The organism is Pelorhabdus sp. sgz311002, assembly GCF_056134285.1.
In genome coordinates this window covers 1-56,589 of sequence record NZ_JBWBCL010000017.1, presented here as the reverse complement: position 1 = coordinate 56,589, position 56,589 = coordinate 1, and the positions used below count along the sequence as shown (strand labels likewise).

The following is a 56,589-nucleotide window of genomic DNA, read 5'->3' as shown; positions in this document are numbered from 1 at the left end:
ACCGTTTCGCCTTCGTTTTTAGAAGCGATGATTCTTTTCTGTTTTCGTGTCGCTCAGCGGCGACTTGTATATAATAGCACAGCAGATTCACTTATGTCAACACTTTTTCGCAAAGTATTTTTAAGTTTTTTACAAAATGAATAGCTTGGCCAAAATTAATAGAATAATACCTGGTATCCCTAAAAATCCAGCAATTAATGCCGTAATAGGATTCAATGCCAAGGTAAACCCAAAGTGAGCACCGACGAAGTTAATTACATAAAGCATAATGCCACCGATAATTGCATTGTAAATCAGTTTAAAAACCAATCGAAGCGGCATGAGGAAAATCTTGCCAATAAAAAAAATCAAAGCAATGCCAAATAAATAGGCTAAAGCAACATTGAAATCTAATCCGAGCGCAGCCATGAACTCACTTCCCTCGCTATTTTATCTGCTTGTTACTATTGTAGCGGAGAAAGTGTCTTCTGTCACCTTTCTCCTAATACTTCCATGGCGGAGAAATCTTTTCAGCGAAATCTCGCAGAACGGCCGTTTGACTAATCGGCAACACACACAACCCCTCCAGGCGGGCCTGCTTTAATAAGTAGCGGTATTTTATTTCAGCTGCTTTTATTGAAAAAATCGCATACTCAGTCAAATCCGGGTCATGAACAAATTCAAAATACCTTTTTGCTCGTAACCATTCCTCTTTAGCGCCTGCCAACAACCTGACCTCATCAAGCAAAGGATTCTTCCTCGGCTGCTTCAATTCCAAAAAAACAAGAATTCTTTCCCACCAAGCTTTCATGGCACCCCCTCCTGCTACACTATATGGTCAGCACGTCCTGATTATACATTCGGCACAAAAATAAACCTCAGGGCTTCCTTATAAATGGAATCCCTGAGGTTTTTACATTTCACGTCGATTTTCCAGCGCCTTTGATAAGGTCATTTCATCAGCATAATCAAGATCGCCGCCAACAGGCAGGCCGTGAGCAATACGAGTGACTTTAATCCCCAGCGGTTTTAGCAAACGCGATAGATAAAGTGCTGTCGCCTCGCCTTCCACATCAGGATTTGTCGCCACAATGACTTCTTGGAAAGATTCCAGCGAAAGCCTAGCTAACAGTTCTTTGACTTTGATTTGTTCGGGGCCAATCCCTTCTAAGGGGGACAAAGCACCGTGCAATACATGGTACTGACCATGATACTGCCGCGTCCGCTCCATAGCCCCCACATCACGCGGTTCTTCTACAACGCAAAGAATTTGTTTCTCTCTAGACTCATCCTGACATAACAGGCAAGGGTCCTGATCCGTCAAGTTATAGCAACGTGAGCAGTAGCGAATTCTCTCTTTTGCTTCCATAATCGCCTGTGCCAAAGCAAGAGCCTTTTCCTTATCGACAGCTAAAATATGATAAGCCAGACGGGTGGCAGTTTTCTGCCCGATGCCCGGCAATCGTCGAAACTGTTCCACAAGTTTGGCCAGAGGAGCCAGTTTTTGCATGTCTTACAGCATTCCCGGCGGTAAATTCAACCCGCCAGTCAATTTACCCATTTCCTGCGCCATCATATCATCGACCTTTTTCAAGGCTTCATTAACAGCAGCTGTAATAAGATCTTCCAGCATTTCAACATCTTCCGGGTCAACTGCCGAAGGATTGATTTTAATGGATTGAATTTGTTTTTCCCCTGTTACAACAACAGTAACTACCCCGCCGCCGGCAGAAGCCTCGAGCGTACGCTTTTTTAGTTCATTCTGCAGTTTGCCCATTTCAGCTTGCAATTTCTGCACCTTTTTCATCATGGCACCCATATTGCCCATGTTTCCAAACATCTAGTGATCCTCCTTAGGGTTTTCTTGTTTTATAACTTGACCGCCAAACATTTGCTTGGCCTTGATTAAAGCCGGATGATCCTCCTGCGGTCCAACATCCTCTTGCGGCTTATCAGCAGCAGGCGCCGACTTAACGGGTACAGCTGCCTCACTTTGCAAGACACAGCGAAGGACGATAGGTCGCCCAGCTCTTTGGCCTATGATGTTCTCGATAATCGAGCGATAATCCTCTTTTTGCGTCCGATCTTTCGGAAAAGCCGAGGCAAAAGCTATGATAGCGCCTTCTTGACTCACTTCAACTAGTTTCCCCTGAGCCACGCAGGCATGAACCGATCTTTTCCCCTGAGCGATTAGTTCTTTAAGCACACTATCCCACAAAGCGTCCAAATTATGCAGGTCAATAGGCTCCGCCACTGAAACCGTTTCTTTTGGCTGTGCTTTTGCCTTAGGCTCAATTATTGGGGCAACAGCAGGCAAATCAGCCGAATTAGAAACAAATTGCTTTTCTGCTACAGCCGCTCGCTCCGGCGTCTGACGACTAAGCCCAGCGTCGATCGTCTGCTTTTTGCTACGCGACGAAAAACCGGACTGACTCTGACGAACTGTTGGCGTACTTTCGCCACCGTGGTTATGCAAAGCTCTTTCTAATTCTTCAACCCGGGCCACAAGCCCAGCCAAAGTTTGCTCTTTCCGACGACACAGCGATAAAAAGGCCATCTCCGCATCAAGACGCGGCGTATTCGATCGTTTCGCCCGTTCCCAAGCCTCCTGACACTTTTCAATAACCTGTATGACTTCCTCTTGCGTAAAGAGTCGACCAAGTTCAACGAGATGGTCTCGATTCCCACCGAAGTGATCGTCAAGCATCTGCGGTGCTGCTTGATATAACAGCAAATTGCGGGAGTACACTGCTAGTTCGGCTAATAATTGACGTACATCCTTACCTGCCGTCAAAATTTGATCAAGCGTTAAAAAAGCAGCTTCCATCTGGCAGCTGGCAATCTCTCGTAGCAAAGAATATATCCAGTCATCACCGATTAGGCCTAATAAATTCCGCACATCCTCTGGTAGAATTTCTCCATCCACCATCACACTGCACTGATCGAGAACACTTAAAGCATCACGCAGTCCACCTTCAGCATGAACCGCAATCAGTTTGAGCGCCTCATCATTCACGGCAATAGCGCTTTCTTGCGCCACATAACGCAAGTGAGACATTAAATCAGTCACTTTAATTCGGTGAAAATCATAGCGTTGGCATCGCGAATGAATGGTAGCAGGAATCCGATGCGGCTCCGTTGTGGCTAGAATAAACACCACATGAGCCGGAGGTTCTTCCAGTGTTTTTAACAGCGCATTGAATGCTTCTTGAGTCAGCATATGTACTTCGTCAATAATATAGACTTTATAGCGGCCTTCCGCCGGTGCAAATTTAACGGTTTCACGCAAATCGCGAATCTCGTCAATTCCACGATTGGAAGCAGCATCAATTTCAAAGACATCCATTGAGCTATTCTGATTAATCTTTTCACAGTTGGAACATTCATTACAGGGATTCGCTGTCGGTCCATGCTCACAATTTAAAGCTTTGGCTAAAATCTTAGCAGTACTTGTCTTGCCTGTACCGCGAGGCCCGGTAAACAGATAGGCATGAGTGGTCTTCCCTGTCTCAATGGCATTTTTTAGAGTTTGGCTGATATGTGTCTGGCCCACTAATCCGTCAAAATTATAGGGCCGCCACTTGCGGTATAAAGCCACATAAGCCATAGGAACACCTCCTTCTTACTACTGAAACCGTTTTTTCTTTCTTCGCGTTTATTTCTCAGTTTTCCTCTCTAAACGGAAATTTACTCCGTCTAGCGAAGACAAGTTATTTTCATTGATAAAATAAAAAAACAGCCAACAAGGCTGTCTCTTTATTTTGCGACCGCTATTTTTAACGTCGGACTACGATCCCTACAGCAGGCACCCTTGCGGCACATAACAGGGATCACTTATCGCTGCTTCCTTCCGGACCTGACGAGGTTCATGAGCTGCCATTGCGCAAGACCCGCCATAAAAACCGTAGCCCGACCTTAAAAATAACAAGCCGTCTCTCATTAGGCTAAAAAAGCCTTTATAAATTATCAGCGATAACTTATCAAGGCTCACTTTGTAAATATGGCGGAGAGAGAGGGATTCGAACCCTCGGTAGAGTTTCCCCTACACACGCTTTCCAGGCGTGCTCCTTCAACCACTCGGACATCTCTCCGTTTGCTCTACAGACGCAAGTAATATTATATAGCACAAAAATCAAAAATGCAATAGGTTATTTAAAATTTTTACAGACAACTTGATTCCTACCTCGCTGCTTTGCCAAGTATAGTGCCTGGTCAGCCCGCACCAGTAAATTCTTTAATTCCAAACCATCGGCAGGCACCACCACCGTCAGTCCAATGCTAATCGTAAGCATTGGGGAAACTGGGGAAAAGGGGTTTCTAATCTCTTGCTGCACCACAGTTTTTCGTACTTTTTCTAAAATATCATACCCATCAGCCATAGAGACCTTTGGCAACATGGCTACAAATTCTTCACCGCCATAGCGAGCAAAAAACCCATCATAGGGCTTTAACACTTTGCGAACAGTTCGAGCAATGCGCTGCAGACAGCGATCCCCTTCGACATGTCCGTTCAAATCATTATAATACTTAAAATAGTCGATATCGATCATGGCTAATGCCAGCGGCTGGCGCTGCCGTTTTGCCTTACGCCAGGCATTTTTCAAATAATCATCAAAACTACGCCTATTAGGCAGACTTGTGAGACTATCGATCGAAGATAAACGCTTCAAACGCTCCATGACTGCTTTATGATACAAAGAAGAATAAATATAAGTCAGCTTGCTAATTGATTCTGCCGTAGCCGAGCGTGGCGGACTGACTAAAACAGTAACATTCGGCGGCAAATCCGCACCAAAGCGAGTATACAAAGCGCTGCCAGGACCAACATAGGCAATGCCGCCAATAATGCAAGTTGCACCTTGCAATAAAGCAACAGCCCTTTCATGATCGATCTCATCATAGGGGAGAATTTTATAGTGCAAATTATTCAGTTCATAGCGAGTAATCCGATCCACTAAAACGCGCGTTCCTGAAACACTATTATTAAAGATAAGAACCTTTTCCCCAGCGTCAATCCGACTCAATCGCAAAAAATATTCCGTAGGCGAAACTAGAGTTAACGCAGCTACTTTCTCCGGGCCAAAGGCCATTTCCATTTCTTCTTTACGATTAATTAAACAGACATATAAGTCAGCTGGCGGCGCCTGCCGATAGTTGGTCACATCAGCCGTCATAATACGAGCGCCGCCACCAATAGCTGATACGACGACCTGTTTAATTTCTGTTACATTTGCTGCGTTGGCCCCAATCACTAAAATTTTAATGGCTGCCACAATTATGCTCTCCTTAGTCCACGGCGATTTCACTTATTATTATTAATTTTCCCGCTTTTTTCGCAATTTCCTGCCCTTTGCTACTGAAAATCCCCCTAAAACTGGTTAACAGGATTTCATCGAAGCAGCACGAATTTATTATTGTGATTATGCCCATAGATCATAAGGAGGTTACTATGAAAGCCTGGTTTCTCGCAATTCGCCCTTGGACGCTAACGGCATCGCTCGTACCGATTTCTCTCGGCACGGCCCTCGCCTTTACAGAAACAAAACTGTTTCTTTGGACTCATTTTTTTGCTGCCCTTGGTGGCGGTATGTTACTGCAAATCGGCGCCAATCTTTTAAACACTTACAGTGATTATGTAAAAGGCGTCGACACCATCGCCTCCGCTCACAGCTGTCCGCAATTAGTTACCGGCACAATGACACCACAAGCCATGCAACAAGCTGCTCGTTTAGCAGTGGCCCTTGGTACGCTGTTCGGTCTTTGGCTAACCTATAAGTGTGGTTGGCCGATTGCGCTCTGCGGCTTGATTGGTATAATTGGCGCCTATACCTACACTGGCGGACCTCTCCCCTATAAATACCGCGGTCTTGGCTCCATTTTCGTATTTTTTCTGATGGGACCGCTCATGGTCTGGCCTGCCTATTATGTGCAAACAGAAGTGCTATCCTTCTGGCCAATCATCGCTTCGCTTCCCATATCCTTTCTCGTTGCCGCCATCTTGCACGCCAATGATCTGCGTGATTTAGAAGATGACAAAGATGCGGGCATTCAAACCTTGGCGCTCTTTCTTGGCTTAAATCGGGCCATGGCACTTTACTTCTTCCTATATTCCGCAGCATTCCTCTCACTTGCCGCACTCATTGCTGCTCAGTTGCTACCGTTAAGCGCCGCTTTTACATTTCTCTTGGCGCCACTGGCAATCAAAGAATTGCACAGCGCCCGACTCGCCTGGCTGGGTGATCGGACACGCATGATTTTTCTCGTGAAAAATACAGCTTCCTTCCACGGAAAACTGGGCCTCTTATTAGCCTTTTCAATTTTTCTTCACAACTTCAATTCCTTGTAAGCTGCTTATAAAAAGCAGCTTTCTTTTTTTGCCAAAAATGTGAAAATCAGCTTATAATAAAAGAAGTCTTAGTCTGCAAGGAGGATCTCCATGAGCTGTTATACCGTATCACCAGAGGTAGCTTCCGTATACACCAAGTTAAAGAATGATCCCAGTATCACCACAGGCATCGCTTTTTTAGAAAGCGACGCCACACAAACAGTCGCTAATCAAAAGACCTTAACGGAAATTGCGGCGCCCCCCTTCGCGGAATCAACTCGCGCCGCTTATTATTTAAGTCAATTGAAACAATTAGGACTAACAGACCTACAATCCGACTCCGAAGGAAGCGTCTTTGGCACCTATAAGGGCTCAGGTCAAGGACCAACCCTATTTGTCTCAGCCCACCTTGATACAGTTTTTCCCGCTGATACAGACGTAACGGTCAAAGAGATTGACGGTCGTCTGTATGCGCCAGGCATTGCCGATGATGCTCGCGGCCTTGCCGCCATTTTAACAGTCATCCGTGCGCTGCGCCAAAGCAACATCGCCACAGAGGGCGATATCATTTTTGGCGGAACAGTAGGTGAAGAAGGTCTCGGTAACTTACGCGGCGTAAAAAACTTCTTTGCACAACAAAAAAACATCGATGGGTTTATCACCATTGACGGAACAAGCCCGAATCACATCACTTACCTGGCTACAGGCAGCCGTCGCTATGAAATCATTTATCACGGCCCTGGCGGCCATAGTTTCAATCACTTTGGGCAACCCAGCGCCACCCATGCTCTGGGGCGAGCCATCTCTAAGATTGCCAATCTCGTACCGCCGACAACACCTAAAACAACTTTTACAATCGGCACAATCACTGGCGGTACCTCCATTAACTCCATTGCCGAAGAAGCCAGTATGACTGTCGACATCCGCTCTGACAGCGAAGCAGAATTGAAGAAACTAGAAGAGAATATTATTGCCTTTGCGGATAAAGCTGCCGTAGAGGAAAATCTCCGTTGGAACAGCCAAGACCTTACTGTCCAGCTTAAACTCATCGGCGACCGCCCTGCCGCCAGTCAACCAAAAGATTTGATGATTGTCCAAAGCGCGTGGGCTGCTGCCGACGCCTTGCAGTTAAATCCCGCTTTAAGTTCAGCTGGCAGCACCGATGCCAACTACCCAATGAGTTTGGGAATTCCTTCGCTGCGTCTGGGCGGTGGCGGCGAAAGCGGTCAAGGCCACTCGCTTGGCGAATGGTTCGACCCTACTAACGCCTTTTGGGGTCCTCAAACGATTTTTCTTACCGTACTTGGCCTCGTAGGTGTAAAAGATTTAACGGCCCCGCTGCTACCGCACCGTTAATAATCCAAACCTTACGTATACAAAGAAGCCGGACGACAGAATCTTTCTGTCGCCCGGCTTTTTCCATAGAATCCGCTCCAAGCAGTATCCTTAGATTTTATAAACCCCTCACATCAGCTACGCACAAGTTTTCTTTGCAGCAGCAAAAAAGTTCTATATTGAAATTTTAGTCTAAAAGATATTTACATTGATGGGTAGGTCTTTCGCATCGGCAAAGACTGTGCAGAATTCATCTACATAATGGGGATCAACAAGATATATCCCCTTCGCATCTTCGACCCACTTGGAACGTCCTTGCAAATCATGAATTGTATAGATTGTCATGTTCATCCCGCCTTTCAATTTATATTGATCTTCTTTCCTTACTTTTATAATAGACCAGTCGTCTATAAAAATCAAGACAAATTTTTATAAAAAAATAGACTGTCTCACTTAGCGAAAAAATCAGCATACATTGTGGTTTAATTTACGTACTCCTCACAACATATGGTAGAAACTTCTCGCACTGAAACAGCCCATTTCTCAAAACTTTATCAATACTTTTTCTTACGAGGCTCGGTCAATCACTTCTTGATATTTTCCCCGCACATCCTTTACTGTTTGAAAAAAGACCTCTAACGGCGTAAGCTTTTCCGTACTGGCGCTCAGCATGTCCTGACGCAATAGCTTTGCGTCAAAAACCCGATAAAAGCGTTTTTCAACAGTCATATCATACGTATCAGCATTATCTTTGGAACGTTTGGCAACAAGTTCTGTAACTAACACATAGTCACAACCAGCTTCACGGGCTGCTATAATTGCCGCCTGATCCGACGAAGCCGCCTCCCCAAGAAAATAGCTTGGTAAAAACCGACTTGCTTCTAATTGCAGCATTTCTACCATATAAGGCTGCTCGCTCTGTAATTTTTCCGGTAGCGCGGCGCGAAGTGACGCAACATACACAAGCGGACTGCCCGCCACAGTTCGCTGCTTAGGATAAAGCCTTCCCGCTGTAACAGCCGCTTGTGCTCTAGCATCAAAATAACGCTTCAACGCAAGATCCATATACAAAGTAATGTCATGAGGCGAATAAAAAAAATAATCGGGAACATCGAAATGCAACTCACGACCAAACTGAACATAGCCGCCAGGAATATCCCTAAGAACAGTTGGAACTGGATCACCTTGCATGGTCACGCGTAACAGCTTAAGTTTAGACCCTATTATCCGCTTGAAACCCTCATTGCCTACTGCTGGCGCACCAAAAGTAATCACGCGAATCTGGCTTGGCTGTATGCCATCAGCAATCATTTGCGCACCGCCTAGAGTAGCCACGGCGCCGCCTAAACTATGGCCGACAAGATAAAGCTTTTGATCAGGATGATCTTTTAGATCTTGCAAAATGTCATTAGCCGTTCCAAGGGTCTGACCAAAGCGAGCTTTTTCCGCCGTCTGCTCATATTGATAAAATCCCTCATGGACAAGGGGCTCATCATTTTCCCCCTTAGCCGCATTAGAGTTAAGGGTCTTATAAGTTTCTGGGGCAAAAGGGATCTTGCCCCAACGTAAGTCAACACTAATATCTGCACTATTTTCCGTCCCGGTAACAGCAATTAAGTAAAAGGGTCTAGTCTCGCCGGGAAACTGTTTTTTGGCAAGGAAGAACCGCGCATCAGCGTCTTTTCCTTTATGCTCATAGGGAATAATATCCCAGCCTTCTTCTTCTAGGGCTTTTATCGCCATAGACCCATAGCGGTCATGGTAAGCTGCCAAACAAGCGGCAGCGGCAATAAACGTTTCGTGAGCCTCAATATAGTTTTTTAAATCCTCTTTTTTTTCTACTTTCATGAGTTTTGCCGGATTTTCATCAAAGACAAGTTTCGCCCGCTCGGCGCTAGCAGCAGTCGGCAAAAGCAGTAAAACACAAAGGACTACAAAGATCTTTTGCCGCCAAAAACAGACCTTACCCATGGCACCACCTACTATCGCAAATTTATTTTGCCTATAGTATATCACACTATTGACTCGATAGTCAGACGATTTGTGTTAAATAAACCTCCCTAATACAAATCAGATTTCGACAGGTATAGAATGGGTCTCACGCGAATCACAAAGCGGCATGTCTGGCTTAACGGCCAGCCAAGCAACTACGCCAACTAAGGCAAGCGCCGCTGTATTTAAAATAGCCGCCTGCCAACCGTAATTGGTAGCAATCCAGGCCGTCAATAAAGGCGCCGCCGCTCCACCTAAATTCCCCCACAAATTCATCCAGCCAGAAACGGATCCAGAATACTCACCGCCAATATCAATACAGGCAGCCCAAGAAGAACTGAAGGTAAGACCTAGCGAACCTAGCGACAAGGTAAGCCAAAAAAGATTCCAAAAGGGACTTTGCGCCAGTGCTCCAAGATATAGGGACAAGCAACAAAAAGCGAGACCGAAAGCAGCAAAGATTGTCCGCGACTTGGTTTTTGATACTCCAGCCACGACAAGCTTATCACTCATAACACCTGTCGATAAAGTTACAATACATAATGCAATCCAGGGAAGCGATGCGGCAAACCCCATGCTAGTAAGAGAAAATCCTCTGGCTTCCATCAGATATAGCGGCAGCCAAGCTAAAAAAACGTACATAATATAGTCAGTTACGAAAAATTGGATACCAATAGCCCAAAACTGCGAGGACGTAAAAAAGTCCTTCCAGGGAGCTTTTCGCTCTGAAGTGTTTTTCGTTTCTCTATCACCTTCAATATATTGAGCCTCAGTCGGACTCACAAAGCGGCTGTCGCGCGGTGATTCTCTGACAAAATACCACCATAATGCCGCCAACAACAGCCCCATTAAGCCAAACAAAACAAAAACAGACCGCCAACCCAGTTGCAGCATCAGGAAAACTGTAACAGCTGGACCAATTACCGGACCAATAAACATACCGCTGAGAAAACAAGCTGAACCGCGGCCTTTTTCGTTTACAGTGAACCACTTATAAATAAACCGGCCAAAAGAAGGAGCCAAGGGTCCTTCGCCAATGCCAAAAAAAACGCGCATGGCGGTAAATGAAACGAAGCTGTTACAAAACCCCGTTAACGATGTAAACAGTGACCAAAAAGCAACGGCTACCGTAACGACAGAGCGACAACCAAAACGTTCCGCTAACATCCCTCCCGGAACCTGCATACAAGCATACCCCACAAAGAAAGCCGTCTGAAGCGCCCCCATATCGAGCTTACTAAAACCGAACTCCTGCATAATCGCTGGCGTTGCCACAGACAAGTTTACCCGATCCATATACGAAATAAAACTAATTGCAAACATAATTAAAGCTAAACGCCACCGAAAATTTGTACATTCTTGCATGTTCTCTCCATCCCTCTCATGAATTAATCATTCCGTGCCAATTTTGCCAAAAGACCTTCTCTTTTTCTTCGTACCAAACGGTTAGGGTGTTTGGACTTCAAAGAAAAGAGAAGGTCTTCGTAAATCAAAAAACCTCTTGCCTCAGTAAGAGGCAAGAGGTTACTCTCGCGATACCACTCTTATCATATCTATTCGCTAAAAATAGATATATCTCATCAGGTCTAACAACCCTAGCAATATAACGGTTGCACTCATAAAGAGCCGTTCCGGCGCAGCCTACTTAAAGTTCAGCTTTGCAGTTCAGGAGTGACGATTGTACTGTTTAGCTGCCGATTCGCACCAACCATCGGCTCTCTGAAGCTTACTAGGTACAACTATTTCCTTCATAACTTTTAAAAAAGAATTATGAAATTGTCTTTGAAAAATTGTAACATTGTAATTTACTATTACAGTATACAAATTTACAAATATTTTGTCAAGACTCTTATGAATCTCTAGCACTACTTATTCTGACTGCTGTATACTAAGATTGTAAACTTATATATTACACACACTAAGGAGCTGACAATGATGCTTACTATTGGCATACTTATTTTTCCGCAAGTAGAGGAACTAGACTTTATTGGCCCTTTCGAAGTATTAAGTTATGTAAATAAAATCCGGCCTGACAGCGTAAAGGTTCTCACCATTGCCGCTGAAAAAACACCACTACACGCTTTCAATGGCTTGCATATTATTCCCGATGAAACGCTTGCCTCCTGTCCCATCCTTGATCTGCTTGTAATTCCTGGCGGCAAAGGTCGCATCACTGCGATGAAAGATCAGGAACTGCTTGCTTTTATTCAGTCGCAAGCTAAAACGGTAAAGTATCTTACTTCCGTTTGCACTGGTGCTTTTTTTCTAGCCGAAGCTGGTTTGCTAACAGGAAAAGCGGCGACAACCTATCATACCGCCTTCGACGAATTAAGCCGCTATTCTGTTCAGGTTTTAGATCAGAAAATTGTTCATTGCGATAAGATCATCACGGCAGGCGGTGTCAGCTCCGGTCTGGAACTTGGTTTCTATCTGCTGAAACTGCTCTTTGGCCGAGAAGTTGCTTTAGAGGCTGCCAGAAAAATAGAATATAACCTTGATGTGTCCCTGCTTGACTAGATAAAACTGGAGGTGCTGCTTATGGAGAGTCTTTTAACAAGTGGTGCATTGCAAGATTTAGCTGCTATTGTGTTTATTGACTTGATTCTTGCGGGTGACAATGCGCTAGTCATTGCCTTAGCCGCCCGCAACCTTCCCGCGCAATATCAAAAGAAAGCGATCTTCTGGGGAACCCTAGGCGCCATTGTGATTCGAGCCATCTCGACCTTGCTGGTTGTCTGGCTGTTACAGCTTCCTGGTCTGATGATTCTTGGCGGTCTTTTACTGCTACTAATTGCCTACCAGCTTGTCACTGATACAAAAACTCACGAAGTTTCAGCAGCGCCAGACTTCATAGGCGCAATCCGTACGATTATCATTGCCGACGGCGTCATGGGCATTGACAATGTCCTAGGGATTGCTGGCATTGCTAAAGACAGCATAAGCACTGTCATTGTGGGCATTCTCATTACGATCCCAATTATCGTCTGGGGAAGCACCTTCTTTATTCAGTTAATTGAGCGCTTTCCACTGCTGCTTTACGGCGGCAGCGCTATTTTAGCCTGGACGGCCGGTGGTTTATTCTTCAGTGACCCGCTCACGGTAAAGTTTGCACCACAAGCTCTGCTCACCCAAGAAACTCTGACAAGCCTCATCATCACAGCTATCATCCTAGCTTTAGCTTGGCGAAAAAACGCTAAGACAATTGCAAGAAACAAAAAAGAACAAAAATAGCAAAGAAGGCAGTCCGGCTAAACACTACGGACTGCCTTCTTTATAACTGGATCAGGCCTGCCAGGTCCTAAGCGTTCAAGGTGGAGTTATCTGTCCCTGTCGCCTTGCCTGTAGATGGTAACTCTACTTTATACCAAGTCGCATACAAGACAGGCAATACAAGCAGTGTTAACACAGTAGCGCCAAGCAGACCTCCTGCAATCGCTACTGCCATGGGCCCCCAGAAAATACTTGATACAAGGGGAATCATGCCCAGAATCGCAGCTGCCGCTGTAAGCAAAATAGGCCGGAAACGAATCACCGTGGCATTAATAATGGCATCCCACAAGGATTCGCCTGCCGCCAGCAGTTGATCAATCTGATCCATCAAGATAATGGTATTACGCATAATGATCCCTGATAGAGCCAATATACCTAGTTGCACGACAAAACCCATCGGACTATTGGTTAGCAAAAGTCCGAAAGCTACTCCAATAATTCCTAGTGGCGCCGTCAAAAGAGTAAGAATCATTTTAGGAATGTTCTGCAACTGAATCATCAAGAAAATCATAATAGCTATGATCATCATTGGCACTGGTTCAGAAAGAAACTTCGCCGCCTTGATGCTCGACTCTTTGGAGCCGTCGTATTCTATTTCATAGCCTAAAGGCAAATTCGCCCGCAAATCCGCCAGATCCTTATAAATCTGCTCAGCCACATCATCGCCAGTAGCACCAGGCCTAGTCTCAGCCTGAACTATGATCATGGGCTTCAAATCACGGCGATAAATCAGCCCTTCTTCCGCATCGAAAGAAATTTTTGCAATCTGCTCAAGCGGTACATATTTGCCATTGCCAATATAAACGGTAGTATTTTTCAATCGTTCAGGATCATTGCGATCCTGTCCATCAAACCGAAAGACCATGCTGACCGTCTTATCTTTCTCGCGAAACTCAGTAATTGGCGCTCCTGACAGCTGCGCCTGCAAGGAGTTTGCTAAGGACTGCGTTGTAACGCCAAGCGCTCTAGCCTTATCTTGATCAATCGTTAAGTGCACAATCTTACTTTTTTCCACCCAATTTAAATTTGTATTTTTCACATTGGGATTTTGGGCCATAATTTGTTCCATCTGCTGGGCAATTTCTCGCACCTTGTCAACATCATAGCCTTTTACGCGAAGCATAACCGGATAATCGGCCGAAGGTCCGTTCGCAATCACTTTCGTATGAACACGAACACTAGGAAACTGCTGCGCCAAATTCTTCTCCAGCTTCACCCGTAAGGCATCACGCGATTTTGCGTCTTTGGCTACAATTACAAACTCGGAAAAATTCGGTTTGTTAAAAGTCGGATCAAAACTCAGCACAAACCGTGGCGCTCCTTCGCCAACATGATACGTATAGTAAGAGATATCGCTCTCGCCTTCTAAGGACTTTGCGACCTGACTGGCTACGTCTTCCGTGTTTTTCAGCGAAGCGCCTTCTTGCAGCTTCAACTGCAAAATCAGTTCCGGCCGGGTAGAGCTAGGGAAAAATTCCTGTCTAACAAATCCGAGAGCGCCCACAGCCACAAAAAAAACAGCAACAGTCGCAACAAGAACCGTTTTGCGATGATACAAGCACCAAATGAGAACTCGCTTAAAGGCGCGATAGAGTTTCGTATCATAAATATCATGCTCATTTGCCGCGTTTGCCGCTGAATGCGGCTTAACCCTGATAAAGAGATAGCCGAGCAGCGGCGTTACTGTACCCGCAACAAGCCAAGACGCCATCAAGGCAATCGCAACGACCGTAAAGATGGTCATACAATACTCTGAGGCGCTCCCTTTGGCAAAGCCAACTGGAATAAAGCCAGCACAAGTCACAAGTTCCCCAGTCAAGCGGGGATAGGCTGTGGAAGAATAAGCAAAGCAGGCGGCGTTAAAGCGACTCCAGCCCTGCTCCAGTTTTACCACCATTGTCTCAATCGTAATAATCGCATCATCCACAAGCAACCCTAAGGCAATGATTAAAGCCCCAAGCGAAATACGCTGTAAGTCAATCCCGAAAAGATTCATGCAGGTAAACACCACAGCGATCACCAAGGGAATGCATAAAGCCACGATGATGCCTGACCTCATGCCCAAACTAGCAAAGCTAACGGCAAGAACAATAATAATCGCTTCAGCAAGCGACTCGACAAATTCATCAATCGAGGTTTCCACCACTTTGGGTTGATTGACTGTTTGATGAATTTCTAGTCCTGCTGGTAGCTCTTTTTTAATTCTCTCCACTGTTTTTTCTAAAGTTTCTCCCAATACAAGCACATTGCCGCCTGGTTCCATCGCTAAAGAAATTCCGATAGCTGGCGTACCATTATAGTAAAATTTAGGATCGGTCGGTTCGGCGTAAGCCCGGCTTATTTTGGCAATATCGCCAAGACGAATCGTTTTACCATTGGCTTGAAGCGGCGTATTGCGGATATCATCAAGATTTTCAAACATACCGGTAATGCGTAAATATAGGTTGTCAGAAGCAGTTTCCAACATTCCTGAAGCATTCATAGCATTTTGCGCCTGTAAAGTGGACGTGACAAGGCTAGGGGTAATTCCGAGCTGCGCCATTTTGTCATTTTCAATTTCAATATAAATTTTTTCCGTCTGCACTCCCAGTAGGTTTACTTTTTTTACGCTGGGGACATCCATTAAAATGCGACGGACTTTTTCCGCTTTTTCCCGCATTTCCTCATAAGTATAGCCATCGCCAGTAAGAGCGTAAACCACGCCGTAAACTTCATCAAAACGGTCATTAAACTGTGGCGCCATGACCCCTTCCGGCAAAGTGGAAACAATATCATTGACCATATTCCGGGCTTCCAGCCATTTGCCGCGAATTTCCGCCTTGGGTACCGTATCTTTTACGTTGACGTAAATTACGCTATATCCTGGAGCGGAATAACTCTGAAGATAATCAAGCCCTGGTAAATCCTGTAGTTTTTTCTCCACTTTATCAGTGACCTGATCCTCGATCTGCCTAGCTGTAGCTCCCGGCCAAGCCACAGTGACAACCATTTGTTTAATCGTGAAATCAGGATCTTCCATGCGCCCTAAATTCTTATAGGAAACAAACCCAGCAATAAAAAACAAAGCGATAAAGAAATAAATGAAGTGCTTGTGATTTAGCGCCCATTCCGTCAAATTAAAATTCTTCACAGCGAATCACCGCCTGCTTTAACCTGTTGTCCTTCTTTGAGCTTATGAACGCCAGCAGTTACAATCTGCTCCCCTGCTTGCAGTCCGCCAACGACTTGAACAGTGCCATTACCAAAGTTGCCAATCTGAACTGGACGAAGCGTTACAATATCATTTTCCACCACCCAAACCTTGGGAGTATCACCATCTTGGTAAATTGCGGCAAGCGGAACCGCTACAGTCTGTTGCACCGAATCACCTAGAATCGTAACAGCCGCCGTCATGCCCAGCTTCATCGCTTCCGGTGGATTGGTAACACTAATACGCACTTTAAAAGTCCGCGTTGTTGGATCAGCCATTGGTGCAATTTCACGAACTTGTCCTGCTGCCGTAACACCAGGAAGCGCCCAGAAAGAAATTTGAATCGTTCCGGCGCGCCGCAGCTCTTCCACACGATTTTCGGGTACACTAATTTCTATTTCGCGTTCGCCGTCCTGTACGACTGTAACCACAACCTGTCCAGCACTCACGACTTGTCCGGCTTCCGCCGTAATGGCTGATATAACGCCAGATTTATCCGCCTTCAGATAGCTATAATCTAACTGATTTTCGCCTTGGACATATTGCGCCGACGCTTGCCGTACTCCGGCAACCGCCACGTTATAAGCATTCACATACTGGTCATATTGCGCGCGGCTAATCGCGCCTTTATCTAAAAGCTGTTGGTAACGATTCAAATTACTTTCCGCCAAAACCCGCTGTGACTCAGCGGAGTAAACTTGCGCCGAACTGCTGTTAACAGTCTGCTGCAAATCACGGCTGTCAATCTGCATGAGTATATCGCCAGCCTGAACGGCGCTGCCAAGTTGCACATTCCGCTTGATAATCTTGCCGTTTACTTGAAAGGCAAGCTGACTTTCATAGCGCCCCTTCACTTCACCGGCATAAGTATAGCCTTGCGCCGCCCCATTCTTACCAATCACGGCAGTACGGACAACTACAGCCTCTTCGCTTACAACTTGAACTTGCTTATGCTGGGACCACCAAAAGAACCCGCCGCCAATTATGCCTAACCCAATCACCCCTGCGCCAATGACCGAAAGGCGTTTTTCCTTCTTTAATACTTGTAAAAAATCTAAATTCATGATTCCCAGCCCCTCTATTTATGTATTATAAATCTGATAAAAACTGTGTTGCCGCTAGCTCATAGATAAATACCTGAATCTTTGTTGGCAATTGTTTCAGTTCAATTCGTCCGACGCAGCGTCCCTCCCATTCCCATGTCGTTTTAATATCTAACACAAGCGTCTCAACTTTGTCTAAAGGCAGATCTAAATCAGCTGTAACAGGAATTCCGGCAATGACGGTAGACATCTTTTGTACCTCCTCTATTTTCTTGTCGTAATGCAACAGGTCAAGTTTATCCATTAATTATTTGACTCAAGTCATTTAATGGGTAAAGAAAAGCCTTTTGATTGTCTAGCGACTTTTACAAAAGGTGAATTGTACCAGGTTTGGCTCCCACAATCGTTTCAATCAGTTTCTCTGACAGGGAAAACTGCGCTGCCCGTTGCTCCTCTGAGTAGTTTTCGTAAAGACTTTCCATTAAAGAATCTAAAATACCATACAGCAAGTTCGTCGCTGCCGACAAATGAGGAATGGAAAAGCAGCCTTGCTCCTGCCCTTCCTGTAAAATCTTCCGAAAAATCGGATCCATCAGCATCTTGCCTTCTCTTGATAACTTGTCCATAAAATGAATCGTTTTTTCATTATATAAGTACGCAAACAACAGACCATCAGGTAATTGGATTCCCTGAAACAGCGTTTTCATCGTAATGGCCAGTTTATCAGCCGGATTCATCGCTTGTTGCGTAACGACTTGACTGACTTCCCCTAATAAAATAGCAATATGCCGATTCAAAAGAGCCTCTAAAATTTCCTCTTTAGACTTAAAATAATAATAAATTGTCCCATGAGCTACGCCCATTTTTTGCACAATATCGCCAATTGAAGTCTCGTGATAGCCTTTGCTATAAAAAAGCGGTTCAGCCGCCTCTAATATTTCATTAATACGTTTTTGTGGATCTTGCGGCGGTCGCGCCATACGTAACACCTCATTAATTGACTTGATTCAAATTATAAAATATTTCCTACGCCACGTCAATATTAAAGTATTTTTAAATTTAACTTTAATCTTTTTATAAGAAATTTCGTTTATTCTTAGAGTAAGTACCATAATTTTATATAATATGACACTCCAAACTGATAGAAACATATTTTACAAATATATTATTACAAACAAATTTATGGTTTTTCATTATGAAGGAGGGTTATCAATGGTTAGCAATGTATCCCTAGAAGCAACTACATCTGCCGCAGTACAACCCGTGCAAAATTCCGTTACAACAGAAGCGACCAAGAAGACAGAACAAACAACGTCAACTCCGGAAATTTCGCCAGCTTATTCTGTAGAAATTAGTCAGGCAGGAGCTCAACTTAGCGCTGACAGCTCGAACGTCGTGCAAACAACTGCAATAAGTCAAAGCAATTCTGATACCAAAGTAGCCTCGTCTAATGCGACGGAAGCCAAAGCAGCACCGCCAGCAAAACCCCCAACCCAAATGGCCAAAAGCAGTGATGATAGTAGTTCTACTACCGCAACAAGCAGTGATTTATCACAGTACAGTGAAGCGCAGTTAGAACAATTGCTCAGTCAGGGGAAAATTTCTGCTAGCGACTATAACACGGAAATCGCCAAACGACAACAAGAGCAAGCTTCTACTACTGCAAGTAATACAACAACTGACTTGATCAGTTCACTCACTACACCTGTCAATCAATAATTTTAGAAAAACCAATAAAGTTTTTCTTATAAAAGCTAAAGAGTTGCAACCGGAAAACGCCGGCTGCTAAAACTCTTTAGCTTTTTTACTACCATCATATAGGGCTTTCACTAGCATCACTTCATTGCCGCATTGATTATAAAAAATTTGATCAGACCAACTCATCATAATCAAAATACCACGGCCGTGCTCTGTTTCACTAACCAGACTAAGGCCAGTTCTCCCTAGGGAGTCGGCTAGGATTGCCACAGCCTGATTGCCAGCAAACCCCCTGCCGTTATCTTTGATCCGAAAAACTAACCGTTTTCCCAGTTTGTTCATCTTTATGGTCGCTGCCGTTCCATGCTGTAGCGCATTGCTCAGCGCTTCATTTAATATAATCTCAGTTCGTAAAATCTCCATATCATCAAGCCAATCACTTATTGTGAGCAGATCCTGTAAGATATCTTGCACTTGTCCCCGCGGCGTCTGCCGTGATATAAAAAAAACCTTAGGAAATACATTAGCAGCCACAATCGTTCCTCCCCTTTTACTCCTGTTGCAATCTTTCCAACAAAAAAAAGACAGCCGCGCGGCTGTCTAAGAACATCTTCGCTTCTAGTAACTTAGCAGTCATAGGCAAAGATCATGGCAAAAAACACAACAAATCACATTTTACGGGAAAATAAATACTAGGGATTTAAATAGGGTAAACATTTAGCAACTAAATATAGTGTACTCCTGTTAGAGATTTTCGACTATTGTTAATCAAAACAAAAATACCATCATAGAACTGTAGCAATGACACAATGTTCAAACTTATTCGATTTGTATCTTTTGAATTTTCCACATGCGCATATAGAGTAGTAATAGACAGCGGGTTTCAAAATGATCTAGCGATAAATCGAGTACTTTTTCAATCTGTTTTTTACGCCAAAGTACGGTATTGTAATGAATAAATAATTTATTCGCGACAACCTTTAAATTCTCATCCTCTAAGATACGTTCTAAGGTCATAACAAGTGTCCCATCATGACCGGCGTCATATTCGGACAACTGCTCTAACTTCGTTTTATACCCATTTGATAGGGGATCTCCTTTCAATAGTTGAACAGCAATTCCATAGATACCCAGTTCATCAAAGTGATAAATTTCTTCCCTTGCCAAAGAAGCTGCTACTAATAATGCACTATGGGCTTTATTATAAAGCACCTTCAAATTAAGGGGGGACTCCGATAGACCCGAGACCCCTACTAAAAATTGTGTACCAGGAAACTGCTCTTGTAAGGCTTCCGTTAATTTTCTAGCATATTCCATTTGTTCCTGTTTTTTAAAGCACTGTTCCGTTTTTTCGGGAACAAGACAAAGAAGATCCGTCCCAGAACGCCAGGCCCATCCAGTGACTTCTTCAAATAGCCACCCAACAATACGTTGCATCAGCCCAGCAGCTTCCTCTCTTCCGGAATAAGCAAGACGCAAAGCAAAGCAACAGTAGCGAACATAAGGATCGACCCCATAGTAAGTAAGTTGCTGCAACGTATATTCATGGGCGTAAGAGCCTTTTACTAAATCATTGAAAAAGTTGCTTCGCTTGCAAAGCTGGTCAGCAAGCAGCAAATCTTTCTCGGCTTGCTGAATCTGATCCACTCTAGCTTTTTGCTTTGTTACATCCTGCATTGTTCCATAAAGTCTGACAAGTTTTAATTCCCGGGAAAACTCAGGTATCCACCGAGAATGAATCCAGTGAATTGATTGATCTGGCCAAACAATCCGAAAATCGAGCTCAAAGGGCTTCTGTTCCTGCATCCGATAGAGACGCTTTGATACCATATCTACATCTTTTGCATAAATCCGCTCTTTTAAAAGAGCTAACTCAGGCGTTGTAGTTTCTGGCAACGACCAAATTTTATAAACTTGTTTCGATAAATAAAGTAATCTCTGCCCCGCGTCCCATTCACAGTAGCCTACCTTAGCTACCGCTTCAGCTAATAGCATTTTTTCCCGTATCAGTCTATTATCATGGGCCAAATTAAGCAAAGAAGCTTGTTCCTGCGTACATTGACGAGCCTGTTTAAATTCCGTAATGTCCTGAATCGATACCCAGAGACCATCTGCTTCAATCTCCACTTTCACTCTATGCCAACGCCCTAAAACCAACTCATCACTTTCCTGCTGAAAGGATCTTTTTTGCAGAATAGCCTTGCTGTATTGCTGATGAAAAAATGGCTTTTCAGAAATTGTTTCTAAAAAGCTTTTACCAACAAGCGCGCTTTTAGGATAACCGAACAATTGCGCAGCCGCTTCATTGAGATAGACAAAAACAAGTCGTTCATCGAGAAAAAAAAAGACATCCGTTATATGCTCCGAGGTTTTTGTCATCTACGCCTTGCTCCTTATTTACATAATTATCTTCATTGTATCTGGTTTCTCTTATTATAGCTATTAGACTAAACTATAAAAATGAGCTTCTACTATTGTGCTTCATTTACAATGGTGCCAGCTCAGCTTCGCTGTTTCGCTAAGAAATCCCTTTAGGAAATGTTTTCCCCACTACACAAAAACCGCCTTGGACACTCTTCTTTTCACAAGAAAAGCACTGCCCCAAGGCGGTCTATGTGTAGCATAGCTTAGTTACGATTCCTGATCTTGTTCTAACTGCTGCAAAATTTCCAGTTTAGGCAATGGGCGACTGAAAAAATAACCTTGAATTCGATCACAACCACAAGAGCGAAGATATTCGTACTGCCTTTCTGTCTCGACGCCTTCTGCCACAACTATGAGTTTCAGCGCGTGCGCCATAGCAATCACCGAATAAACCAAAGGTTCCTTTGCTAACCCGTCGGCAATCGAGTCAATAAAGGATTTATCCATTTTCAATTCGTTGACAGGCAACTTTCGTAGATACGTCAAGGAAGAAAAACCTGTGCCAAAATCATCAAGAGATATGCCAAATCCCTTGGCTTGAATCCGGCGCAGTTTTTCGCTGCTTTCTTCAATACAACCAAGCAAACCGCTTTCCGTAATTTCCAGCATAAGTTGCCGCGGCTCAATCTGCGCCGCTAACGCCGCTGCTTCTACAATCGCCTCAAAAGCATCATCGGCCAATTGCCGCGGCGATACATTAACCGAGATTTTATAATCGGGAAATCCTTGATCAGCTAGCAATTTGGCAAACCGACAAGCCTCCTCAAGCACCCATTTACCAATGAGCAAAATCTGCCCGCTTTGTTCCGCTACTGGAATAAATTGACTAGGCGGTACTTGACCAAGTTGACGATTATACCAACGTAATAGTGCTTCAAAACCAACTATTTTCCCAGTTTCGGCTTCAACCTGCGGCTGGTAATGAAGAAAAAGCTCCCCTTTGTCCACGGCACGGCGCAGTGCTGTTTTTAAAACCATATTTTCATAAGTAACGCTTTGCATTTTCGCCTCATAAAAAAACCAGCAATTCTTACCAGCCTTTTTAGCTGCATACATAGCATTATCGGCATTTTTCAAAATATCAGCAGCCTCCGTGCCATCTTCCGGGTAGAGAGCGATCCCAATACTGCTTGATAAATGGATTTGACTGTCACCTACCTCATAGTCAACAGCAAGAACGGCTAAAAGCTCTTTGGCCAAGGCGGCAGCCTGAAAGCGATCAGTTTGTCCAGCCTTGAGTAAGACGAATTCGTCGCCGCCAAGGCGCGCTACAAAAGCATCCTTTCTCGCTAAAGCAATCCGCTTTGCCGCCTCGCGAATCACATCATCGCCAAAAGCATGACCATACGTATCATTGACGGTTTTTAAGTCATCAATATCGATGAACATAACAAAACCGCCTTGCTTTTTCACGCTAAGTTCCTGCATCGCTTCCAGTAGCCGTAAGCCTAAGCTCGCTCGATTAGGCAGTCCAGTAAGCACATCCTGATAAGCCATTCGTTCCATTTCCAAGCGAGTCCGTGCATTCTCTAACGCAACAGAAGCCAGGTCAGCAAAATTCTGCAAAGCGGCCAATTCCGCTTGCGTCACCATGTAAGGTTGATCAAGCCAAGCAATCTCGAAGAGACCAACAACTCGTTCTTGACACTTTAAAGGTAGCGAAACAATGCTCGTAATCCGATCAAATTTAGCCTTAGAAATTCGTTGGGGGAACACACTATAGTCTTCCACATAAAACATTCGACCTGTCGAATAGACAACTCCAGAAACGCCTTTAGTGAGATTGATTGTAGCATTTTTTTCATAAATCGTGCCTTTACTGTAAGCCACTCTTATCGTGTTAGTACTCTCGTCAATTTTAGCAATCATGCCATTTCCCGCGCGCATCATCAGCAGCGCATCATCTAAAATCGTACATAAAAGCTTTTCCTGGTCATCAGGTTTTTGAATGAGGAGGCTAGTGATGGCCTGATATTCCTTCTCGCGAAATAGTAAAGCCGCTTCGGCCTGTTGCCGCTGTGCGATCTCAGTTAATAGGCTTTGATTCATATCATTGAGCGATTCATTCGTAGCAATCACTTCCTCATTCATTGCCACAATTTCCATATTTGCCGCCGATAACTCATTTTCTACTTTTACTCTCTCACTAATTTCTTCTTCTAGGCTGGCATTAATTTCTTGAAGCTGCTGATTTGACTCCGATACTTTCCACTGCTCTTGTGCTAAATTTTTATTAGCTGTTACTAAATTGAGATTTGCTTCATGGAGTGCTCTTGTTCGGCGTTGAATCACGAAAATCAAGCCGATCATGATGAATAAAGCGGTTAGCGTCGTTGTCAAAAAGAATTTTTTTACAGGAGCCATAGCTATGTCTTTGTTCTGAACGGTAACAGCAACCCATGGCGCTGACATTCCTGGTAATTGAATCGGCTGATAATAGCATAAAAAGGACATTCCTGTATCAGTACTATATTCCGCTTGTCCCGTTTCCCCCTGAAGGGCCTTTACTGTAATTCCCTGCAGCTTTGCCGGAATGTTGACAGGCAATTCTTCTAATTTCTGATTACCTTGTTCGATAATTACGTTTCCGCTCTTATCCTTCACCGCAAGCGTCTTAGTAGCATTCTTATAATTGTACATCGCATCAATCTGGGCTCGTTCCGGATGGGCCACCACAGTGCCCTCGCTATCTAAAACAAAAAAGTACCGTCCTGGAATATTAAACGATTCGACAAACTGCTCTAGCATTTCCAACTTCAAATCCGCCGCAAAAATCCCTACATACTGTTGCCCTTGATAGACAGGGAAATAGATCGATGTTACCGGATAGTTTGCTTTTGTTTCCGTCCCTAATGTTAAAAAAGCTTTACTGACAAAAGGATGATTATCCTTAATCATTTTCTGAAACCACCATCGCGTAGCGCGATTTTGATTTTCCCCTTTGGCGCGGCCAGTCTGCCAACCATCCGCTGTTTTTTGGATAAAAAAATTATCAATAAAGGGATATCGAGTCAATGCATCCGCTAGAAAAAGCTTTTGCCTTGCGGGATCCATCGTAGTGACTTCACTATTTAGCGCCATTTCCTGAGAAATATTATAGGCATTGGCCACAAAACCTGCTACCTGCGCAGCTACATCACTTGTGTGCTCACGATTTTCCCGATGGATCTGCTCACTAAAAACAGTATAGAAGAAAAAATAGACAAAAATGCAGAGACAAAAAAACGCAAAAACAACAGCTATCGAAAGATGGGGTAGCCGCTTCAGATTATATTTCATTGACGACAAAAAAATCTCCCCCTCTCTCCCGTGTAAGTCTTACGGCGATCGCGCTCTATGTGACAAAAGGATTCTACTCTCATCATAAACCGATAAAGTAGAATCCCCCTTTACGTACGAATTATTTCCTTAAATAGAGATTAGACGAAAAGCAAAAAAACTCCTCTATTTTCCGACATAATCTGCCGCTAGTCGCTAGTCAAGGCGAGCCTTTCCATTAAAAACGTCAGCGGCATTAAATTGAACAACTCTTGGCACTTCATCAGGATTTAATATCCGAACGTAGACTTCCGGCGAACCTTCTGGTGGAAGTTTGACCGCCCATACGGCCATCGTTCTCGTTTTAGCAGGCGTACTGCCTACGCGGAAAATGCTATTATCAGGCCCCGCGCTTTGGTCAGCGCTAAAAGAGAGAAAATCGGCAAAAGCATAAGGTTTTGCTGCAGTACTTAGTAACTGGCCAATTCGATCATAGCGAGCTTGACTGCTCTCGCCAATCGTACGATTCAAATTCACCATCTCGTCATAGACATAGTGATTCGTATGATAAATCGCCCCATTTTGTTTTACTTCAATCTGGTATTTTCCCTCTGGCCCAATCTCAACCGCAGCTACTTTATGCTGATCAGCGAGCATCAATATTTCCGGTCCCAGAAACAAGTCCGTTCTAGCCAAAGCCTCATCGACAGTACTGCACTCATTTAGCAGCTTTACAAGCAATCCGCTGGTATGGGGCATCGCTCTTCTTTCCACCGCAGGAATACTCCCCGCCGTAGCACTGACGATGACCAGGCCCTGTTCATTGATCCCCGCCTTAAAGCCAGGATATTTCCCTTCGGCATAAAGACCTAGATAGCGGTAACCGGTTTTAGGAACCGCTAATTTTATAATCTCATGCTGGTTAGGAATCCAATCACGATTTTTAACGAGCATAGTGCCGCCGCCTGCAACAAGATTGCCGTTTGCTGACCATAAAGTACAAGCCTGCACTGGTAATGAACTAAGACATATAACGGCAACGAGCAAACCACTTAGCCAACCGCGCATTTTCTCATCTCCTTTAGCTGCTTCATAGCATTATCATAACCGATTCTTTCTAGGCCTGCCAAACAAAAAAAGAACGACTTTCGCCGTTCTTTTTTATCCTACTAATAACTATACGAATAAGCAGTACTAACCTTAGGAATGACTGTGATGATGACCATGCTCATGATGACCGTCACACTGGCAGACGCTTTCGGTAGATTGTAGCTCTCCCAGAAGATATTTCTTCACAGCATCCCGGGCATCGCCTGTTGCACCTGTCAGATACTCAATGCCTTTTTCTGTTAAAAGATCCATGGCGCCTTGGCCCATGCCACCGGATATAACGACTTTCACAGCTAAGCTTTCCAGATAATCTGCAACAGATTCATGACCATGGCCTTCATTCATAACCGTTTCTACCGCAAGAATGGCCTCGCCTTCCGTGTCAAAAACCATGAAATTCTTACAATGGCCAAAATGGCCCGAAACACTTTCCCCTTCACAAGCAACAGCAATTTTCTTCATTGATTTCGCCTCCATTTTTTCTAATTTGGCAATAGCTTGATCCAGCCAATTCCCGTTAAATTGCTCGATTGCGCCTTGATCGCATAGCTGCGCCACGGCCGGATCAATCGGCAATTTCCCGAGTACTTCCAGACCATACTGCGCGGCTGTTTCATCAACATGGCTTTCACCAAAAATCTTGTATTCCTTTTGATTATCGGGGCATTTAAAATAGGACATATTTTCAACTAGCCCTAAAATCGGAATATGCATCATCTCCGCCATCTTCACTGCTTTCGCCACAATCATTGACACAAGTTCTTGTGGTGATGTAACAACGATGATGCCGTCAACAGGCAGCGACTGAAAGACCGTCAACGGAACATCGCCTGTGCCTGGCGGCATATCGACAAAGAGAAAGTCCATATTCCCCCAGATCACATCCGTCCAGAACTGTGTTACCATATTGCCAATCATCGGGCCGCGCCAAATCACAGGGTCTGTATCGTTTTCTAATAGAAAATTTGCTGACATCATTTTAATGCCTTGGCTGCTTTTAAGCGGAAAAATCCCCATCTCGCTACCCATGGCTTTTTCCTGAATCCCAAAAACCTTCGGAATGGAAGGCCCGGTAATATCAGCATCTAAAATAGCTGTATGATAACCGCGCTGCTTCAGGCGCACCGCTAAGAGCGAAGTGACCAATGATTTACCGACGCCACCTTTGCCGCTTACAATCCCAATCACTTTCTTTACATGATTTAACTCATGAGTTTTTGCTAGCAAACTTTGTTGCTCGCCATCTCGTTCAGCGCAAGCTTCACCGCAGCTACTACAACTTTGACTACAATTTTCACTCATATTATTCGCCTCATTCTTTGTCGTTTTCTATTGGCAAATCGGCTGTGCTATTGCGGTGACAACGACCGCTGCAGCAATGGCTTTGCCCATTGCAGAGTTGATATTCGCCGCCATCAATCATAAGAATTTTCCCATTTACCAGCGATTCGGCAATTTTTCTTCTGGCCTCATTATACATACTCTGCACCGTCGTACGAGCAATATTCATCCGGCCGGCACATTCCTGCTGCGTTAAGTTTTCAAGATCAATGAGCCGAATTGTTTCATACTCATCGACAGTCATAGCAATCGTATGACCGCAGCAAGACGGCTGATCCAACGGCCCGAATTTGCTGTTTTTCGGTAAGCAGCATACATTTCGCCACTTTCTAGGTCTAGCCATTTTCGTTCCCCTTTAATTATTGACATATGTCAATTACACCTATTATTATAGCCCGTTATCGGCATATGTCAATAACGAGCTATACGGAAGCACTCTGTATTTACGAATGAGTTACATCGGTTGTTCCGGTTAATTCAATTGGTTTAATTTCAGGCACAATAAACCAAATAGCTGCTGCCGAACAAAGAACACCTACACCGCCAACAAGCAATGCAATTTGGAAACTCCCAGTAAAGGTATAAATAAACCCGGTAATAGTTGGCGCTAACAGTCCGGCTATAGAGCTTACCGTATTAATGGCCCCCGATACAGTCCCTCCCATATTTTTAGGCGCCACTTCCGCCAAAATGGTCCACATAATTCCAGCTGAAGCTGATTCGGCCGCAATATTAATGGTTAAAAGCACGACTGCCAGTATGGGGCTTTCGATAAACCCGACAGCAAGAACCGCCGCTGAAATAAATTGAAACAAAACCAAACAGCGCTTTCTGGATTGTGTCACAGTCCAACCGCGTTGAATCAGTTTATCCGATAAGTAGCCCATCGCTGGTTGCGCAATAAAACCAGCAATCCAAGGAATCGATGCGTAAAACCCCATCTTTATAATAGAAAAGCCTCGTTCCATCACTAAATAAGCAGGCACCCAGGTGACAAACAGAATAAATAAATAATCGAGAAAGAATTTCGCAATCATTAAGCCAACAACACAACGATTCTGGAAAAGCTGCCGCCAAGGAATTTTAACTTTTGCCTTACCTTGTTCAGTCTGACTTGGATCTGTAGTTGGTTTATAGCCGTAATACCATGCAATACACCATAACAAGCTGCCAATTCCAGTTACGATAAAAGCAACACGCCAATTCCATAAGCTCATTAAGGTCCCCATCAAAATAGGCACGATGGCCATTCCCAGCTTTGTTCCCGAAAGATAGGTTCCGGTTACTGTCGCACGCTGCTGAATCGGAAAGTTTTCTGATACGACTTTGGCACTGACTATATTTCCTGCCGCTTCGCCGACTCCTACGCCAAGCCTTGCCAAAATTAAGCCTATATGACTATGAACCATACCAGTCACTGCCGAAGCAAGCGACCAAATCACAGCGGAAAAACCAAGAACCCGCTTAGCGCCATAGCGATCAGCAAGATGTCCAATAGGAAACATCACTAGAATATAGCTCCAATAAAAAGCCGATAAGGCAATTCCCATAAGTCCGGCATTAATCCCCAAATCCTTTATGATCATCGGCGCCGCAATACTGAGACTTCCACGATCAATCGCGTTCACAATCATACCTGTTGTAAGTAATAAGACGAGTTTTTTGTTAGCAATATTCAAAATATTCACCCCGCACTTTTTATAAAAAAGAAGGCTTACGCTGCACCGAAAGCCTTCTTTTAGTTAATGAAAGAACATGCTACTTAAAACCATATAAGCGCTCAGGATTATTCACCAAAATACGGTTGCGTACTTTTTCATCAGGAACCCAATCCGCTAATAAATTAAATAAAGTTGCATCATTGGGCTTATTATCAAGTTTACTTGTTGGATGAGGCCAATCGCTCCCCCACACCAATCGATGCGGCGCTATGGCTACATACGCTTTGGCCACATCGCTTCGATCACTATAGGTGGGCGCTCCTACTTTGGATAAAATATAAGCGCCAGATAATTTAATCCAACAAATTCCTGCCTTTAGTAAGTTTTCTAATACGGCAAAAGCCGGGTGTTCTGTTGCTGGAATATGGCCAAGATGATCAAAGACAAGCGGGCATTTTATGTCCTGCCACACTTCACGGTTGGCAAAAATCTGATCGGCTTTCGCCACAACTTGAATATGCCAGCCCAAAGCTTGTACACGATCTGCTAACACTTTCACCATGGCAAAACTCGTCGCTTCGCCAGGCACCGAGAAATTAAACCGCAGGCCGCGCACGCCAGCCTCATGGAGCGCTTTTAGCTCGCCATCAGTTACCGACGTATTCACAACGGCAATGCCTCGCGTATTTTTTCCGCCGAATTCCTGCAGCGCATTGACTAAACAACGATTATCTACACCATAAGTGGACGGCTGTATCACAACATTCCGTGTTGTTCCTAACCGTTTCTGCAACAGTCGATAGTCGGCAACGGTCGCATCAGGCGAACGTAACGTAGACTTAGGATCAGCGGGAAATCGACTGTCATAAATATGATGATGACAATCACAAGCGTTATAAGGGACTTTAAACTTCGGTGTATCTGTACCGGACGAAAAGGGAACCTGCTCAGAGGACTGTTCCTGCGCCCAGACAGTACTAGATAATTTTGAAAAAGAAAGACCGTAAAGACCAGCCAGAGCAACTCCGGTTTGTTTAAGAAACTTTCGTCGTGATAAATTGTTGCTATCCATAGTCATCCCTCCCCTTATTGCGGCTTTATTATTACTGCATCGGCGAACTAGACTTTAACAACATCGGCTTCACTAAGCGGCTCGCCCTTACAAATCTTTACAATATTATCAACACACTTTTCCGCCATATTCCGGCTAATATCAATCGTGCTGCCACCCATATGAGGGCTGGCAATCACATTTTCCAGAGTAAACAACTTATTTTCAGGCGAGGGCGGCTCTACTTCAAAACAATCCAAGCCAGCCCCTAAAAGCCGTTTACTTGCCAGAGCGGCATAAAGATCTTCTTCCTTTACAATGGCGCCGCGAGCCGTATTAACCAGAATGGCCGTAGGTTTCATCATTGACAACGTCTCCTGACGAATCAAATGGCGTGTTGATTCAAGCAGTGGAACATGAAGGCTCACAATATCGGATGTCTTGAGTAATTCTTCCAGTTCCACATATTGCAGGCCTAGCTCATTTTCCTGCGCTTCACTGAGACGATATTGATCATAGTATTGAACGCGCGCGCCAAAAGCCTGTACTTTCACAGCTACTCGTTTACCAATATTGCCAATACCGACTAATCCCACAACCTTATTCGCGATCGTAAAAGATTCACTGGCAATGCCAGGTTGCTGCCAACCGCCCGCAACAACATTGTTATGCAATACAATGAGCTTGCGATATACAGCGAGCATCAACAAAACAGCCATTTCCGATACAGAATCAGCGTTCATTCCTGGTGTAATTGCCACTACAACCTCGTTTTTCTTAGCAGTTTTTACATCGACTTTGTCGTAGCCGACGCCCCAACGCTGAATCAGCTTTAAATGAGGCATACTTTGAATGACCGTTTCGTCCATAGACAAAATCCGCAAAATAACATAATTCGCATCAGCTACCGAAGCAAGTTCTTCCTGTTTAGTAATTTCCTTAACGATAAAATTTGTCGGCAGTTTTGCTTTAATCAAATCTTTTATCGCTTCATCATAAGTACCAGCTAAAACAACAGTTTCCATACAGATCGCCTCATTCTATTAATTTTATAAATGTCCTATTTTATAAATATCCTAAAAAAGAACGAATACTATCAAAGTTCATCTGATCTACCTGGGCTACAATTACCGCTTCAGGACTGCGATTCACACCGTTTCCTTCATGAGCATGATATGCAATAATATGAGCAATTTCATAAGAAATACCGTTGCGTAAGGCAATGGCCATCCCCGACAAGGGGTGACGCAAATATCTACCCTTTTCGGACTTTTCAAACTTCCCCTGACTTACTTCGGTCCATTCCAAGAGCTTGCCAATATCATGTAAAATCGCGCCAGATAACAGAACATCATAATTTAAAACAAAATCTCCCTGCCCCTGATAAGCCGCGTTGTATTCCTTGCAGATCGAATCACACATCCGCGTAACGGCCCGCATATGACTTAAATAAGACACTGGACAATTGGGAAAGGATTTTGCAAATGGCATCCGCTGCAAATCAGCTACTGCCCAGCCGCCTTCTTGCAGTGCATCTAAGTGTGTATTGATCACAGCTTCACGTAATCCCGCATCTTTAATCCAAAGAATTTCTGGAAACAAACGAAGCAATTCTTCTTTCATGATATCGCCATCCTACTTAGAAGATTTTAATAAATTAAGCCATACCTAGCCAATGCCAGTAAGTTAAAGCGCAAACTACATATAAAATTACGCCAACAAGGCATAAAATAAAGCCTGTTTTGGGGAAATCGGAAACGGAAACTTCCCCTGTGCCAAATACGAGGATATTAGAAAGCGTATTATAAAACATCAAAAAGGGGAACCCGCCAATCAACATGCCAGCAGGCAACGCCAATTCAACAACCGGCATTTTCGCTGTGATCGCCAGAGCAACGACGATCGGCATAAGTAAAACCGTTAATCCCGTTGTTCCCATAAACCCAATACGGGCAAACTGCACAATCAGTAAAACGACAAAGAGAACGACTGGAACCGAGGCTCCGACTAATCCCAGCGAATCAAACACTTTCATTGACAGCCATTTGGCACCGCCAGATTTCATTAAAAAATCCCCAACAGCCAAAGCGCCACCGCTCAAAATCAAGATATGATAGGCTGAATCGCGGTTCGTATCTTTCCAATTAATCACACCAAAACGCGGTAAAAATAATAAGCTTACACCAAGGAAACAAGCGACCGTCGTATCAAGCTTCGTAATGTCGCCAGTCGCCCATAAGGCTACCACAAAAACAAAAACAAAGAGTGTCCGCCATTCCGCCGCAGAAATGCTTCCCATAGCCGCAAGCTGTGATTTTATAAATTCCGTTCCGCCAGGAATCTCTTCGTGTTCCGGACGAAAGACTCTGCGCAAAAACCACCAAGTAAACGCTGTCATAAGAATAGCGGGCGGAAAACCATAGATCAACCAATCGAGATAAGAAACGAGTACGCCGCTTGCACGGTAAATAAAATCAATTGTCAGCGGGTTAGGCACTGTAGCCGTTAAAATCCCGGCCGACATCGTAGAGTTTGTAAAGGCCAGCGTTAACAGCAAACCTACAGCAAATGTCGACCTGCCTTTTTCCGGCAAACCATTTTCTTGGCGATATAATTTGATAATACTTAAGCAAATCGGCAGCAAAATAGCCGTTCGCGCCGTTGTTGACGGTACCATGAAGGCCAGAAACACATTGGCCAAAGTAACGCCGATTGTAATATTTCGAGTAGAGCAGCCAATTTTTGAAAGCAGCCAATAGGTAAATCTTTCGGCTAAACGCGTCTTTTCCATGGCCGCAGCCATCATCGTAGCACCAATCAATAAAAAAATAGGCGATGTAGCAAAGCTTTCTAAAACACCTTTGGTATTTGCTAGACCAAGAAAAACAGCCGCAGGAATCACCATAATGCTTACAATGACCAGTTCCACAGGCTCTGTTAAATACAAAATGACGAGAGCGGCAAGAAGCGCCAGTGCTCTTTGTCCGGCCACTGTTAAACCATCAGGAGTGGGCATTAGCAAAATTGCGATAAAAGCAACTATTGTCAAAGGCAATCCGATCCGCTTACGCCATAAATCGAGTGAAAAGTTATTGTCTTTTTGGCTTACCACGCTTTCTCCCCCTACGATCAAATAGATTATACCGCGATCAGTTGGAGCGTTAACTCCAACTGATCGCTGACAACTGAGTAACTATATAATCCGGTTACTATTTCGTTTCTTCCCAGGCTGCCGCGATTTTCTGCCAGCTATCAGGGGTTTTGCCACCGAATTTTTCTTTCATTTTAAAGGATGCCAGCCAGGAAAGTCGTTCATAGGCAGCTTTCGTCATGGTCGGCTCTACATCAATGCTTTCCAGCATAGTAATCACATCTTTTACTTCATGAGCTCTTCTTTCCGCATGAATGGCGCTGCCTGTTACTAGACGATTCAAAGTTTCTTCAAAGGAGCAGGCATTCATGGTTCCTGCTAAAGATTTAAGAACAAGCTGATCGACTTTCATTAAAGAAGCTGCTTCTAACACTTCAACTAATAAAGCTGGCAAACCCTTCATGAAAATACTGCGAATAAATTTAATCGCTGTAGCATCGCCAGGAACTTCACTGACTTTTTCTAGATCCATGCCAAAGGGAGTCATAAGCTTTAAGCATAAGTCACAACCATTACCACTAATCAGCGTAGGTACTTTTTGTTTATATAGCGGCAGCGATCCCAACATAGCGCCATCAACAAAAGAAGCGCCCGTATCTTTAAGCAGCTCCCAAATCCCTTTCTTCGTAACAGGCGAAGAAGCCGAAACGTCAATATATAAAGTATCTTTCTTAACATAAGGGATTAAGTTCTGCGCTGTTTCCAAGGCTTTTGCACCTGGTACAGCTACAATCACAACGTCAGCTGCCGCAAAAACTTCTTGCGCTGAATTGGCCTTAGCAACGCCTGATTTTTGAATACGCTCATTGACTAACGGTCCATAAACTTCATTATCCTGCATTACGTCAAATACCGTAATATCTTCTAATCCTGCCGCTTTAAAACCTACCGACATTTCAAACCCAACTTCACCAAATCCGACAAATCCTAATTTCATGTCATAGCCTCCTAAAAGTTTTTTATATTAAATTAAAACTCTAAACTGCGGTATACTACTTTGCCATCTAGAATAGTCGCCTGCGGCACAAAGCGTTTGCCGCACTTCAAAACTTCACCACTGATGTCCTGAAGATGAAGTGGCATATCTTTCAGTTTAAAAATAGCAACATCAGCGCAAGCCCCTGGCGCCAGTGTCCCGATTTTCCCCTGCTGGCCCAAAAATTTCGCGGGAATTTCTGTACAAGCTCGAATCACTTCCAATAAAGACATACCCAACGCCAAATACTTTGATAAAATAACAGGCAAACCAAATACAGCTTGATCAAATAAACTGCCTTTAACCACATCAGTACTAAGAATGTCAGGCATAAATTTTTCAGCAAAAGCGCCCTTAATAACCGAGAACAAATAGTGGCCGCGACCGTCAGCTGTATCAAAAACAACGCCACGATTACGAGCTGCCTCAATTCCTGGACGAATTTTATTGTTTTCGTCAAGAATATAGCTGTTCTTTCCCTGATACACATGAGTAAAGATATCACCTTGCCGCAAAAGTCCCGCTAGTTCTTCAATGTCTCCCGGCGGGTTCGTAGTATGAACTGTAACAGAACAGCCAAGCTTTTCGGCTAGTTCAATCGTAGCCGCCAGTGGTTTTAGCCCAAGTTCGCCAACAATCTCCTGACTTTGACGAATCTTCAGCCCAACTAACCGTCCGCGATACTGCTCCCAAATTCTTGTGACCGCTGCTAAGTTATAATGAGCGGGATTAGAATTTTCTAAATGAAAGGGCAGTGAAGTCAGTCCCGCCGGCGCCACATGCAGGTTTGAAAATATTTTCATAGTATTTGCCTGGACAACCTGCCGATGAAAAGCATCATAATTAGCACAACCGGCGCTGCCCTGATCCACGACGCAAGTCACACCTTGCGGCAATAGTGAAGTATCCGCAGAAAATCCAATATTGGTTCCACCAGCAAATACATGAGCATGATAATCGATCAGGCCAGGAAACACCAGGGAATCTGTGGCATCAATCACCTTGTCGGCTTCAGCTATGACATCATTAGGAATATCAATGATCTTTCCATTTAGTATGAGTACATCGCCCTTCGTCTCCATATTGCGACTGGGGTCAACGATCAGTCCGCCGCGAATCAATAAGTCACCTTTAATAGCCATATTCTTTCTTCCCCCTTATTTATCGTTTAGCTATTCGTTTCTGCCTTACTGAAATTCATGGCCTTCACATCAGGTACCACAAACAAAATAGAACAAGCAGCAATCACGAGTAAAACACCGCTAAAAATTAAAGCAAGTTGGAATGTTCCGGTAATTTGGACGATGATTCCAGTCAAAGTAGGCGCCAAGATCCCTGCTATAGCTCCTACGGTATTAATACTGCCTGTCAAAGTTCCCGTCATCCCCTCAGGCGCTACTTCCGACGCCAAAGTGAACATCATACCGCCTACCGTAGAAGCGGCGGCAATATTAATTGCCAGAATGCCAATCGCAATCATCGGATCATCGATAAACCCAACTAGCATAATCGACGAAGCTGCTAGTTGCGCGCCTACGAGCACGCCTTTTCTTGCCTTGGTAACACTTGTGCCTCTTTTAATAAGCCAATCTGACAGATATCCGGTGATCGGCTGTGTAATAAATGCAACAACAAAGGGTAATGAGGCATAGAAACCCATCTTAATAATCGAAAAGCCTCGTTCCATTACGAGATAGGAGGGTACCCAAGTTAAAAACATATAGTATAGATAATCGCCACAGAACTTTGCAATAAACAGGCCTAAGGTGCAGCGATTCGTTAACATCTTTAGCCACGGAGTCGCTTCTTTAACCCGCTGTTTTTCTTGCGCAACCGCCGCTTTATCTTCTTTAAACCAAACATACCAAATCACACACCAAACTAAACTTCCCAGACCGCTGATAACAAAGGCCATTTCCCAATCATACTTCGCAATCAGAAAGCCCATGATAATTGGCGCTGCTGCATAGCCAAGTCGTGCGCCTGATTGATACCAGCCAATTACAGTGCCGCGTTCACTAGAGGAAAAGTTATCGGCAACGACCTTAGTGGTTACAGGAAATACTGCCGCTTCACCAACACCAACCCCTAAGCGAGTTACGATAAGGCCGATTACACTGCCAACAACACCAACAGCTGCCGCGGATAATGACCAAATCGCCACCGCCCAGCCCAGTACCATTTTGGAGCCGAATTTATCGGCCAATGAGCCTGCAGGCAAATTAAATATCGTATAAGTCCAAAAAAACGCTGATAAAATGACCCCCATAGCACTGGCATCTAGATGGAACTCCTTAATAATTACAGGAGCTGCAATACCAATCCCGCTGCGAGCGATACCCATAATAAACATAACGGAAAAAAGTAAAAAAACTAACTTAATGCGATAAGACGCTGAATGCATCCTTTCCCCCTCCTACTTTTTCTAATTCTTTGAAATACTTATGGGATTTTGTAATAAATTTTTATTCCTATATTTAAAAAAAGAAATTTTTATTACATTTTTAAGTATACTTTGTTTTTTCTAAATTGTAAAGACAAATTAAAATAATGTATTAAGTTGTGTTTATTCTATTTTTTGTACAAATTATTAAACAAAAAAAGATTCTCGTAAAGCCATTAAGACTTTGCGAGAATCTTCTACTTCTCTTATTTAACAACAATGATTTTACTTACTCTAAAACATTAGAGCTTAAAACAGGCATCACTTCTTCAACGGCCTTCAACCGTACCTTTGCTTCTTGGGCTCGGCGAATCCCCATTTCCGTAATAAGAAACTCCGCTAAAAACATCACGCCAATGTGTGAAGTTTGAAAAGACAGGCTTTCATAAGCACAGGGTAAAAAAACATCGGCAATCATCGTTAGCGGCGACGAATAACCATCGGTAATCGCGATAAGCTTAGCCTCTTTATGTTTCGCCGCTTTGCACACATCCAAAGTATGTTTCGCATACCGCGGCAAACTAATGGCAATCAACAAATCATTTGAATCTAAATTCGTGATTAAATTTTGCATTCGTACGGATTCCGGAATAAGTTGTTCACAAGTCAAACCTAGACGAATGAACCCGTTGCTTAAATAATTCGCCATGGGAAAACTTCCCCGCAGGCCAATCACATAAATTTGTTTGGCTGATTCAATAAGCTCCAGTACCTTATTAATAATGTCATCAGACAAAAACTCGATTGTTTTAGTAATATTATTCGTCTGCATTTCGGCGCAAGCCATAAGCGCCTTATTGTCGCTCACTTTTTCAATATTAAGTTCTAACCGTTGCGATGGCGCTAAGCGGTTACGCAATAGTTCCTGCAAATCCTTTTGAAACTGCGTATAGCCTGTATAATTCAGTGAATAAGTCAATCGCATAATCGTAGCTACACTGACTTTCGTCAATCCTGCCAGTTGCTCTACTGTTAAAAAAGCAACCTCGGTGGGATTTTTCAAGATATAGTCAGCCACTTTTCGTTGTGCCGCAGTAAAGGTATCCATTTGTTCTTCCACCATTTGAAGCACCGTTCTATTCAACGCAAATTGCCCCCGTTCGTCCATAACTATCTGTCCATATTATACGCATTACCGAGGACTTTGTAAAATCAAAAAAGGACTGTCAAGGAAAATAACTTCCCTGGCAGTCCTGAGCAATTATTTATTTATAGACATCATCAATTATTTCGCAGCCAACTCTTTCCAAGCTCTTGTCAACCCAGGATTTATCGCGGGGAACACGGTCTTTAATTCCTTTGATAATCGCCTGTTCCTTCGCTAATTTTGCTTTCGCTTTTTCCAAAACTACAGGAGCGTCGCTTGGGCTGATAACAACAATACCGTCAGCATCGCCCACCAGAATATCGCCAGGATTTACGACAACACCGCCGCAGCTAACCGGCACGTTAATTTCACCAGGGCCGTCTTTATAAGGGCCTTTGGGCTGTACACCAGCAGCATACACAGGCATATCGAGTTCTTTCATAGCTTCACAGTCACGAATCGCTCCATCAATAACGACACCGGCGAAACCATTAACGGCCGCTTGCGTCATCATAATTTCGCCAGTAATGGCATTCGCAATATCGCCTTGTGCATCAACAACGATAACATCGCCAGGCTGCGCTAATTCCAGCGCTTTGTGAAGCAGCAGATTATCGCCAATTCTCGTTTTTACAGTAAAAGCAGTTCCTAACAAGGGTTTATCATTAAAAGGCTTTACACGGGCGTCCATACAGAAAAAACGGTTCATTTCATCAGCAATATTAGCTACTGGTAATCCTTTAAAGCTTTCTACTAAGTCTTTATTGGGGCGGTTCACTTTCAAAAAAATTCTGCAACCTGAATTCGACATAACGATTCCCTCTTCTCATTGTTTTTATTGTAAAACAACCCTGATCTCCCTGCTTTTCACCATGATTCATAGTTGGAGGATAAATCAAGCCTGTCTTTCTAACTATAATATTTATATTTTGTTGTATTTTTTTCATCTATATTATTTTGTAAAAAATATTACATTTATAATATAACTCCAAATTATTCGCTTAGTAAAACCGGCTGTCAATTGATTAGCTTCTATTTTCGTTGATTTTCTTAAAAATTTAATATTTTTCTAGCTATTTTGCATTTTTATTAAAATTCTAATTTTTCTCGCAAAACTACAGCCGAATATTCTTACTTGTGCAAAAATCGCTCTGCCCAATGAAATAGCAAAGAACCGCATCAAACTTCGTTTTGATACGGTCCTCTACGATAAATAATCCTATTTCGCTGCCTCTATTAATTTTTGATTGTAAATTGATTAACAGCAAGTTCTAAGTCGTGTGCTAATCTAGCAAGGTTTTGGCTGGCTGTTGTAATTTCTGCCATCGAAGCAGACTGTTCTTCCATCGCTGCAGAAACACTCTGTGCTTCATTGCTTGCTAACGACGTTAATTGATCAATTTGTTGTGCTGCTGTAACAATCTTTTCTCGATCACTGGCTAATTGCTGAATAGACTTCGCTATTTCCCTGGTCTGATCTGCTAAACTTGCTACCAATGAAACGATTTCGTTGAAAGCCTGGCCAGCTATATTGACAATTTCAGCTCCTGCCTTGACTTCCCTTGTCCCGTTGTTCATCGCTGTAACTGCTTTATCCGTCTCCACTTGTGTCTGATTGATCAACATTGAAATTTGTTTTGCTGCAATTTCAGACTGCTCTGCCAGCTTGCGAACTTCTTCTGCAACTACAGCAAAACCTCTGCCTTGCTCGCCGGCTCTTGCCGCTTCAATGGCGGCATTTAGCGCCAAAAGATTCGTTTGCCCGGCAATTCCCGAAATAGTATCCACAATTTGCCCAATTTCTTTGGATTGTTCACCAAGCTGTGCTACAACATTCGCTGAGTTGCTGACCGTTCGTTCTAAATCCAGCATCTGCGTTACAGCTTTTTCAACAGAATTACCGCCTTCTTGCGCCGTTTCCGTCGCTTTTATCGATTGCTCAGATAACAGCCTTACTGCCTCAGCCACTTGCCCGATACTTTTTGACATTTGTTCAATAATAACCATCGTTTCCTTGGCAGCATGGCTCTGCGTCTCAGTACCTTCCGCCATTTGTGTAATGGATCCCGATACTTGATTTGCCGCCAAAGCCGACTGCTCAGCACTGGCCGTAAGCTCTTCCGAAGCCGCCGCAACCTGATGTGATTTATCCTGGACATTTTCCACAATACCAATTAACGCTTTTTTCATTACGTGGAAGCTATCTGCCATTTGCCCGAGCTCATCACTTCGTCTGCTAATGCGATCAGACTTGTTCAAATCTCCTTGCGCCACAACGGCCATTTCCTGATTCATCGTCACTATTGGATTAACAAACTTTCTGCCGTACATATAAACAATTACCCCTGAGATCAATAGCCCGCACAAAGTGATTAGGAGAACCCATCGCAAAATTTCTCTAGAATCTTCATAAACCTCACTGGTATCCGTAGTAATCATCAAGATCCAATGTTGCATCTCACCTAATATGACAGGACGTACAACTGCATACCGCTCACTATCATCGCCACTCTTATAGAAAATTTGGCTAACTTTCCCCTCTAAAGCTGCTTTAGCACTATTTACAAAATTTTCATCTAGGCTTTTTTGCGATAGCTTTAAGTCAGGCGCGATACTCTGACTCAGTAAATTGAGCTTGCCTGTCGTCTCACTGTATTTTCCATGAACAACAACCAGTCCATCACTGCCGCCTAAAATAGCATAACCAGTCTTACCAAACTTAGCTTGTTGAACCTTATCGAGAATTTTTTCTATGGGATAAACAGCATTAATCATGCCATCAAGCTTGCCATTTCGAAAAACAGGATAGACTACTGCTACCGTATACTTGCCCGTAATTTTGGAAATATAAGGGTTGGAAACGTAGGGCTTTTGATTTTGTTTTACTATTTTGAAATAATCCCTGTCGCCACTTTGTGTTTCTAGACCTGTTGTATCAATTGAGATTCCATTCATATCAAAATACCATAATGCACTAAACATGGGAAATCGTTTATATTCTTTTCTCAAGATTTCTCGAATTTGATTTTTATCGGTTGTGCCGACTAGTTGCTCTGATGTAGCAATACTATAGGCATAGCTTGATAAGAGATTGAATTCAGACTCGATATCCCGTGCATAATCTGACGCAACAGCTTGCTGGGTTTCCGATACATTCTTTAAAATGGTTTTCTTCGTCTTCTCATAAATTACCAGGGAAACAGCCGACAAGGCAATAAGTAAAATGACACAAATTACAGCGACTAATCTAAATTGCAATCGATTCACTAACTTATTTTTCATATACGCCCTCCTCAGTTCGCAAAATAGGTCTTATTACAGAATGTCTCTAGGAACGCAAATTTCTACTTCACTCTACTATCGCCTTCCCTTATAATCCGCTTCGCCGCCCCAAGTCTTGCCTGTCTCACCGCCTATTTTGTTATATTTATTCCCTTTGTTTTTTTAAGTAAATTTTATTACCTTAAGTATAATCACGAGCTTGAATTTTGTAAAGATTCCATATTTTCTAAATGAACAAAAACTGTTTTTCCGTTCTGCACCAAACAACTTTCTTTCCTAATTGCAAAAAAATCTACTGCATAATGAAAATCACTATGCAGCAGACGTAAACCTTAAATGTATCACTTTACCCTTGCCAAATTTCCTCATCAGTCGGAACGTTAGCGTCTTTATTAAAATAGCCAATTCGAGATATATTAATTAGATGTTCATAATTGAGATTTTCCGAGATGGAGTTCATTCCCCACGATCCACAGCCTAGCGTTGTCGTTGGGGAAAACCCGTTATAGAAACTGCCACCTGCACCAGTAGAAGAAGGTTGATTCACAACAAGACGGCTAACTGGCAGCGCCTCGCCTACAGCATTAACATGAGTCATATTATTGGAGTGAATTGCCGCTGTATGACCAGCGCCTTCATAAAATAGATTCGTCTTAGCAATATCAATCGCTTCCTCGAATGAATCATAAGTCAAAGTAATCAAGATAGGACACATTTTTTCTTTGCAAAGAATATCAGCCTGTCCCTTCCCTTGCGCTTTTAGAATAATAACCTTCGTCTCCGGCGGAATTGAAACATCAGCCAAATTAGCAATAAACGCTGCAGATTGACCAACAACGCTGCTGTTCATTGCGCCATCAATAAATAAAACCTTGCGGAATTTCGCTATCATTGCTTCATCTGACACATAGTAAGCGCCGTTTCTCTCAAAAGCAGCCATAATTTCTGCATGTTGTTCGGCTGGAGCAATAATAGACTGCTCACCAGAACAAATAATGCCGTTATCAAATTTGCGACCAGCAATAATATCTTTAGCTGCTTGGTCAAAGTCGTAGTTTCGATCAACAATGACCTGTACATTGCCAGCACCGACCCCATAAGAAGGTTTCCCGCTAGAATAGGCAGCCTTTACAAGACCCATGCCGCCTGTGGCTACGACAACATCAACTTTCTGCATTAATTCCTGCGTCAATTCCATAGTAGGCTCCGTAATAACTTGAATCAAATAATCAGGCGCCCCTAATTTTTTCAGTTCTGCATTCATTAACTCTACCGTATGCGTTGAACATCGTTTAGAGCGAGGATGCGGAGCAATAACAATTGCATTGCGACCTTTTAAAGCAAACATAGCATTACACATGGGAGTAACTACGGGATTTGTCGTAGGCGTAATCGCGCCAATAACGCCTTTCGGTTTTGCCACATAGATCAAGCCTTTAGCGGGCTCTGCTTTGATAATATCAACCGATTTTTTCCCTTTCAAGCTGTGCCAAATTGTTCTTGATTTTCCTCTCGCTTTGGCAACTTTATCTTCATAAACACCCATGCTGGTTTCTTCAACGGCTTCTTTTGCTAACATTTCAGCATTATCATAAACTACCTTGCCAATCACTCTGACTAGTTCATCGACTTGCTCTTGCGTATATCCAGCAATAGCTTGCTGCGCCGCCCGAGCTTTTTCAAGCATATCATTAATTGTCACTGCGTTCATATAATCCCCCTATTAATACAGTTGCGTGTAAATCGCAATCAGATTTTTTCGATCAAGTGCTATATAGTTATTTGCCAGCAATCTCTGTTGGTTTGCTAATACACTATCGGAAAAACCTTCGATCTCGCCTTCTTTCATGCCATATTCCCGCAATGATTTTCGTGGTATGATCTTCTCTAATAAAGCTTCCAGCTCAGCCCATACGCATTCTAATTCAACGCCGAGCAACTGGGCCAACTGGTCTTCAAGCTCTACAATCTTGCCCTGTGGCGCTAGTTTCTTATATTCTTTAAAAACAGCAATAAACAGGAGTTGATTGGCTTCCCCGTGGGGAACATGATAGGTCGCGCCCAACGGATAAGCCATGGCATGAACGGCGCCGACGCCAGCATTCGCAAAGGCAATTCCAGCATAATTGCTTGCGATAAGAAAATCTTTCATTAGCTTACCGCTAGGAGCTTTATTAGTATCACTGACTTGCTTATAACCAGTCAAAATTAATTCAATGGCCTTAGCGCTAAAAAGTTTAGTAAATTCCGTTGCCTTTGGTGAAATATAAGATTCCACTGCATGGACAAGCGCATCAACAGAGCTTGTAGCAAAAACTTGATAAGGCAAGGTTGCTAGCAAATCAGGAATGAGAACCGCAGAATCGGCATATAGCACATCGTCAGCTAAACCTTTTTTCGTATGCTGTTCCTTGATTTCCATAATCGTAATATTAGTCACTTCACTACCAGTACCACAGGTTGTCGGCACAATAATAAGCGCTTTTTCTTTCTGCAACGGAATACGACGTTCGAAATAATCAACCGTTTTCCCCGTGCCGCCCAGAACTAATAGTTTTGCTATATCAATAACAGTGCCGCCGCCAACGGCAATAACACGGTCAAATTCCTTCGTCCGAGCCACGCGCCAAATTTCATCCATCATCACATTAGACGGTTCGCCGCTGCCAAACCTTTCTTGAAATAGAAAGCTGCACTTCAGATTCAATGTCGCCATATGATCTGTATACAAAAATTCATTTGTAATCACTAAATCACTGGCAGCCAGTTGAAATGATGCAGCAAACTCCCGAAAATCTTTACATGTTGCAATTTGAGGCGCAATTTTAAAAGGCACCATAGCTCTCATCCTCGCTTTTTATATGGTTGCCCCCTCACATACTACTTTCACTGTAAAACCGAAATCTTTTCATCTCCTTTCTTTTCACCTGCATATAGTCTTGCCTAAACCCGATTTCGGTTCGGTATATTTTTTTCTTTTTTATATTTTTGTAATAAATATTACACAAATAATATAAACTAAGCTTAATAGCTTAGTAAAACCTTCTATGTTTTGATTAGCTTCTATTCTCGCTTCTTTTCATGAAAATTCAATGATTAGCTACGATTTACACGCTTTTATTAAAATTCTAATTTTTCTCACAAAAATACAACAGATCGTCGCTACCGTACTAACACAATAAAAAAACTTCTTTTAAAAGTGTAGATTCTATCTCTACAGCTTTTAAAAGAAGTTTATATAATACACCAAACAACATTTCCTAAGCTTTACTTCTCATCGGTTACTCTTCTTGCTGGTCTAAATATCTTTGCCGTTTCCGCACAAAAGTAGAGGCTGTCATATTCAAACTTTTCGCGGCTTCACGAACATTGCCATACTCTTGATAGGCCTTCTCCAGATACTGAAACTCTAATTTATCGAGCGTTGCTTTTAAATCTGTTGTGGCGGCAAGCGAGACTTTTGCTACAGCGCTGCTCCCAGTGTAACTATTAATTCCCTTGGTCTGATGAATATGAAGATTCTCCGGCTTAATCTCATTGCCAGCGCTAATAATCGTAGCGCGTTCAATTACATTTTTCAACTCACGAATATTGCCCGGCCAGGAATATTCATTGAGAAGTTGGATCGAAATCGCCGAAAAATACTTTGACAGATTATATTTATGATTTAATTTATCCAAGAAAAATTTAGCAAGCGGCATTATGTCTTTCGGTCTTTCCCGCAGCGGCGGAATATAAATAGGAAATACATTGAGACGATAATAAAGGTCCTCGCGAAAAGTCTGGTCGATCACCATTTTTTCCAAATCTCGGTTTGTCGCCGCAATGACGCGCACATCCACCTGAATCGGTCTTACCCCGCCGACTCGTACAATTTCCTGCTCCTGTAACACCCGCAAGAGCTTAACTTGCATTTCTTTCGGCAGTTCTCCCACCTCATCAAGAAATAAAGTTCCCTGATCCGCCAGCTCAAACAGTCCCATTTTCCCGGTTTTATTCGCACCGGTAAACGCGCCTTTTTCATAGCCAAACAGTTCGCTTTCGATAAGTTTTTCTGGAATGGCGCCGCAATTTACCTTAATAAAGCTTTGCTTGGCGCGAGGACTCTGGCGATAAATATATTTGGCCATCACTTCTTTACCGACGCCCGTTTCACCGAGCAGCATGACTGTCGTATCCATGGGCGCCACACGATTCGCCAGCAGTACGGCGCTAAAGGTCGCATCGTCTTTCGCAATAAGCTCAGGATCATTGGAATCATTGATATGCTCCAATTCCAAACGCAGCTTATTCATAGTTTCCGTCTTTTCTTCCACTTCGCGCTTTAAGTTATAGATTTCCGTTAAATCTCGCACATTCGTAACTACCATGACAAGCTCGCCGTTCCTGTCAAAAATGGGCGAACTGGTGATTAAGGCCCGTTTGCCTGTTTTAAAATGCTGCTCTAACGTAACCGGTTTTTTATCAACCACAACAATTAACGAACCTGATACGGAAATCATTTTTTCCCGCACAAGATCAGCCATATTGCGCCCTAGGACATCGGATTTTTTTAAGCCCGTAATTTCCTCATAAGCCTGATTTACTTTGATGGTCGTGGCATTCTTATCGGTAATAAAAATTCCATCAAAAGAATGTTCAATAATCGCATCAAGTCGTTCTACGGCTTCTGAAACAGTCGAAAATATGGGTAACTTTTTATTTGCCATGGGATAAACCTTCTCATAAGCAAGCGTAAGCTATTGCGATAACATGGAATACAACAGCTCCACTTCCATTTTATCTCATTTTTTCAACGTTGCCAAACAATTAAAACAAGTTCAGTCTTTCCTTGGCTGTAAATCTGTATATTGCGTTTTCCCCGAGGAATTTTTCGGAATCGCTGCAATCGAAGCCATTTGGAACAAGGCTGGGTGAAGATTCACCTTATCTGTAAGAAAATCAGCCAGTGCTGCCAAATCGGCTTCTGGCGCCGTTGTATAAATTGTGAGAGCATCATCTTCACCAATACAGGCAAAATCATAAGTCGTATATTCATTTTTAAAGATTTGCTCGATTTCATCAAGATTGACGCGTTTCCCCTGCATTTTTACAAACCGTTTCTTCCGTCCCGTAATATAGTAAAAACCATCGGCATCGCGATAGGCAATGTCACCAGTAAACAGTCTGCCCTGATTTTCATCGCCTGCTTTCAAATCAGCGGCGCAACAGGCATAGCCAAGCGTTACATTATCCCCTTCATAGCAAAGCTCGCCTACAGCTAAAGGCTCAGTAATTTCTTTATGAGCATCTTCCATGATACGAAAAACCCCGCCAGGAATGGCAACACCGATACTGCCGATTTTCTCCAGACAATATTGCGGCGGCAGATAGGACATGCGCGCTGTAGCTTCTGTCTGCCCATACATTACCACAAAACGTTTCGTTGTTGTTACAGCAAATTCGCCATATTCTTGGTGAAGCCGTTTCGACAACTTGCCGCCAGCTTGCAGCATTAGCTTTAGATCAGGTAAATTCATCGTAAAAAACCGCAGCCGCTGCAAACATTCGTAAGTAAAGGGAACTCCCGCCAGCAAAGTAATGTTCTTTTCCTTCATAAACTCCCAGAAGCCAGCATCCATAATCGTTGCTTCTGTTACATAAATGGCGGCGCCGCAAACAAGATGACTATGAATGACTGACAAGCCAAAGGTGTAATACATCGGCAGCGATGTGATCGGGCGTTGCTGTGCATCAAGCTCTAAATAAGCGGCAATGGATGCGGCATTGGCTTGAATATTTTTGTAGCTCTGCCGAACTAATTTCGGACTTCCCGTACTGCCCGAGGTGGTTAACAGCAATGCTAACTCAGGAAATAGTTCGACTGGTTCAGCGGCATAACAAGGATAGACACCATAATCAAAGAGATCGTAAACCAGTTCATTGTCAGGCAGGGCGAAGTCATGGTTAAGAGGCTTTAACAAATAGTTCGGTTTATAGACCTCAATTAAGTCAGCTAAAAGCTCCCCATTCATATCATCATTGATTAACAGCGGCACAATCCGATTTTGCAAACAACATAAATAAGACAGAACCGAGCCGATCGTATTGCGGCAAAGAATAAACACTAAGGAGCGCGGCGGTATGATTTGTTGTAAGCTGTCCGCATAATCATACCAATCCTGATAGGTAACAACTTGATTCTGATCATCCACTAATACATTTCGCTTCGCAAATTCCTCATTTTTCTCAAAAAACAGCATCGTCTATCCCTCCTACCGAATAATACGCGACAGGCGTTCTAAGAGATTGACGCCGTCCCATATCACATCCATCTCCATAGCCTGACCGACAGAAACAATTCGATCTCCCCCTGTCACACGACTCGTTAGCAACATACAACGCAGCACGGCAGGGTCAATTCCCAGAACCGAAATGGTCTGAACTTTCTTCGTCACCAAGGGCAGCAAGTCCGCTAACTCTGTTAATTCAGCCTGAAAAAACAGACCAAACTTCCCTGATAAAAGCGTTATATCATCAGCCACAGTCTTCATAGTAGCGACATAGAGCCGATTCTCAAAGCAATCGACTGTAGCTATCTCCGGGCAAGTCATGCCAAATTGCCATAATTGGCTATACTTCTGACTCACCTTGATCGGGGCCAAATCATAATCAGCCGCTTGGCGCGCTAGAACTTCCCACCAACGTCGCCGCGCCTCTGCCAGAACCGTAACGGTTTCTTTCGCCTTCGACTGCAGCCAAAAAATGATTTTCGGACTGGAGCAAGCATTTTGATCCATGGCGTACGTATCGTTATAAAAACGATGAGCCCATAACGCAAGCTCATTGTCACTGCAGTGATACACAAATTCGCTGTCAAAAACAGCAAGGGAAAAGCGATCGGCAAAAACTACGTCTGTCGCTTGCGGCGCCAATGGTGATTTTCGAATTTCTGTGATCGAAGCATCGCCACCCCACAAAACCCGCATATCGCACAATAATGACAAGCGATCCGTCAACGAAGCATTTCTTTCGTAGGAAATTAAAACATTTTCCGCCTTCAGTTCAGAAAACTCTTCCCGCTCAAGCAGCCTAGCAATCACGGCAATGAGCGGCGCCGCTTGCTGCACCGTTCGCGGCGATAGGCGAATCACATTACAATTTCCCGCCAACAGCGCCAGAACAAAGCTATAAGCAAACATTACCGGAATATTGGCCGGAGCAATATGAAAAACAATCCCGCGACCCATGCGGCTCGCGCTGTGACTCGTCTCTTGGCGGAACGACTCGACATGTTTGCGGCGCAGCCAGAAAGCAAAGGCCTGATAAGATGGATCAGCGAAAAGCGCGTTGTCACTTTTGATGGCTGCTTCTAATTGCGCAAGAAAGTTCATGACGAGCGGCGAAAAAAGAGTACGCGGCCTTGATCGAATCGGCCAGTCCCCAGCAAGTTTTACAAATTCACTGTCCATACGTATCGCTGCACCCCCTGATTTCAGCCGATGGAATTCGCCCATCTACAGAAAAATATTTTCCTTTACGACCACAGGGACAATCGTCAATTCCCAGCAGCCTGCCCACATCTTCTGTAAGGAGGGAGTGGCCCGGATAGGATCTGGCAATCGGCGAAAGCACCTGAAGAATTCCGGCCTTTCCAACAGGACAAAGCGAAAAATCAAGATGTTCTCGCACTAAAATCTCAGAAAAGATACTGGCATGTAGGTGACCATATTCACATTCCATATAGATCGAGCCAGTCTGCTCAGCCATGCCGTAGTAGTTATGGATTCGCGTGATACCAAACTCTGCTTGCAGGCAGCGCTTATATTCCGCAGGCGATACCGCTTCCTGCTGAAGTTTTTTCCAGCCGCCGCCATGAATTAAAATTGCCTGGGAAAAATCAAAGCGCAAGTTCCGGGCCTGGATGGCCTCATAAAAATACTTCCAAACCATAAAGGTAAAGCCAAACAGCAGAACTGGCTTACCGGCATAGGTTTCAACAAAGCTGCGCAGCGAAGTGGCATCTATCGTCAAATCATCAGAAAGGGCATAATACCGCCGCTTGGCAAACATGGAAAACCCGAGAATCGCCGCGCCGCGGGCCGTAAATTTTTCCCGATCCGTCAATACAGAAGGCGCATCAATAATCAGCATGGGTAACCGCGACGATGCGATAAATTCTTGCACAATCGCATTTAAGGTGAGCTGCTGATTTTGGGCCGTTGCTGCATCAAGAAAAATACGCGATACGGCCCCTGACGTACCAGAAGAAGTGATCGTTTTAAACACCGCTTCCTCCGCAATACTTTTTAAGTTCTGTTGTTTAAATAAAGGAATAGGCAGGAAGGGAATTTGCGCTAGACTCGCCACTTGATCCGCGCGATAGCCAAGCAAATCAAGCATCCGCCCATAGGAAGGGCAGTGCTTCCTATGGAACTCCGTCAGTTCTTTAAAGTAAGTCAGATAGCGTTCTTCCTTTTCCGCCTGCGACCAACTATAGGGTTTATAGGACAGCCATTCATTATAATCCATAGTCTCGCTTTACCTCCTTCGTTAAGAGAAAAGCTTCGCCATGTCCCGGAAATGTTCGTATATTGTCCGGCAAGGAACGAAGAAGCGGCTTTCCTTTCGCTTCATAGGCCGCTTCATCCCCGCCTGGCAGCCGAGTCAAAACAGCTTCGCCGGGAAGAAAGTAATCACCGGAAAAGAGCAGCTGCTCATTGACGACAATACAAGTACTCCCAAGGGTATGACCGGGAACTGCAAGAAAGCGGAAATGATATTCATACCATCGTAAAGCAAAGGACTCATCAAACGTCATATCGGCAGGCCTACAAGTAAACTTAGGGTATTGCCTTACATCACAGCCGCCGCTTTTAAAATACAAATAAGACTCCATAATCCGCGTCATATTGAGCGTCGTACTTTGAATCCCCTCACTGCAAGCACTGCTAGCTAAAACAGAAATATCGTAAAGCTCTAGCAGGGAATTTAACCCTGAAATGTGATCACAGTGCTCATGCGTTAAAAAAACCAGATCAAGCGTCCAGCCCCGTTCCTCTAGCAACTGCTGGATTTGGGCAAAGTCATTGGGATCGATAATCACGACATGACCAGCTGCTTCTAACATGTAGCAATTGCTCTTTGTGACTGGATCGACAATACACACAGGCAAAGCTTCGCCAAAAGTAGTCATGGTGTTCGCCTATAAATGCACATCATATTTTTTTAGAAGTTCAATTCCCTTTGGATAAGAAGTAAAGGCTAACACATCCTGGGTTGCAAAGGTAATATCAAACAAATCTTCAATGGCTTCCATTAACATCATATGGCCTAGCGAATCCCACAATTTAATGCCGCGATACTTTAAATCAGGCAGTTCCTCCGGAGTTACTTTAAATTGATCCACAAATAACTTAGAGTACTGTTCCAGCTTAGTCATGAAAATCATCTCACTTTTCTTCTTTTTGTTGTAAAAATGCAACAACAGCTGCAAACTGCTGCGGTGTATGAAGTAAAAAGAGTTTTTCTGTCGCAATAAGTCCCTGCGTAGCAGCACAGCAAACACTGCAGCCGCAGACAATAAGCCATACTTCACAAAGAACAGCTCCTTTGGCCGCATAAAGGAAGGTGTGCTCTGGGAACTTTTTCACTAATTCGTCAATTTCTTCGGTTCGATCATAATGGCTGTTACAGCCGCCGCAATATTTGATCCCAATATTCATGGTTACCTCCTCAGCGGGGATATTCATGCCGCAAAAAAGCTTTTGCTTGGGCAATCAAATCATCGCTCACGGCAGTGACTAACAAGACTTTTTTAATCTCCGGCAATCGCGCTTGTATTTTCTCGGCAATAAATTCTTCCGTCGTCGCCATAGCCGAAGGACAGCCGTTGCAGCGGCCAGTAAGGCGAACTCGCAGTACGCCGTCGGTGACGGTTTCAACAGTTACATTGCCGCTATGTTCGGCTAGTGCGGGCCTTACTACTTCATCTAAGACTGTTTCGATCTTCGTTAAAATCGGTGTTGTCATCTAGCTCACATCCTTATTCGTTTTCGTTGCAGAAACGGAACAAGCGTCAACCCGGTTCCCGCCGCTTGTTATCGCAATTTTCATACTCTTGCATTATATTTATTGCAAAAAACATGCCAGAAGCAAAGGCCCGAAATAGTCCGCTATTTCGGGCCTTTTAGGCTAATATCCTAGAAAAACTTACCAAAAATGCATCAAACAGTTTGTCTTGTTGCATTTTTGCAACAAAATCTTCAGAAAATGAAAGCCCAATCGCCGTAACAAAGCGTTGTCACCAATAAGAATTTTTTTAATTTTCCCACGATATTTCTAGGGAAATGATCCTTGCCGCCGCAAAGAAAACAAAATTAAATTCATTTGGGCATGACTTTTGCTTGTATAAAAAGCAACCGCACAGGACTGTGTGAAAAAGATTACAAAACGAGAAGGGATGATCCGTTATGCCGTTAATGACAGGAGAACAGTATGTAGAAAGTATGAGAAAGAAGAATCTGCAGGTGTATATGTTTGGCAAAAAAATTGAAAATCCAGTGGACGATCCGATTCTTCGCCCCTCTTTAAACTCCGTAAAAGCCACTTATGATCTAGCCCAACTGCCGGAATACGAAGACTTAATGACAGCGATGTCACCCTATACGAACCAACGGGTAAATCGCTTCACTCACATTCATCAAAGCACTCAGGATTTAATGGATAAAGTGAAAATGCAGCGTCTCTGCGGCCAAAAAACGGCTTCTTGCTTCCAACGCTGCGTCGGCATGGACGCCTTCAACGCCGTCTTCTCGGTGACTTATGATACAGATAAACAGTACGGAACAAGCTATCATGCAAATTTCATGAAGTTCTTAAAATATGTTCAAGAAAACGACCTCACTGTTGACGGCGCGATGACCGATCCGAAAGGCGACCGCGCCCTAGCGCCCCATGCGCAAGCTGACCCTGATCTTTATCTACATGTAGTAGAACGTCGCCCTGACGGTGTTGTCGTTCGCGGCGCCAAAGCGCATCAAACTGGCTTTATTAACTCCCATGAAGTCATTGTTATGCCTACCATCGCCATGGGCGAAGATGACAAAGACTATGCCATTGCCTTTTCCTGCTCGACTGATGCGGAAGGCATTTTTATGATCGTTGGCCGTCAGTCCTGCGATACGAGAAAACTAGAAGGCGCTCCGATGGATACAGGCAACCCTGAATTCGGCGGCACCGAAGCCCTCGTTATCTTCGATAATGTTTTCATTCCGAATGAACAGATCTTCTTAAATGGCGAAGTGGAGTTTGCTGGTTCGCTCGTAGAACGGTTTGCCGGTTATCACCGTCAGTCTTACGGCGGCTGTAAAGTCGGCGTTGGCGACGTACTCATTGGCGCTGCCGCGGTAGCGGCTGATTATAACGGCTGCCCGAAAGTATCGCATATTAAAGACAAAATTATTGAAATGCAACACTTAAATGAAACCTTATATGCCTGCGGCATTGCATGCTCCGCCCTTGGCACAAAAACCGAAGCAGGCAACTACTTAATCGACTTGCTGTTAGCCAATGTCTGTAAGCAGAATGTCACGCGCTTCCCCTATGAAATCGTTCGCTTAGCCGAGGATATTGCCGGCGGCCTGATGGTAACAGCTCCATCGGAACAAGACTTGCGCGATCCGAAACTAGGACCTTATGTAGAAAAATATCTCCGCGGCACAGCCAGCGTCTCCACGGAAAATCGTCTCAAAATTTTACGTCTCATTGAAAACCTCTGCCTGGGCACCGCCGCAGTGGGCTATCGTACGGAATCCATGCATGGCGCTGGTTCACCGCAAGCGCAGCGTATCATGATTGCTCGCCAAGGCAATCTTCGTATGAAGAAAAAATTGGCGAAAGAAATTGCTAAAATTGAAGAATGATCTTACAAATGGAAAGGGTGTAACCATTGAAAGATTGGGAAAGCAAGTATGCTAATAAGCTGGTAACCGCTAAAGAAGCGGTCAGCCACGTGCAATCAGGCGATAAAATTGTCTTCACCCATGCCTGCGGTGAATCACAAGCCTTAACGAGCGAATTAGTCGCCCAAGCGGATCGCTTGGAAAATGTAGAAATCATTCATATGGTAGCAATGGGGTCGGCCCCCTACTGCCAGAGCGGCATGGAACAGCACTTTCGCCATAACGCCTTGTTTGTAGGCGGCTCAACCCGCAAAGCTGTCGAAGAAGGCCGTGCTGACTTTACGCCGATTTTCTTTAGTGAGGTCCCAGAAGCCTTTGCTTCCGGCCTCATCCCGGTCGATGTTGTCTTTTTACAAGTAACTGAGCCTGACGCAAATGGCCTGTGCAGTTTCGGTATCTCCGTTGACTATACGCAGGCAGCCGCAAAAGCGGCGAAGCTTGTCATTGCTCAAATCAATAAAAATATGCCCTATACGTACGGTAATAGCATTTCACTTGATGATATCCATTACATGATCAAGCAAGATGAACCGCTCATTGAACTGCAGCCGCCCAAGATTGGCGAAACCGAAAAAAAGATCGGCGAATATGTGGCTTCTCTTATTGCCGACGGCTGCACGCTCCAGTTAGGGATTGGTGCTATTCCCGACGCAGTCCTCTCCTTCCTCGGTGATAAGAAAGACCTAGGCATTCATTCGGAAATGTTCTCTGACGGCGTCGTCGATTTAGCCAACAAAGGCGTTATTAATAACGCCAAGAAAACCGTTGATACAGGCAAATTTGTCGCGACTTTCCTCATGGGAACGAAAAAATTATATGATTTTGTGGATCACAATCCCGATGTCATTGTAAAGCCAGTAAACTACACGAATGATCCCTTTATCGTCGCCCAAATTGACAATATTGTCTGTATCAATTCAGCGCTGCAAGTCGACTTAATGGGCCAAGTCAACGCCGAAATGATTGGCTCCCGTCAGTTTAGCGGCGTAGGCGGTCAGGTCGATTTCGTCCGCGGCGCGGCCCGTTCCAAAGGCGGCAAGGCCATTATCGCTATGCCTTCGGCTACAGCCAATGGCAAAGTCTCCAAGATCTGCGCTCACATTGATCCGGGTGCAGCGGTTACGACCTCGCGCAATGATGTCGACTATGTTGTCACCGAATACGGAATTGCCACCCTAAAAGGTAAAACACTACGCCAGCGCGCCGTAGCGCTCATTAACATTGCCCATCCTGATTTTCGTCCCAGCTTAATAGCTGAATTTGAACAACGGTTTCATGCCAAGTTTGAAGGCTAATCTCACTGTGTAATAACAACGAGTTTTCCGCTGCTAAATTGAAATGAAAGAAGGGACATTATGAAACTTTATATCCTGAACACCGGTTATTTAGAAACTGATGAAAATTGCGTAGTTGGCTGTGCAACTGTCGGCACAAAAAGCCAGCCCCATGTTCAGAACAACTGGATTAAGCTGCCAGTTATGGCGTTTCTAATCGAAACAAAAGACGGCTACATTTTATACGATACAGGCAGCAACCCCAATGCCATGAACGGCTATTGGCAAAAAATCATGCAGGAAGTATATCCGCTCTTTCAAACTAAAGAAGAGCGTCTGGAAAACCAGTTAGCTCTCTGCGGTGTAAAACCGGAAGATATTAAAACGGTCATTCTTTCCCACATGCACCTGGATCATGCCGGTAATATTCATCTCTTCCCCCATGCCGATGTGTACGTGCCCAAACAAGACTACATGCAAGGCCTCGCCATGGTTCATCAAAACCCCGATCCGGAAAAACACGGCGGCTACATTAAAGGCGATTTAGAAGCCCCAGTAAAACAATATCATCTCATTGATGAAGATTTTGAAATTGCTCCCGGCGTCGAAGTCTTGTGTCTGCCTGGCCATACGCCAAATTTGCTTGGCCTTGTCGTGCATTTAGATGGTCAAACAATTATTCTCCCGCAAGACTGTATCTACACGAGCACTATTTATGGCCCTCCTGCAAAAATGAGCGGCTTCTTACATGACAGTATTGCCTTCTTTAAATCGATTGAAAAGGTTAGAAAATTAGAGAAGAAATATAATGCGAAAGTGATCTTCGCCCATGATTATGAATTCTTTAAAACTTTAGATTTAGCCCCGAAATTCTATAAATAAAGCCAGATTATCAAAATAAAACAGCCAATTAAAGTAAAAGAAGCAAACACGTCAGCGTGTTTGCTTCTTTTTTACACCGTTTTTTCTAATAGTGATTCTATCTCTGGCGCCTTGTTGGCCTTGGCTCGGCAATAATCACGAAAATTGTTAACGGAAGTAAAAAATTCGCGCATCATAATAACCCCATGATATGGCTTTTTTATGACAAAACAATCCTTGCCAGGTTCTTTTTCCAAGCTGCCAATCAACCAAAAAAACAGCAGAACTATCCATAGACGCACCTGAGCATAAAGCTCATATTTTTTTTGTTTCGGATCTATCGGAATGGAGAGACTGAAAAACTGCATCATAAAATCATAGAGAATAGCCGTCGGTCCCTCACAATCACGCCGTGCAACAATGGGATACTGACCTTGCCCCACTTGCTTTATATATTCAGGAATATCAAATTGATTTGCATATACAGAGCCATTTAGATAGCCAAAAGCACCGCTGCCCAGCCCTGCATATTCTTCATAGTTAACTACATATTCGTCTAAGAGCGTCTCATTTCGGGAAAAACACCAAGCCGTACTGGCCTTATATTCTTGGGCGAGCGCATTGCGAATCATTTCGTAAAAACGCTGATCTCGTCCCCCCTGCACTTTCCCCATCTTCTTTTCGATCTCTTTGCGCGTGCTTGTTGACACCATCAACGGATAAAAAGTAACTTGGTCAATTTTCAAATCTAAGATAGTCGCAAGATCCTGTCGCAGCATTTGTTCCGTCTGGTTCGGGAAGTTAAAGATCATGTCAATATTGATTGTTTTAAAGAGGCCCTGCATGTCTTTAATTCGCTCGATAATCTGGGCACTGCTGCCATATTTATGATAACGATCAGTTGCTTGCAAAATACCATCATTAAAAGATTGAACGCCAACAGACAAACGTTCAACGCCGACCTCTTGTAAGCGACTCATAATTTTCCTATCTAAGTGATTTGGATTCGTTTCTACTGAAATCTCCTTGATAGCAAAACACTTCTTGGCTAAAGCAATTGTCTCCACAAGTTCATCAATCAATACCGTCGGTGTCCCGCCGCCAATATACATGGCACGAAAATCATAGCCTTCGCTTTTATATAAAAGAATTTCTTGGCGCAAAGCGGTAAAATAGACTCTGGCCTGACTTTCCCGAAAGGGCACTCGATGAAAGGAACAATAGGTACAAAGTTCTTCGCAAAAAGGAATGTGCAGATAGAGTAATAGGGGTTCTGGTTGATTTTTTTTGAGGGGAAGACTGCAAGGTGCTTGAGGATTAAAGTGCAAATACTTTTCGCTTTTCTTTCGTACTACATAGGCAATGACTTTTTCAATAAACATACATATCCAACTCCCCCGGATTCCCAGGATTATTTTTCTGACACTCTTATTTAGCAGAAGCATCGCCGAGTAAGACATTCATCGGTACTTCAATCAGCGCTAAGCGTTCTTTTAGGTATATGAATAGCAAGTTTTATGCCAAATTATTCCTGAGTATAAGTACTAGCAAAATCACCCTTTCTAGCAATATCCAGCCAACATTCAGTCGCAAAATGACTTTTCCGTTTCAAATAGGAACTAAAAAAATCTATTCCCCTGAAGACACCTTGCCCCAAGCACAAGTATCTTTCATAAGAACAGATTTAAAATGAATCATCAGATGCAAGGAGCAAACACGCCAGCGTGTTTGCTCCTTTTTGTTATAAATCTCCGACACTCCTTAGTGAATATCAGCCAAGCGTTTATAGCTAGCCAAGCGATCTTTAGCATCTTTTTCGGTCTTCTCAAATAAAGCTTCCGCCATTTCAGGGAACTGTTTTTTGAGCGCCGAGTACCGGACTTCACCCAGCAGGAA

The 56,589-nt window shown here is 43.7% G+C and carries 49 protein-coding genes, 1 tRNA gene and 1 other RNA gene; 8 read left to right on the top strand and 43 right to left on the bottom strand.

Features of this window, described 5'->3' with window-relative positions:
* Window positions 1–129: 129 nt before the first annotated feature.
* The 8 genes from AC0NJP_RS17830 to AC0NJP_RS17795 all read right to left on the bottom strand — a co-directional run bounded on the left by AC0NJP_RS17830 (window position 130) and on the right by AC0NJP_RS17795 (window position 5,252).
* Complete coding sequence (locus AC0NJP_RS17830) at window positions 130–408, bottom strand: pro-sigmaK processing inhibitor BofA family protein (protein ID WP_474041063.1); 279 nt, start codon at window positions 406–408, stop codon at window positions 130–132.
* Window positions 409–481: 73 nt separating this feature from the next.
* Window positions 482–790: a DUF2508 family protein gene (locus AC0NJP_RS17825; protein ID WP_474041062.1), complete on the bottom strand. Its 309-nt coding sequence runs from the start codon at window positions 788–790 to the stop codon at window positions 482–484.
* A 102-nt stretch (window positions 791–892) separates the two neighbouring features.
* Window positions 893–1,489: a recombination mediator RecR gene (gene recR, locus AC0NJP_RS17820; RefSeq protein WP_474041061.1), complete on the bottom strand. Its 597-nt coding sequence runs from the start codon at window positions 1,487–1,489 to the stop codon at window positions 893–895.
* A gap of 3 nt (window positions 1,490–1,492) precedes the next feature.
* Window positions 1,493–1,819, bottom strand: coding sequence for a YbaB/EbfC family nucleoid-associated protein (locus tag AC0NJP_RS17815; protein ID WP_474041060.1), 327 nt, complete (start codon window positions 1,817–1,819; stop codon window positions 1,493–1,495).
* Complete coding sequence (gene dnaX / locus AC0NJP_RS17810; RefSeq protein ID WP_474700675.1) at window positions 1,820–3,586, bottom strand: DNA polymerase III subunit gamma/tau; 1,767 nt, start codon at window positions 3,584–3,586, stop codon at window positions 1,820–1,822.
* A 189-nt stretch (window positions 3,587–3,775) separates the two neighbouring features.
* Window positions 3,776–3,875, bottom strand: an RNA gene (gene ffs / locus AC0NJP_RS17805) — signal recognition particle sRNA small type.
* 105 nt (window positions 3,876–3,980) lie between these two features.
* Window positions 3,981–4,070, bottom strand: a tRNA-Ser gene (locus AC0NJP_RS17800).
* A gap of 57 nt (window positions 4,071–4,127) precedes the next feature.
* Entirely contained in the window at window positions 4,128–5,252 is a 1,125-nt protein-coding gene (locus AC0NJP_RS17795) for a GGDEF domain-containing protein (RefSeq protein WP_474700674.1), read from the bottom strand.
* 176 nt (window positions 5,253–5,428) lie between these two features.
* Between AC0NJP_RS17795 and menA the strand changes: the two genes are divergently transcribed.
* Both menA and AC0NJP_RS17785 read left to right on the top strand, forming a co-directional pair.
* Complete coding sequence (menA, locus tag AC0NJP_RS17790; protein WP_474700673.1) at window positions 5,429–6,325, top strand: 1,4-dihydroxy-2-naphthoate octaprenyltransferase; 897 nt, start codon at window positions 5,429–5,431, stop codon at window positions 6,323–6,325.
* A gap of 90 nt (window positions 6,326–6,415) precedes the next feature.
* A complete protein-coding gene (locus AC0NJP_RS17785; RefSeq protein ID WP_474700672.1) occupies window positions 6,416–7,660 on the top strand; it encodes a M20/M25/M40 family metallo-hydrolase in 1,245 nt (414 codons plus the stop codon).
* Between the two features lie 171 nt (window positions 7,661–7,831).
* On the opposite strand, the gene AC0NJP_RS17780 is transcribed toward AC0NJP_RS17785, so the two are convergent.
* From AC0NJP_RS17780 to AC0NJP_RS17770, 3 genes are all read right to left on the bottom strand, one after another.
* On the bottom strand, window positions 7,832–7,984 hold the full coding sequence (locus AC0NJP_RS17780; protein WP_474041055.1) for a hypothetical protein: 153 nt from the start codon (window positions 7,982–7,984) through the stop codon (window positions 7,832–7,834).
* A 222-nt stretch (window positions 7,985–8,206) separates the two neighbouring features.
* A complete protein-coding gene (locus AC0NJP_RS17775; RefSeq protein WP_474700671.1) occupies window positions 8,207–9,610 on the bottom strand; it encodes a lipase family protein in 1,404 nt (467 codons plus the stop codon).
* A gap of 99 nt (window positions 9,611–9,709) precedes the next feature.
* Window positions 9,710–10,996, bottom strand: a complete 1,287-nt coding sequence (locus AC0NJP_RS17770; RefSeq protein WP_474700670.1) for an MFS transporter — start codon at window positions 10,994–10,996, stop codon at window positions 9,710–9,712.
* A gap of 567 nt (window positions 10,997–11,563) precedes the next feature.
* On the opposite strand from AC0NJP_RS17770, the gene AC0NJP_RS17765 reads away from it, so the two are divergent.
* Entirely contained in the window at window positions 11,564–12,148 is a 585-nt protein-coding gene (locus AC0NJP_RS17765) for a DJ-1/PfpI family protein (RefSeq protein WP_474700669.1), read from the top strand.
* A gap of 21 nt (window positions 12,149–12,169) precedes the next feature.
* Window positions 12,170–12,862, top strand: a complete 693-nt coding sequence (locus AC0NJP_RS17760; RefSeq protein WP_474700668.1) for a TerC family protein — start codon at window positions 12,170–12,172, stop codon at window positions 12,860–12,862.
* 67 nt (window positions 12,863–12,929) lie between these two features.
* On the opposite strand, the gene AC0NJP_RS17755 is transcribed toward AC0NJP_RS17760, so the two are convergent.
* From AC0NJP_RS17755 to AC0NJP_RS17740, 4 genes are all read right to left on the bottom strand, one after another.
* Window positions 12,930–16,031: an efflux RND transporter permease subunit gene (locus AC0NJP_RS17755; protein WP_474700667.1), complete on the bottom strand. Its 3,102-nt coding sequence runs from the start codon at window positions 16,029–16,031 to the stop codon at window positions 12,930–12,932.
* Window positions 16,028–17,155, bottom strand: a complete 1,128-nt coding sequence (locus AC0NJP_RS17750; RefSeq protein ID WP_474700666.1) for an efflux RND transporter periplasmic adaptor subunit — start codon at window positions 17,153–17,155, stop codon at window positions 16,028–16,030. Before AC0NJP_RS17750 ends, AC0NJP_RS17755 begins: the two co-directional genes overlap by 4 nt.
* A 25-nt stretch (window positions 17,156–17,180) precedes the next feature.
* Entirely contained in the window at window positions 17,181–17,384 is a 204-nt protein-coding gene (locus AC0NJP_RS17745; protein WP_474041048.1) for a hypothetical protein, read from the bottom strand.
* A gap of 115 nt (window positions 17,385–17,499) precedes the next feature.
* The gene (locus AC0NJP_RS17740; protein WP_474700665.1) at window positions 17,500–18,114 is read right to left on the bottom strand and encodes a TetR/AcrR family transcriptional regulator; all 615 of its coding nucleotides are present in this window, start codon (window positions 18,112–18,114) and stop codon (window positions 17,500–17,502) included.
* A 232-nt stretch (window positions 18,115–18,346) separates the two neighbouring features.
* Between AC0NJP_RS17740 and AC0NJP_RS17735 the strand changes: the two genes are divergently transcribed.
* Window positions 18,347–18,853, top strand: coding sequence for a hypothetical protein (locus AC0NJP_RS17735; RefSeq protein ID WP_474700664.1), 507 nt, complete (start codon window positions 18,347–18,349; stop codon window positions 18,851–18,853).
* A gap of 66 nt (window positions 18,854–18,919) precedes the next feature.
* Here the strand turns inward: AC0NJP_RS17735 and AC0NJP_RS17730 are convergent, their stop codons facing one another.
* The 27 genes from AC0NJP_RS17730 to AC0NJP_RS17600 all read right to left on the bottom strand — a co-directional run bounded on the left by AC0NJP_RS17730 (window position 18,920) and on the right by AC0NJP_RS17600 (window position 50,627).
* Window positions 18,920–19,366 carry an ATP-binding protein gene (locus AC0NJP_RS17730; RefSeq protein ID WP_474041045.1) on the bottom strand — a complete coding sequence of 149 codons (447 nt, stop codon included), beginning with the start codon at window positions 19,364–19,366 and terminating at the stop codon, window positions 18,920–18,922.
* Between the two features lie 285 nt (window positions 19,367–19,651).
* Window positions 19,652–21,211, bottom strand: a complete 1,560-nt coding sequence (locus AC0NJP_RS17725; RefSeq protein ID WP_474700663.1) for a PAS domain-containing protein — start codon at window positions 21,209–21,211, stop codon at window positions 19,652–19,654.
* A 252-nt stretch (window positions 21,212–21,463) separates the two neighbouring features.
* Window positions 21,464–24,535, bottom strand: a complete 3,072-nt coding sequence (locus AC0NJP_RS17720; RefSeq protein ID WP_474700676.1) for an EAL domain-containing protein — start codon at window positions 24,533–24,535, stop codon at window positions 21,464–21,466.
* 195 nt (window positions 24,536–24,730) lie between these two features.
* Window positions 24,731–25,582 (bottom strand): C45 family autoproteolytic acyltransferase/hydolase, encoded by an 852-nt coding sequence (locus tag AC0NJP_RS17715; protein WP_474700662.1) that lies wholly within the window; start codon window positions 25,580–25,582, stop codon window positions 24,731–24,733.
* Between the two features lie 132 nt (window positions 25,583–25,714).
* Window positions 25,715–26,926, bottom strand: coding sequence for a P-loop NTPase (locus tag AC0NJP_RS17710; protein ID WP_474700661.1), 1,212 nt, complete (start codon window positions 26,924–26,926; stop codon window positions 25,715–25,717).
* A 10-nt stretch (window positions 26,927–26,936) separates the two neighbouring features.
* Window positions 26,937–27,308, bottom strand: coding sequence for a DUF134 domain-containing protein (locus AC0NJP_RS17705; RefSeq protein ID WP_474700660.1), 372 nt, complete (start codon window positions 27,306–27,308; stop codon window positions 26,937–26,939).
* 100 nt (window positions 27,309–27,408) lie between these two features.
* The gene (locus tag AC0NJP_RS17700) at window positions 27,409–28,644 is read right to left on the bottom strand and encodes an MFS transporter (RefSeq protein ID WP_474700659.1); all 1,236 of its coding nucleotides are present in this window, start codon (window positions 28,642–28,644) and stop codon (window positions 27,409–27,411) included.
* Window positions 28,645–28,723: 79 nt separating this feature from the next.
* Window positions 28,724–29,698 carry an amidohydrolase family protein gene (locus AC0NJP_RS17695; protein ID WP_474700658.1) on the bottom strand — a complete coding sequence of 325 codons (975 nt, stop codon included), beginning with the start codon at window positions 29,696–29,698 and terminating at the stop codon, window positions 28,724–28,726.
* 47 nt (window positions 29,699–29,745) lie between these two features.
* Complete coding sequence (locus AC0NJP_RS17690) at window positions 29,746–30,702, bottom strand: 2-hydroxyacid dehydrogenase (protein ID WP_474700657.1); 957 nt, start codon at window positions 30,700–30,702, stop codon at window positions 29,746–29,748.
* Between the two features lie 40 nt (window positions 30,703–30,742).
* Window positions 30,743–31,300, bottom strand: coding sequence for an HD domain-containing protein (locus AC0NJP_RS17685; RefSeq protein WP_474700656.1), 558 nt, complete (start codon window positions 31,298–31,300; stop codon window positions 30,743–30,745).
* A gap of 34 nt (window positions 31,301–31,334) precedes the next feature.
* Entirely contained in the window at window positions 31,335–32,789 is a 1,455-nt protein-coding gene (locus tag AC0NJP_RS17680) for an SLC13 family permease (protein WP_474700655.1), read from the bottom strand.
* Between the two features lie 97 nt (window positions 32,790–32,886).
* Complete coding sequence (locus tag AC0NJP_RS17675) at window positions 32,887–33,765, bottom strand: NAD(P)-binding domain-containing protein (RefSeq protein WP_474041035.1); 879 nt, start codon at window positions 33,763–33,765, stop codon at window positions 32,887–32,889.
* A 32-nt stretch (window positions 33,766–33,797) separates the two neighbouring features.
* Entirely contained in the window at window positions 33,798–34,946 is a 1,149-nt protein-coding gene (locus AC0NJP_RS17670; protein ID WP_474700654.1) for an amidohydrolase family protein, read from the bottom strand.
* A gap of 26 nt (window positions 34,947–34,972) precedes the next feature.
* A complete protein-coding gene (locus AC0NJP_RS17665; protein ID WP_474700653.1) occupies window positions 34,973–36,208 on the bottom strand; it encodes an MFS transporter in 1,236 nt (411 codons plus the stop codon).
* A gap of 268 nt (window positions 36,209–36,476) precedes the next feature.
* Window positions 36,477–37,355 carry a MurR/RpiR family transcriptional regulator gene (locus tag AC0NJP_RS17660; protein WP_474700652.1) on the bottom strand — a complete coding sequence of 293 codons (879 nt, stop codon included), beginning with the start codon at window positions 37,353–37,355 and terminating at the stop codon, window positions 36,477–36,479.
* 97 nt (window positions 37,356–37,452) lie between these two features.
* Window positions 37,453–38,145: an RraA family protein gene (locus tag AC0NJP_RS17655; protein ID WP_474041031.1), complete on the bottom strand. Its 693-nt coding sequence runs from the start codon at window positions 38,143–38,145 to the stop codon at window positions 37,453–37,455.
* A 425-nt stretch (window positions 38,146–38,570) separates the two neighbouring features.
* On the bottom strand, window positions 38,571–40,616 hold the full coding sequence (locus tag AC0NJP_RS17650; RefSeq protein WP_474700651.1) for a methyl-accepting chemotaxis protein: 2,046 nt from the start codon (window positions 40,614–40,616) through the stop codon (window positions 38,571–38,573).
* A gap of 346 nt (window positions 40,617–40,962) precedes the next feature.
* Window positions 40,963–42,327, bottom strand: a complete 1,365-nt coding sequence (locus AC0NJP_RS17645; protein WP_474700650.1) for an aldehyde dehydrogenase family protein — start codon at window positions 42,325–42,327, stop codon at window positions 40,963–40,965.
* A 12-nt stretch (window positions 42,328–42,339) separates the two neighbouring features.
* The gene (locus AC0NJP_RS17640) at window positions 42,340–43,455 is read right to left on the bottom strand and encodes a 4-hydroxybutyrate dehydrogenase (protein WP_474700649.1); all 1,116 of its coding nucleotides are present in this window, start codon (window positions 43,453–43,455) and stop codon (window positions 42,340–42,342) included.
* Window positions 43,456–43,897: 442 nt separating this feature from the next.
* Window positions 43,898–45,325: a sigma-54 interaction domain-containing protein gene (locus AC0NJP_RS17635; RefSeq protein ID WP_474700648.1), complete on the bottom strand. Its 1,428-nt coding sequence runs from the start codon at window positions 45,323–45,325 to the stop codon at window positions 43,898–43,900.
* Window positions 45,326–45,436: 111 nt separating this feature from the next.
* Window positions 45,437–46,858 (bottom strand): AMP-binding protein, encoded by a 1,422-nt coding sequence (locus AC0NJP_RS17630; RefSeq protein ID WP_474700647.1) that lies wholly within the window; start codon window positions 46,856–46,858, stop codon window positions 45,437–45,439.
* A gap of 12 nt (window positions 46,859–46,870) precedes the next feature.
* The gene (locus tag AC0NJP_RS17625) at window positions 46,871–48,067 is read right to left on the bottom strand and encodes an acyl-CoA reductase (RefSeq protein ID WP_474700646.1); all 1,197 of its coding nucleotides are present in this window, start codon (window positions 48,065–48,067) and stop codon (window positions 46,871–46,873) included.
* On the bottom strand, window positions 48,057–49,127 hold the full coding sequence (locus tag AC0NJP_RS17620) for a LuxE/PaaK family acyltransferase (RefSeq protein WP_474700645.1): 1,071 nt from the start codon (window positions 49,125–49,127) through the stop codon (window positions 48,057–48,059). The genes AC0NJP_RS17625 and AC0NJP_RS17620 overlap by 11 nt, the downstream gene beginning before the upstream one ends.
* Window positions 49,117–49,791, bottom strand: a complete 675-nt coding sequence (locus AC0NJP_RS17615) for an MBL fold metallo-hydrolase (RefSeq protein ID WP_474700644.1) — start codon at window positions 49,789–49,791, stop codon at window positions 49,117–49,119. The genes AC0NJP_RS17620 and AC0NJP_RS17615 overlap by 11 nt, the downstream gene beginning before the upstream one ends.
* Before the next feature lie 9 nt (window positions 49,792–49,800).
* Window positions 49,801–50,046, bottom strand: a complete 246-nt coding sequence (locus AC0NJP_RS17610) for an acyl carrier protein (protein WP_474041022.1) — start codon at window positions 50,044–50,046, stop codon at window positions 49,801–49,803.
* A 1-nt stretch (window position 50,047) separates the two neighbouring features.
* Window positions 50,048–50,320 (bottom strand): hypothetical protein, encoded by a 273-nt coding sequence (locus AC0NJP_RS17605; protein ID WP_474700643.1) that lies wholly within the window; start codon window positions 50,318–50,320, stop codon window positions 50,048–50,050.
* Window positions 50,321–50,330: 10 nt separating this feature from the next.
* A complete protein-coding gene (locus AC0NJP_RS17600) occupies window positions 50,331–50,627 on the bottom strand; it encodes a NifU family protein (protein WP_474700642.1) in 297 nt (98 codons plus the stop codon).
* A 440-nt stretch (window positions 50,628–51,067) separates the two neighbouring features.
* On the opposite strand from AC0NJP_RS17600, the gene AC0NJP_RS17595 reads away from it, so the two are divergent.
* Genes AC0NJP_RS17595 through AC0NJP_RS17585 form a run of 3 tightly spaced genes read left to right on the top strand, consistent with a single transcriptional unit; the run spans window position 51,068 to window position 54,714 of the window.
* Entirely contained in the window at window positions 51,068–52,519 is a 1,452-nt protein-coding gene (locus AC0NJP_RS17595; RefSeq protein ID WP_474041019.1) for a 4-hydroxyphenylacetate 3-hydroxylase family protein, read from the top strand.
* A gap of 26 nt (window positions 52,520–52,545) precedes the next feature.
* On the top strand, window positions 52,546–53,853 hold the full coding sequence (locus tag AC0NJP_RS17590) for an acetyl-CoA hydrolase/transferase family protein (protein ID WP_474700641.1): 1,308 nt from the start codon (window positions 52,546–52,548) through the stop codon (window positions 53,851–53,853).
* A 60-nt stretch (window positions 53,854–53,913) separates the two neighbouring features.
* Window positions 53,914–54,714, top strand: a complete 801-nt coding sequence (locus AC0NJP_RS17585; protein WP_474700640.1) for an N-acyl homoserine lactonase family protein — start codon at window positions 53,914–53,916, stop codon at window positions 54,712–54,714.
* A gap of 71 nt (window positions 54,715–54,785) precedes the next feature.
* Here the strand turns inward: AC0NJP_RS17585 and AC0NJP_RS17580 are convergent, their stop codons facing one another.
* The gene (locus AC0NJP_RS17580) at window positions 54,786–56,075 is read right to left on the bottom strand and encodes a coproporphyrinogen III oxidase family protein (protein WP_474700639.1); all 1,290 of its coding nucleotides are present in this window, start codon (window positions 56,073–56,075) and stop codon (window positions 54,786–54,788) included.
* Between the last annotated feature and the right edge of the window lie 514 nt (window positions 56,076–56,589).

Excerpts from the sequence above, each read along its gene's own strand:
- AC0NJP_RS17830 (WP_474041063.1), bottom strand. The coding sequence starts at position 408 with ATGGCTGCGCTCGGATTAGATTTCAATGTTGCTTTAGCCTATTTATTT.
- AC0NJP_RS17825 (WP_474041062.1), bottom strand. The coding sequence starts at position 790 with ATGAAAGCTTGGTGGGAAAGAATTCTTGTTTTTTTGGAATTGAAGCAG.
- recR (WP_474041061.1), bottom strand. The coding sequence starts at position 1,489 with ATGCAAAAACTGGCTCCTCTGGCCAAACTTGTGGAACAGTTTCGACGA.
- AC0NJP_RS17815 (WP_474041060.1), bottom strand. The coding sequence starts at position 1,819 with ATGTTTGGAAACATGGGCAATATGGGTGCCATGATGAAAAAGGTGCAG.
- dnaX (WP_474700675.1), bottom strand. The coding sequence starts at position 3,586 with ATGGCTTATGTGGCTTTATACCGCAAGTGGCGGCCCTATAATTTTGAC.
- menA (WP_474700673.1), top strand. The coding sequence starts at position 5,429 with ATGAAAGCCTGGTTTCTCGCAATTCGCCCTTGGACGCTAACGGCATCG.
- AC0NJP_RS17785 (WP_474700672.1), top strand. The coding sequence starts at position 6,416 with ATGAGCTGTTATACCGTATCACCAGAGGTAGCTTCCGTATACACCAAG.
- AC0NJP_RS17780 (WP_474041055.1), bottom strand. The coding sequence starts at position 7,984 with ATGACAATCTATACAATTCATGATTTGCAAGGACGTTCCAAGTGGGTC.
- AC0NJP_RS17775 (WP_474700671.1), bottom strand. The coding sequence starts at position 9,610 with ATGGGTAAGGTCTGTTTTTGGCGGCAAAAGATCTTTGTAGTCCTTTGT.
- AC0NJP_RS17770 (WP_474700670.1), bottom strand. The coding sequence starts at position 10,996 with ATGCAAGAATGTACAAATTTTCGGTGGCGTTTAGCTTTAATTATGTTT.
- AC0NJP_RS17765 (WP_474700669.1), top strand. The coding sequence starts at position 11,564 with ATGATGCTTACTATTGGCATACTTATTTTTCCGCAAGTAGAGGAACTA.
- AC0NJP_RS17760 (WP_474700668.1), top strand. The coding sequence starts at position 12,170 with ATGGAGAGTCTTTTAACAAGTGGTGCATTGCAAGATTTAGCTGCTATT.
- AC0NJP_RS17750 (WP_474700666.1), bottom strand. The coding sequence starts at position 17,155 with ATGAATTTAGATTTTTTACAAGTATTAAAGAAGGAAAAACGCCTTTCG.
- AC0NJP_RS17745 (WP_474041048.1), bottom strand. The coding sequence starts at position 17,384 with ATGTCTACCGTCATTGCCGGAATTCCTGTTACAGCTGATTTAGATCTG.
- AC0NJP_RS17740 (WP_474700665.1), bottom strand. The coding sequence starts at position 18,114 with ATGGCGCGACCGCCGCAAGATCCACAAAAACGTATTAATGAAATATTA.
- AC0NJP_RS17735 (WP_474700664.1), top strand. The coding sequence starts at position 18,347 with ATGGTTAGCAATGTATCCCTAGAAGCAACTACATCTGCCGCAGTACAA.
- AC0NJP_RS17725 (WP_474700663.1), bottom strand. The coding sequence starts at position 21,211 with ATGACAAAAACCTCGGAGCATATAACGGATGTCTTTTTTTTTCTCGAT.
- AC0NJP_RS17720 (WP_474700676.1), bottom strand. The coding sequence starts at position 24,535 with ATGAAATATAATCTGAAGCGGCTACCCCATCTTTCGATAGCTGTTGTT.
- AC0NJP_RS17715 (WP_474700662.1), bottom strand. The coding sequence starts at position 25,582 with ATGCGCGGTTGGCTAAGTGGTTTGCTCGTTGCCGTTATATGTCTTAGT.
- AC0NJP_RS17710 (WP_474700661.1), bottom strand. The coding sequence starts at position 26,926 with ATGAGTGAAAATTGTAGTCAAAGTTGTAGTAGCTGCGGTGAAGCTTGC.
- AC0NJP_RS17705 (WP_474700660.1), bottom strand. The coding sequence starts at position 27,308 with ATGGCTAGACCTAGAAAGTGGCGAAATGTATGCTGCTTACCGAAAAAC.
- AC0NJP_RS17695 (WP_474700658.1), bottom strand. The coding sequence starts at position 29,698 with ATGGATAGCAACAATTTATCACGACGAAAGTTTCTTAAACAAACCGGA.
- AC0NJP_RS17690 (WP_474700657.1), bottom strand. The coding sequence starts at position 30,702 with ATGGAAACTGTTGTTTTAGCTGGTACTTATGATGAAGCGATAAAAGAT.
- AC0NJP_RS17685 (WP_474700656.1), bottom strand. The coding sequence starts at position 31,300 with ATGAAAGAAGAATTGCTTCGTTTGTTTCCAGAAATTCTTTGGATTAAA.
- AC0NJP_RS17675 (WP_474041035.1), bottom strand. The coding sequence starts at position 33,765 with ATGAAATTAGGATTTGTCGGATTTGGTGAAGTTGGGTTTGAAATGTCG.
- AC0NJP_RS17670 (WP_474700654.1), bottom strand. The coding sequence starts at position 34,946 with ATGGCTATTAAAGGTGACTTATTGATTCGCGGCGGACTGATCGTTGAC.
- AC0NJP_RS17665 (WP_474700653.1), bottom strand. The coding sequence starts at position 36,208 with ATGCATTCAGCGTCTTATCGCATTAAGTTAGTTTTTTTACTTTTTTCC.
- AC0NJP_RS17660 (WP_474700652.1), bottom strand. The coding sequence starts at position 37,355 with ATGGACGAACGGGGGCAATTTGCGTTGAATAGAACGGTGCTTCAAATG.
- AC0NJP_RS17655 (WP_474041031.1), bottom strand. The coding sequence starts at position 38,145 with ATGTCGAATTCAGGTTGCAGAATTTTTTTGAAAGTGAACCGCCCCAAT.
- AC0NJP_RS17650 (WP_474700651.1), bottom strand. The coding sequence starts at position 40,616 with ATGAAAAATAAGTTAGTGAATCGATTGCAATTTAGATTAGTCGCTGTA.
- AC0NJP_RS17645 (WP_474700650.1), bottom strand. The coding sequence starts at position 42,327 with ATGAACGCAGTGACAATTAATGATATGCTTGAAAAAGCTCGGGCGGCG.
- AC0NJP_RS17640 (WP_474700649.1), bottom strand. The coding sequence starts at position 43,455 with ATGGTGCCTTTTAAAATTGCGCCTCAAATTGCAACATGTAAAGATTTT.
- AC0NJP_RS17635 (WP_474700648.1), bottom strand. The coding sequence starts at position 45,325 with ATGGCAAATAAAAAGTTACCCATATTTTCGACTGTTTCAGAAGCCGTA.
- AC0NJP_RS17630 (WP_474700647.1), bottom strand. The coding sequence starts at position 46,858 with ATGCTGTTTTTTGAGAAAAATGAGGAATTTGCGAAGCGAAATGTATTA.
- AC0NJP_RS17625 (WP_474700646.1), bottom strand. The coding sequence starts at position 48,067 with ATGGACAGTGAATTTGTAAAACTTGCTGGGGACTGGCCGATTCGATCA.
- AC0NJP_RS17620 (WP_474700645.1), bottom strand. The coding sequence starts at position 49,127 with ATGGATTATAATGAATGGCTGTCCTATAAACCCTATAGTTGGTCGCAG.
- AC0NJP_RS17615 (WP_474700644.1), bottom strand. The coding sequence starts at position 49,791 with ATGACTACTTTTGGCGAAGCTTTGCCTGTGTGTATTGTCGATCCAGTC.
- AC0NJP_RS17610 (WP_474041022.1), bottom strand. The coding sequence starts at position 50,046 with ATGATTTTCATGACTAAGCTGGAACAGTACTCTAAGTTATTTGTGGAT.
- AC0NJP_RS17605 (WP_474700643.1), bottom strand. The coding sequence starts at position 50,320 with ATGAATATTGGGATCAAATATTGCGGCGGCTGTAACAGCCATTATGAT.
- AC0NJP_RS17600 (WP_474700642.1), bottom strand. The coding sequence starts at position 50,627 with ATGACAACACCGATTTTAACGAAGATCGAAACAGTCTTAGATGAAGTA.
- AC0NJP_RS17595 (WP_474041019.1), top strand. The coding sequence starts at position 51,068 with ATGCCGTTAATGACAGGAGAACAGTATGTAGAAAGTATGAGAAAGAAG.
- AC0NJP_RS17585 (WP_474700640.1), top strand. The coding sequence starts at position 53,914 with ATGAAACTTTATATCCTGAACACCGGTTATTTAGAAACTGATGAAAAT.
- AC0NJP_RS17580 (WP_474700639.1), bottom strand. The coding sequence starts at position 56,075 with ATGTTTATTGAAAAAGTCATTGCCTATGTAGTACGAAAGAAAAGCGAA.